Raw genomic sequence first — 54,102 nt, 5'->3', positions numbered from 1 at the left:
GACGACCGCGGTGACCGCGGCGGCTTCCGCCAGCGCGACGACAACCGCGGCGGCGGCAGCAGCGGTGGCGGCTTCGTCCGCCGTGACGACAACCGCGGCGGTGAGCGCGGGGGCGACCGCGGCGGGTTCCGCGGCCGTGACGACCGTGGCGGTAGGCCCGGTGGTTTCCAGGGCCGCGACGACCGCGGGGGCCGGCCCGGTGGCTTCCGGGGGCGTGACGACCGGGGCGGCCGTGACGACCGCCGCGACGACCGGCGTGGCGGCGGTCGGTTCCGTGAGGACCGGGACCGGGACCGCGAGCCCATCAAGCGGCTGCCGATCCCCGAGGACGTCACCGGCGAGGAGATCGACAAGGACGTACGGCAGGAGCTGCAGAGCCTGCCCAAGGGTCTCGCCGAGGACGTCGCCAAGAACCTGGTGATGGTCGCGCGCCTCATCGACGAGGAGCCCGAGCGCGCCTACGGGTACGCGAAGGTGGCGCTGCGGCTGGCGTCGCGCGTCGCCGCCGTACGGGAGGCGGCCGGATTCGCGGCGTACGCCACCCAGAAGTACAGCGAGGCGCTGGCCGAGTTCCGTGCCGCCCGGCGGATGACCGGGACCGTGGAACTGTGGCCCGTCATGGCCGACTGCGAGCGCGGGCTCGGGCGGCCGGAGAAGGCGCTGGAGATGGCCGGCGCGCCCGAGGTGCACAAGCTCGACAAGGCCGGGCAGGTGGAGATGCGGCTCGTCGCGGCCGGCGCCCGGCGTGACATGGACCAGCTGGACGCGGCCATCGTGACGCTCCAGAGCCCCGAGCTGGCCTCGAACTCCGTGCAGCCGTGGACCGCGCGGCTGCGGTACGCCTACGCCGACGCGCTGCTCGCCGCCGACCGCAGGAGCGAGGCGCGCGAGTGGTTCGCGAAGGCCGTCGAGGCGGACCGGGACAGCAGCACCGACGCCTCCGACCGGCTCGCCGAGCTGGACGGTGTGGAGTTCGTCGACGCGCTGGACGAGGACGAGAACGACGACGTCGTCGCCGAGGACGGGCGACCGGCCGAGGGCAAGGCCGACGACCAGGACTGACGAGGATGAGGAAAAGGGGGCTCGGCTCCGGTGCCGCACCGGAGCCGAGCCCCCTTTTCCGTTCTCCCGGTCGGGCTCCCGGTCAGAGGTCCAGTGCCCGCAGGACCAGGCCCGAGGCCGGTTTCGGGCCGAACGACGTCGACTTGCGGGGCATCATGACGCCCTGCCGGGCGAGGTCGCGGACGACCTCCTCGCGGACCGGATGCAGCAGCACGGCCGTACCGGCGTCGCGTTCCGCCTTCTCGACCGTCGCGGCCGCGTCGTGGATGTAGGCGATGCGGGCGGGGTCGTCCTCGGGGACGTGCCACACGTGGTCGAGGAGCGCGGCGTGCAGGACCGTCGCGTCGAGGGTGCGCCAGGCCCGCGGGCGGTCGGCGGGGACCGTACGGGCGAGGAGGGCCGGGTCCGGGCGGTCCAGGAGGTGGAAGGCGCCGTCGCCGGCCAGCAGGAAGGCGTTGCCCGCGGCGGTCGCGTCCGCGAGGGCGCCGAGGGCCCGGGACAGCGGCGTCTCCAGGCGCCGCACGCGGAACAGCCCCTCCACCGCGGCCAGGGCCTCGGCGACCGGCAGGCCGTGCAGGAGACGGTGGATGGCGCGGACGCGCAGCGGGTGGCGGGCCGTGTCCACGAGGAGGACCAGGCCGTCGTCCCAGGGACCGGGGGAGGGGTGCTCCGCGCGTAGACGCAGGTACGTCGCCCAGCGGTGGTGGCCGTCGGCGATCAGGGCCTGGTGGCGGGCGAGGTCGGCCTGGACGCGCGCCACCTCGGCGGGGTCGGTGATCGACCACAGCCGGTGGCTGAAGCCGTCCTCCGTGGTCGTCGACAGGAGCGGGGACCGCTCCGCGGTCCGCTCGACGGTCTCCGTCGCCGTACCGTCGCCGCGGTACGTCAGCAGCAGCGGCTCGAGGTTGGCCCGGGTGGCGCGCATCAGGGCCGCGCGGTCGGCGACGACATGCGGCATCACGTCCTCGTGGGGGAGGACGACGCCGGCCGAGGGCTCGGACACCCGCAGGGTGCCGATGAGGCCGCGCTGCAGCGTGCCGTCGGCGTGCCGCTGCTCGTAGACGTACAGGGCGGGTACGGCGTCGGTCGTCAGGACGCCTTCGGCGAGCCAGCGGCGGAGGGTGTCCGCGGCCTGCTCGTTGCGGGCGCCGGGGGTGGTGGCCTGAGGGAGGATCAGGCGGACGATGTTGTGCGGGTCCGCGTCCTGGAGGTGGTGCAGGCCGTCGGGGCGGACCACGACGTCGTACGGCGGGGAGGTGACGGCGGCGAGACTGCCGACCCGGTCGGGGTCGTAGCGCAGGCCTCGGAACGGGGTGAGTTCCAGGCCTCGGGGCGCCGCCGCTTCCGAGTGACCTGCTGAGTTCATCCCGGCATCGTACGTGTGCCGGTGGCATGCGGGATGATCGGGGAAAGCGATCGAACGAGGAGCGATGCGGAATGAGCCGGAGCGTCAGGACGAGGCCCGAGGGCAGTGGCCAGGCCCTGAGCGAGGCGTACGACACGGCGCTGCTCGACCTGGACGGGGTGGTGTACGCGGGCGGGAACGCGATCGTGCACGCCGTCGAGTCGCTGGCCACCGCCCGTGACGGCGGGATGCGGCTGGCGTACGTCACCAACAACGCGCTGCGCACGCCCGACGCCGTGGCGGACCACCTCACCGAGCTGGGGATACCCACCGCGGGGGACGACGTCATCACCTCGGCGCAGGCGGTCGCCCGGCTGATCGCCGAACAGGTGCCGGCGGGGGCGCGGGTCCTGGTGATCGGCGGGGAGGGCCTGCGGGTCGCGCTGCGCGAGCGCGGGCTCGAACCCGTCGAGTCGGCGGAGGACGACCCGGCGGCCGTGGTGCAGGGGTTCGGCGGGCCCGACCTGCCGTGGGGGCGGTTCGCCGAGGCGTCGTACGCCGTCGCGCGCGGTGTGCCGTGGTTCGCGTCCAACACCGACCTGACGATTCCGAGCGGGCGGGGCATCGCGCCGGGCAACGGCGCGGCGGTGGAGGTCGTGCGGATCGCGACCGGGGCCGAGCCGCAGGTCGCGGGCAAGCCGCTGCCCCCCATGCACCGCGAGACGATCCTGCGGACCGGCGCCGAGCGGCCGCTGGTGGTCGGGGACCGGCTGGACACCGACATCGAGGGCGCGTTCAACGGCGGGGTCGACTCGCTGCTCGTGCTGACCGGGGTGACCGACGGCGCGCGGCTCCTCGCGGCGCCGCCGCAGCACCGGCCGACGTACGTGGACGCCGATCTGCGCGGCCTGCTGACCGGGCAGCCGGAGGTCACCGAGGAGGGGGACGGCTTCCGGTGCGGGGGATGGACCGCGTCGGCCGGGACGGAGAGGCTCGAACTCGACGGTGAGGGCACCGACCTGGACGGGCTGCGGGCGCTGTGTGCGGCGGCCTGGACCGCGGCGGGCGACGGATCGTGCGGGCTGGACGGGGGGAAGGCGCTCGCCCGGCTGGGACTGTAGGCCGGTGGCGCGGCCGCCGCGGTGACCCCTGCGGCGGGGGATCGGCCGTGGTCGCGGGCCGGGGCCGGGGCCGGGGCCGCGGGCGTGGTCGCGGCTTTCGGGCGACGGCCTCGACCAGTCGGCGAACAGAAATAGCAGGGTAGGCTAACCTAACCGCGTGTTGGTCGACAGTGTTCCCGAACAGCGCGCGGAGAGCGCCCCCGCGCCCCCGCCCCGCAGGACCCCGCGGTCCCTCGGGCTGCTCGTGTCCGTCGCCGTCCTGCTGCTGGTGGCGGTGGCGAGCATCGCCATCGGCGCCAAGGAGCTGTCCCTGGACCAGGTGTGGCACGGCGTGTTCCAGGACACGGGGACGTACGGCGACGTCGTCGTGGGGGAACGGGTGTCGCGGACCGTGCTCGGACTGCTGGTCGGCGCCGCGCTGGGACTGTCCGGAACGGTGCTCCAGGCCCTGACCCGCAATCCGCTGGCCGACCCCGGACTGCTCGGCATCAACGCGGGCGCCTCGGCCGCGGTGGTCACCGCCATCACCTACCTCGGCGTGACCAGCGTCAGCGGCTACGTCTGGTTCGCCTTCCTCGGCGCGGCGGCCGTCGGCGCGCTGGTCTGGTTCCTGGGCGGCAGCCGGGGCGCCACGCCCGTGCGGCTCGCGCTCGCCGGCACCGCGCTCAGCGCCGCGCTCTTCGGTTACGTCCAGGCCGTGATGATCATGGACAAGGCGGCGCTCGCCCGGATGCGCTTCTGGACGGTCGGCTCGCTGACCTCGGCGACGAACGACACGATCTGGCGGGTGCTGCCCTTCCTGGCGGTCGGCACGCTGCTCGCCTTCGCGCTCGCCCGGCCGCTGAACGCCATGGCCATGGGCGACGACACCGCCAAGGCCCTCGGCGCCCACCTCAACCGCACCCGGGCGCTGTCCATGCTCGCCGCCACCGTGCTGTGCGGGGCCGCGACCGCCGCCTGCGGACCCATCGTGTTCGTCGGACTGATGGTCCCGCACGCGGTGCGCTCCTTCACCGGGCCCGACCTGCGCTGGATCATGCCGTACGCGGCGGTCCTGTCGCCCGTGCTGCTGCTGGGCTCCGACGTGATCGGCCGGGTCGTCGCCCGCCCCTCGGAGGTCCAGGTGGGCATCATCACCGCACTCATCGGCGGCCCGGTCTTCATCCATCTCGTACGACGGCGGAGGACGGCCCAGCTGTGAAGACCGCACCCCAGCCCGAGCCGCAGCGCACCACGAGAACAGAAGGAGCGGCGCAAGCGCCGGAAGCGACGAGAACGGCAGGAGCCCCGGAGGGCGCCGAGACCGGACGTCGCGGCGCCGGCGCGATCAGAGCCCTGCGCACGCCCGGCGGGCTGTCCCTCCGGGTGCACCCGCGTTCCCTGGTCGTCGTGCTCGTGCTGGCCCTGGCCGCCCTCGCCGCGAGCGTGGTGCTCATCGGCACCGGCGACTTCCCCATCTCCACCGGCGACGTACTGAGGACACTCGCCGGCAACGGCACCGAGGGCCAGGAGTTCATCGTCAACGAACTGCGGCTGCCGCGGGTCGTCGTGGGGCTGCTGGTCGGCGCCGCGCTGGGGCTGGGCGGCGCCGTGTTCCAGGCCGTCTCCCGCAACCCGCTGGGCAGTCCGGACGTCCTCGGGCTCGGGCAGGGGGCGACGGCCGGCGCGCTCGTGGTGATCGTGCTGATGTCCGGCTCCGCGAACCAGGTCGCCGTCGGCGCCCTCGTCGGCGGCCTGGTCACCGGCGCCGCCATCTACCTGCTCGCCTGGAAGCGGGGCGTGCACGGCTACCGCCTGGTCCTCGTCGGCATCGGCGTGTCGGCGATCGCGACCGCGGTCAACGGCTACCTGATCACCAAGGCCGACCTGGTCGACGCCGCCCGCGCCGTCGTGTGGATGACCGGATCGCTCGACGGCCGGGACTGGAAGCAGGTCTGGCCGCTGCTCGCGCTGTGCTGCGTGCTCGTCCCGCTCGTCCTCGCCAACGCGCGCGGGCTGCGCATGATGGAGATGGGCGACGACGTCTCCCACGCCCTCGGGGTGCGCGTGGAGCGGGTACGGCTGCTGCTCATGGTGTGCGCCGTCCTCCTCACCGCCTCCGCCACCGCCGCCGCGGGCCCCGTCGCCTTCGTGGCGCTCACCGCGCCCCAGCTCGCCCGCCGCCTGACCCGCGCCCCCGGACCGAACCTCGTACCCGCCCTGTTCATGGGCGCCGCCCTCCTGGTCACCGCCGACTGGGCCGCGCAGCGGATGTTCGGCGACGGACAACTGCCCGTGGGCGTGGTCACCGGCGTGCTCGGCGGCGTCTACCTGCTGTGGCTGCTGGTCACCGAGCGCCGGGCGGGCCGGATATGAGCGGCCCCACCACCCGTGCCGGCCGCGGGCCGGACGACCGAAGGAGCACCGTGAACCGCCTGTCCGCCGAGAACGTCACCCTCGCCTACGACCAGCGGGTCATCGCCGAGCGGCTGTCGGTGGAGATCCCCGACAACTCGTTCACGGTGATCGTCGGCCCCAACGCCTGCGGCAAGTCGACGCTCCTGCGCGCGCTGTCGCGGATGCTCAGGCCGAGCGGGGGCCGGGTGCTCCTCGACGGGCAGGTCATCCAGTCGATGCCCGCCAAGAAGGTCGCCAGGACGCTCGGGCTGCTGCCGCAGTCCTCGATCGCGCCCGACGGCATCACGGTCGCCGACCTGGTGGGCCGCGGCCGCTACCCGCACCAGGGCATCCTGCGCCAGTGGTCGGCCGAGGACGAGCGGGTCGTCCAGGAGTCCATGGCCCGGACCGGGGTCGCCGAACTCGCCGAGCGCTACGTCGACGAGCTGTCCGGCGGTCAGCGCCAGCGGGTGTGGATCGCGATGGCCCTCGCCCAGCAGACCCCGCTGCTGCTCCTCGACGAGCCGACCACCTACCTGGACATCCAGCACCAGATCGACGTCCTCGACCTGTGCGCCGAACTCCACGAGGAGCAGGGCCGCACCCTGGTCGCCGTCCTGCACGACCTCAACCACGCCGCCCGGTACGCCACCCACCTCATCGCGCTGAAGGGCGGCACGGTGATCGCGCAGGGCGCGCCCGGCGACGTCGTCACGGCGCCCCTGGTCGAGGAGGTCTTCGGACTGCGCTGCCAGGTCATCGACGACCCGGAGACGGGGACGCCGCTGGTGGTGCCGGCCGCACGCAAGGCACGCGCACGCGTGCCGGTGACGGAAGCCCCCTGACGATCACGGGAGGCCGGGGGCGGGAACTCAGGGGGCCGGGAAGCCGGGAAGCCTCAGGCCGGGAAGCCGGGGCACCGGGGACCGGGGGGCGCCCCCCCCGAGAGCGCGTGAGCTTCCCGAGGTCACAGGAGCTTCCTGAGCCGGAACAGATCCCTGAGGCTCGCCTCCAGCCGCACCCGGCCCGAGCCCCACGCCTTGGCGAAGTTCATCTCCCCGTCGACCAGCGCGACCAGGTCGTCGCCGGCCATCCGCAACCTGATCCCGGCCCGCTCGGCAGGAGGACCCTGCACGGTGTCCCGCACGACGATCCGGCCGTCCGTCATCCGGCCGACGAACGTGACGTCCAGGTCGGTGATCCAGCAGCTCACCGACCGGTCGAGGGCGGCGGCCGCGCGGGCGTCCCCCTCGGCGCGGCCCATGCTCCGCGAGAACTTCTCGAGTGCGGCGCGGCACTCCTCGATCGTGGCCATCGCGCTCGACGGTACCCCAGCGGTTCGCGGTAGCGTCGGGGCATGAGCGACACACTTCCGGAGACGGCGGTCACGCCTCGGGAGCGGGAGAGGGAGCCTGAGCCGGAGCCGGAGTACGCCCCCTCCGCCCCCGCACCGCTCCAGGTGCCCCGCACCCCCACCGGGGACGCCGGGGTGGACGCCCACCTGGGCCGGCTGGCCGACGCCGACCACCTCGCCACGGACGGACACCTCGAGGTGTACGAGGATGTACACCGGGGGCTGCGCGACGCGCTCACCGCGCTCGACGCCCGCCCGGGACCTCCGGTCCCCACCCGTCACCCGACCACCACCCCTGAATGAGACCCTGCGGGTCCCCCTTCAATCCGACGCATGGCAGTAGGAGCTGAACCGAACGTGGCAGGAGTCGCACGTCGTCGTCTGGACGCGGAGCTGGTGCGCCGCAAACTCGCGCGCTCGCGTGAGCACGCCGGTCAGCTGATCGCCGCGGGGCGGGTCTCGGTCGGGAAGACCGTCGCCACCAAACCCGCCACACAGGTGGAGACGGCGGCGGCGATCGTCGTCTCCACCGACGACAGCGACCCCGACTACGTGTCGCGGGGCGGGCACAAACTCGCCGGTGCCCTGGAGGCGTTCGTGCCGCGGGGACTCCTGGTCGGGGGACGACGGGCGCTGGACGCCGGCGCGTCCACCGGCGGCTTCACCGACGTGCTGCTGCGGGCGGGGGCCGCGCACGTCGTCGCGGTCGACGTCGGCTACGGGCAACTCGCCTGGTCTCTCCGCAACGATGAACGCGTCACCGTCAAGGACCGTACGAACGTACGCGAGTTGACGCTCGAAGCGATCGATGGGGAGCCAGTGGATCTTGTCGTGGGGGACTTGTCCTTCATCCCGCTCGGGCTGGTGCTGCCGGCCCTGGCACGGTGCGCCGCGCCGGACGCGGACCTGGTGATGATGGTCAAGCCGCAGTTCGAGGTGGGCAGGGAACGGCTGGGCAGCGGGGGCGTCGTGCGCAGCCCCCAGCTGCGGGCCGAGGCGGTGCGGGGCGTGGCCCGCAAGGCGTGGGAGCTGGGACTCGGCGTGAAGGGGGTCACCGCCAGCCCGCTGCCCGGGCCCTCCGGCAACGTCGAGTACTTTCTGTGGCTCCGGGCCGGGGCGCCCGCCCTGGACCCGGCCGATGTCGACCGTGCAGTTGCGGAGGGGCCGCGTTGACCCAGAACCGAGCTCGTACTGTTTTCCTGCTGGCCCACACCGGGCGGCCCGCCGCGATCCGCAGCGCGGAACTGGTGGTGAAGGGGCTGCTGCGCGAGGGCATCGGGGTGCGCGTCCTGGAGTACGAGGCCGCCGACCTGCCCCTGCCGGGCGAGGTGGAGCTGGTCTGCGAGGCCACCCCGCAGTGCCTGGAGGGCTGCGAGCTGCTCATCGTCCTCGGCGGTGACGGGACGCTGCTGCGCGGCGCGGAGTTCGCGCGGGCGTCCGGGGTGCCGATGCTCGGCGTGAACCTCGGCAGCGTCGGCTTCCTGGCGGAGGCCGAGCGCGACGACCTCGACAAGGTCGTCGACCGGGTGGTCACGAAGTCGTACGAGGTCGAGGAGCGGATGACCGTCGACGTCGTCGTGCACCGCAACGGGGACATCGTGCACACCGACTGGGCGCTGAACGAGGCGGCCGTGCAGAAGGCCGGCGCGGAGAAGCTGCTCGAGGTGGTGCTGGAGATCGACGGGCGGCCGGTCACCGGGTTCGGCTGCGACGGGATCGTGCTGTCGACGCCGACCGGCTCCACCGCCTACGCCTTCTCGGCCGGCGGGCCCGTGGTGTGGCCCGAGGTCGAGGCACTGCTGATGGTGCCGATCAGCGCCCACGCCCTGTTCGCGAAGCCGCTGGTCACCTCGCCGAACTCGGTGCTCGCGGTCGAGCTGCTGCCGCACATCCCGCCGGGCGTCCTGTGGTGCGACGGGCGGCGCACCTTCGAGCTGCCGCCGGGAGCCCGGGTCGAGGTGCGGCGCGGAGCCGTGCCGGTGCGCCTGGCCCGCCTGCACCACGCGTCCTTCACCGACCGGCTGGTGGCGAAGTTCGCCCTGCCCGTCTCCGGGTGGCGCGGGGCGCGGCACTAGGGCGTGTTTCGAAAGCAGCGTCGTCCGTCCGAAGGGCGGGCGGGACTTTCGACACACCCTCCAGGAGAGGCCGGCGCCCCGGTACGGCCCGGGCGCCGGGCCGCCCCCGCGTCGGCGGGGAGCACCGCATCCACGACTCGTCCGGGACGGACCCGACGGATCGTCCCCGCCACGGCGCAGACCTGTCAGGGCAACGACGATCGGCTGACAAAAGTAACGCCCGACCATCGTTACGGGGGGCGGCGTCGCACGCCGCCGGCAAAACCTCGTATGGTCGGGGACGTGTTGGAGGAGATGCGGATACGGTCGCTCGGAGTCATCGACGACGCGGTCGTCGAGCTGTCGCCGGGCTTCACTGCCGTCACCGGCGAGACGGGCGCGGGCAAGACCATGGTGGTCACCAGCCTCGGGCTGCTGCTGGGCGGGCGCGCCGACGCCGCGCTCGTGCGGCTCGGCGCCGACAAGGCGGTCGTGGAGGGGCGGATCGCCGTGCCCGCGGGCGCTCCGGTGGCCGTACGGGCCGAGGAGGCCGGGGCCGAACTCGACGACGGAGCGCTGCTGATCAGCCGCAGCGTGTCCGCCGAAGGGCGGTCGCGGGCGCACGTCGGCGGGCGGAGCGTGCCCGTCGGCGTGCTCGCCGAGCTCGCGGACGAGCTGGTGGCCGTGCACGGACAGACCGACCAGCAGGGGCTGCTGAAGCTGTCCCGGCAGCGGCAGGCCCTCGACCGGTACGCCGGTGACGCGGTCGCCGTGCCGCTCGCCCGGTACACGGAGGCCTACCGGCGGCTGCGGGCCGTCTCCGCCCGGCTCGACGAGATCACCACGCGCGCGCGTGAACGGGCCCAGGAGGCCGACATGCTGCGCTACGGCCTCGACGAGATCGCCGGCGTCGAGCCGCGCGCGGGCGAGGACGCGGAACTGGCGGAGGAGGCGGAGCGGCTCGGCCACGCGGAGGCGCTGTCCTCGGCCGCCACGGCCGCCCACGGCGCCCTCGCGGGCGACCCCGAGGACCCCGAGGGCATCGACGCCACCACGCTCGTCGCGGGTGCCCAGCGGGCCCTGGAGGCCGTGCGGTCGCACGATCCGGCGCTGGCCGCGCTCGCCGACCGCATCGGGGAGATCGGGATCCTGCTGGGCGACGTGGCGGGGGAGCTGGCGGGGTACGCCGACGACCTCGACGCCGATCCGCTGCGGCTGGCGGCCGTCGAGGAGCGGCGGGCCGCGCTGACCGCGCTGACCCGGAAGTACGGCGAGGACGTCGACGCGGTCCTCGACTGGGCCGAGCGGGGTGCCGCCCGGCTCGGCGAACTGGACGGGGACGACGAGCGGATCGGCGAGCTGACCGCCGAGCGCGACGCGCTGCGGGCCGAACTGGGCGGCCTGGCGCAGTCCCTGACCGACGCGCGGACGGAGACCGCCGAGCGGTTCGCCGCCGCCGTGACCGCCGAACTGGCCTCGCTGGCGATGCCGCACGCGCGCGTGTCGTTCGACATCCGGCAGACCGAGGACCCCGAGGGCGTGGAGGTCGACGGCCGTCCCGTCGCCTACGGGCCGTCCGGCGCCGACGAGGTCGAACTGCTGCTCGCCCCGCATCCGGGGGCGCCGCCGCGGCCCATCGCCAAGGGCGCGTCCGGCGGTGAGCTGTCCCGCGTGATGCTGGCCGTCGAGGTCGTGTTCGCGGGGACGGACCCCGTGCCGACGTACCTCTTCGACGAGGTCGACGCGGGTGTGGGCGGCAAGGCGGCGGTGGAGATCGGACGGCGCCTGGCGCGGCTCGCGAAGACCGCGCAGGTCGTCGTCGTCACCCACCTGCCGCAGGTGGCGGCCTTCGCCGACCGGCAGCTGCTGGTCGAGAAGACCCACGACGGGTCCGTGACCCGGTCCGGTGTGAAGGTGCTGGAGGGCGAGGAGCGGATCCGGGAGCTGTCCCGGATGCTCGCCGGCCAGGAGGACTCGGAGACGGCGCGCGCGCACGCGGAGGAACTGCTGGAGACGGCACGCGCGGACGCGTAGCGGCTCGGGCGGAGGGCGGGACGGCGGGCCGCACGGGCCGGTCCCGCCCTTCGGTCTTCCCGCGGCGGCCTCCCTAGGCTGACCCGATGATCACACGAAGGAGCAGGAGGGTCGCGTTCGCGGCGGCGGCCGGTCTCACCCGAGCGGGGGCGGCCGCCCTGGGCGCGGCGGCGCCCGGCGGGCCGGCGCGCTGGGAGCGGACGAACTTCGCCGGACGGACCGTGGAGTTGTACGCCGGCCCGGCGGCCGTCCTCGCGGCGGCGCTCGGGGCGGCACGGGTGCGTCCGGCAGCGGCCGGGGCCGTACTGGCCGCCGGGGCCTGCGGGGCGTACGACGACCTCGTGGGCGCCGGTGACCCGCGACGCGGCTTCCGGGCGCACCTGGGGGCGCTGCGCCGGGGCGAGGTCACCAGCGGGGCCGTCAAACTGGGCGGGATCGGCGCGGCGGGGCTGCTGGCCGGGGCCCTGCTGAGGGAACGGCCCCTGGACAAGGTGCTCGCGGGCGTCGTGATCGCCGGGACGGCGCACCTCGTCAACCTCGTGGACGTACGGCCCGGACGAGCCGCCGGCGCCGTGCTCGCGCTGGGCGCGCCGGGGCTGCTGCGGGACGGCCCCGCCGGGGAACTGGCCGCGGTGGCCACGGGGGTCGCGACGGCCGTGCTCCCGGACGACCTGGGGGAGCGCGCGATGCTCGGTGACACCGGGGCGCACGCGCTGGGCGCGCTCCTGGGGGCGGCGGTCGCGGTGGGCGGCGGACGCGCGGGACTCGTGGCGCACGCGGTCGCGGTGACGGGCGCGGCGGTGTACGGGGACCGGGTGAGCCGGCCGGCGCGGATCGGGACGGGCGGGGCGGTGCGGATCGGGCGGCGGGCGGCAGCGCGAGGGCGCACGCCGGTGTGAGGGGAGGCGCGCGGACGTGGCCGGCCATGACGGCGGCGGCTCGGCGGGACGCGCCGGCCGACGCGGCCGGGTGAACGGGGCGGCCGGATCTCCTGCCGACGTGCCGTCAGGGCTCCGAAGGGCCCTTCCGAGCCCCTCCGGGTCCTTCAGGGCCCGGGGATCCGGCCACGCGCCGGTCGGCGCACCGCACGGGCCGCCCGGCGCGCACGCGCCCCGGGGTCGCCGTCGTCTCGTGACAGGACCTCGCCCGAGCCGCGGCGGCCGGCTCACCCGCCGAACGAAAATCCGCCCACCTTCACTCGTGTGGGTGATGCGTGGTGGCGTGTTGCCGGGGCGGCGGGTGCTCGGCGGTACGGAACACCCGTGCGCCCTGGCATCCTTGGGTGGAGGACGCGGAGGAGTGCGAGTGGTCCACCCCCGCGTCCGAGTCCCTTCTGTACGTTCCTTCGAGACCCCCCGATGCCGAACCAGGAGCCCCGGCCACGTGAGCAGCCACTCACCGCACGGCCAGTCGCCGCTGCGCACCGTGCAGGTGCTGGGCGGGGGCAACGCCGGCAGCAGCGCCCATGTGCGCTCCCTGGCCGCGGGGCTCGTCGCACGGGGCGTGCGGGTGACGGTGTGCGCCCCCGCCGAGTCCGATCACCTGCACGACTTCACGGGCACCGGAGCCGACCACGTGCCCGTGCCCCGCAGCAGCGATCCCGCGTCCGTGGCGGCACTGCGGGCGGCCTGTGCGGACGCCGACCTCGTCCACGCGCACGGACTGCACGCCTCCTTCCGGGCCGTGCTCGCGCTCAGCGGGCGGCGCACCCCGCTCGTGGTCACCTGGCACAACAGGGCGCACGCCGAGGGAGCCCGCGCCCATCTGCTGCGCCTGCTGGAGCGGCGGGTCGCCAGGGCGGCGGCCGTGGTGCTCGGCACCACCTCCGGCCTCGTGGACCGAGCCCGCCGCACCGGCGCCCGGGACGCCCGGCTCGCCGCCGTGGGACTGCCCGGACCCCGCGGGACCGAGGGGGACCCGGAGCGGCCGCGGGCCAAGGTGCGGGCCGAACTCGGCGCGATCGAACGCCCGTTGCTGATGGCCGCCGGCTCCCTCGACCGGTTCTGCGGTCACGACGTCCTGCTCGACGCCGCGCGCGCGTGGAACCGCCTGGACCCCGTGCCGCTGGTCGTGGTCGCGGGGGAGGGGCCGCTGCGACCGGAACTCCAGCACCGCATCGAGGACGAGGGACTGCCCGTCCGGCTCCTCGGGCGTCGCGACGACGTGAGCGAACTGCTGGCCGCCGCCGACCTCGCCCTGCTGCCCGGCGCCGGGGAGTCGCGTTCGGTCCTGGCGCAGGAGGCCCTCCACGCGCGCGTACCGCTCGTCGCGGCGCGGACCGGCGGAGTGCGCGAACTCGTCGGCGACGCGGCCGAACTGGTCCCGCCCGGCGACGCGGAGGCCTTCGCCGACGCCGTCGCACGCCTGCTCGCCGCCCCCGAACACCGCGAGCGACTCCGGGAGTCGGGCGCCCGGCAGGCGGCCACCTGGCCGAGCGAGGACGACACCGTCGCCCAGGTCCTCAGCGTCTACGACGAGTTGACGCAGCCGCTGCCGATGATCTGACGCGCACCCGCGCACCCGCGCACCCGTGCCACCCTCCCGCGGCACCCGCGCACCCCTCCCGCGGCACCCGCCGACGGCGGCTCAGGGCACCAGCCGTCGGGCCCGCAGCGCCAGGCTCAACGCCAGCACCGTCTGCGGGTCGTCGAGGTCGGTGCCCAGCAACTCACCGATGCGCGCGAGCCGGTTGTACAGCGTCTGCCGGTTCAGGTGCAGCTCGCGGGCCGTCTCCGCCTTGCGGCCCGCGTGCGCCAGATAGGTCTCCAGGGTGGGCAGCAGGGGCGGTTTGGAGCGGTGGTCGTGGTCACGGACCGGGCCGATCGCGCGGTCCACGAAGGCCGCCAGGTCGGGATGGTCGCGCAGCCGCCACAGCAGCAGGTCGATGTCGAGACGGCGGGCGTCGTACCAGGGCAGGTCCGGCAGGCCCTGCGCCGCCGTCGCCGTCTCCGCCGCGTGTCCGAGGCCCGCCGAGGCCGCCGCCCAGCCGCCCGCGACGCCGACCACCACGACCGGCGGCCGGGCGCCCGGCCGCTGGATCCCGGCCCGTTCCACCCCGGCGCGCAGCGCCGCCGCGACCCGGTCCGCGACCGCCGGCCGCTCCGACTCCGCGCGCAGGCCCAGCAGCAGCGGCACACGGCCCTCCACGGGCCGCACGCCCAGCAGGGCCGGCACCCCCACCGACGCCAGCTCCTCCGCCACCGCCCGCGCCAGCACCGCCCAGCCGCCGCCCGGGGACAGCGTGTCGCCCAGCCGCATCACGACCGGCAGCAGCGGACCGTCGCCGGGCCTGAAGCCGAGGACACGCGCCTGCGCCGGAGCGTCCTCCGCCGCGATGCGCCCCTCGGCGAGGTCGGTCAGGAAGTCGCCCCGGCCGCGTGCCGCCAGCTCCTCCTCCTGCCGCGCCTGCATCAGCACCACGGCCAGGATCCCGGCGGCCCGCTCGGCGGCGATCCGGTGCACGGGAGCGAGCGCGGCACGTACCGGCAGCAGCACCAGCCGGGCCCGCACCGCACCCGTTCCCGGCCCGCCGCCGGGGACGTCCACCAGCACCGAACCGGCCGGCGCGTCCTTGTGCGGGCCCCGCAGCCCCTCCCACACCTGGAGCGGGTCCGCCCCCTCCGGCCCGGCGCCGGCGGCGTACAGCAGCTGTCCGCCGGTGGTCTCCAGGAACACCGGGTTGCCGCTGAAGTCGGCCAGGATGCCGAGGACCTGGGGGATCCCCCCGCCGTCCAGCAGCGCCCGGGTGCAGCGCCGGTGCACCTCCTCGGCCTGCTGGAGCAGCGCGTAGTGGCCGTTGACGATCTCGGTGTGGATCTCCTCGGTGACCGTGACGAACGGCACCTCGCGGTGCAGCTGGACCAGCGGCAGGCCGGTCGCGCGGGCCGTCTCCACCAGCGCCGCCGGCAGCCGGGCGAAGCGGGGGCCCAGCTCGACCACCAGGGCCGCGATGCCCCGCTCGGCCAGCGTGCGCACGAACGCCCGCTGCTCCGCCGGACGGGCGCCGAGGCCGTACCCGGTGGTGAGCAGCAGCTCGCCGCCCTTGAGCAGGGAGGCGATGTTCGGGACCTCCCCGGCGTGCACCCAGCGCACCGTGCGGCCCAGCCGCTCCGCGCCCGCCAGGATCTCGGGCAGCCCGCTGCGCAGACCGGGCAGCTCCAGCGCCCGCCGCACGGTGATGCCGGCGCCCCGGCTGTCGAATCGGTGGTCCGCGTGGCTGTCCATGCAGCGGACGCTACCCGCGGACCCCGTCCGGTCACATCTCCCGCCCGGCCGCGGCAGGGCGCCGCGGCCGGGGGGACCCGCGGGCTCAGCCGCCGTACGCCCCCGAGGCCGTCAGGCGCAGGGCCGTGTCGATCAGGGGGACGTGGCTGAAGGCCTGGGGGAAGTTGCCCACCTGGCGCTGCAGGCGCGGGTCCCACTCCTCGGCGAGCAGCCCCAGGTCGTTGCGCAGCGACAGGAGCTTCTCGAACAGCTTGCGGGCCTCGTCCACGCGGCCGATCATCGCCAGGTCGTCCGCCATCCAGAACGAGCACGCCAGGAAGGCGCCCTCGTCGCCGGGGAGGCCGTCGACGCCCTCGCTCTCGCCCTCGGTCGGGTAGCGCAGGATGAAGCCGTCCTCCGTGGACAGCTCGCGCTGGATCGCCTCGATGGTGCCGATCACGCGCTTGTCGTCCGGGGGCAGGAAGCCCATCTGCGGGATCAGCAGCAGCGACGCGTCCAGCTCCCTCGAGCCGTAGGACTGCGTGAAGGTGTTGCGCTCCTTGTCGTACCCCTTCTCGCACACGTCCCGGTGGATCTCGTCGCGCAGCTCGCGCCAGCGCTCCAGCGGGCCGTCCGCGTCACCGGACTCGATCAGCTTGATCGTGCGGTCCACGGCCACCCAGGCCATCACCTTGGAGTGCACGAAGTGGCGGCGCGGGCCGCGCACCTCCCAGATGCCCTCGTCCGGTTCCTGCCAGTGCTTCTCCAGGTAGCGGATCAGCTTCAGCTGGAGCAGCGAGGCGTAGTCGTTGCGGGCCAGGCCGGTCATGTGGCCCAGGTGCAGCGCCTCGGTGACCTCGCCGTACACGTCCAGCTGGAGCTGGTGCGCCGCGCCGTTGCCGACCCGGACCGGGGCGGAGCCCTCGTAGCCGGGCAGCCAGTCCAGCTCCGCCTCGCCCAGCTCGCGCTCGCCGGCGATGCCGTACATGATCTGGAGGTTCTCCGGATCGCCCGCGACCGCGCGCAGCAGCCACTCGCGCCAGGCGCGGGCCTCCTCGCGGTAGCCGGTGCGCAGCAGCGAGGACAGGGTGATGGCCGCGTCGCGCAGCCAGGTGTAGCGGTAGTCCCAGTTGCGGACCCCGCCGATGTCCTCGGGCAGGGAGGTGGTGGGCGCCGCCACGATGCCGCCGGTGGGGGCGTACGTCAGCGCCTTCAGCGTGATCAGCGAACGGATCACCGCCTCCCGGTAGGGCCCGTGGTACGTGCAGTGCTCGACCCACTCGCGCCAGAAGTCCTCCGTGGCCTGGAGCGACTGCTCCGGCTCCGGCAGCGCGGGCGGCTCCTTGTGCGAGGGCTCCCACGAGATGGTGAACGCGATCCGGTCACCGGGGGCGACCGTGAAGTCGGAGTACGTCGTCAGCGACTTGCCGTAGGTCTCGGCCTCCGTGTCGAACCACACCGAGTCGGGACCGGCGACGGCGACCGTGCGGCCCTCGTGCTTGTGCACCCACGGCACGACGCGGCCGTAGGAGAAGCGCATCCGCAGGGTCGAGCGCATGGGGACGCGGCCCGAGACGCCCTCGACGATCCGGATGAGCTGCGGGGCGCCGTCGCGAGGGGGCATGAAATCGGTCACCCGGACCGTGCCGCGCGGGGTGTCCCACTCGGACTCCAGGATCAGCGAGTCGCCCCGATAGCCGCGCCGGGCCGCCCGCGGCGGTTCGGCGTCGGCGGCGTGCGCCGGGCCGAGCCGCCAGAAACCGTGCTCCTCGGTGCCCAGCAGCCCGGCGAAGATCGCGTGGGAGTCGAAGCGGGGCAGACAGAGCCAGTCCACCGTCCCGTCGCGGCAGACCAGCGCGGCGGTCTGCATGTCTCCGATGAGTGCGTAGTCTTCGATGCGCCCGGCCACGTGCAACTCCAGTCGAACGGCCACGTAGCCCCCATCAGGCGGGGGCAGTCGCTTGGTGCGGTCAAGGGAAAATGTGTCATGCGTCGTTGAGCGGTGAAGCAAAGCAGTCGCTCTACCGTGTTGGCAAAAGGCCAATTCTTGCTCAACGAACTGACGAGCTCTCATTGTTCCGGTGGGTACGGGCTGGGGTGTGCCGTCTTGCCGACCGGGCTCGGCAGCGAGTGTCCGAGCAGGATACGACGCACGTAGATGATCTGTGTGCCGCTCCGGGCAACACGGATGGGCCGAACGGGTGAGCAGCGGGTGAGGACCCGGTGCGCCGGTGCCCCGGAGTGCAGGACCGTGTGCGGAGCGTGGCCGGAAGCCGTCCCCCCGAGGCGCTGATACCCTGGTAGCCCGTGGACCGGTGGGCACGAAACCCCCGAACCGCAGCGACGGCACCCCCGGAGATCTCCGGCACGCACCGCCGGAGACCTCTTCCGGGAGCCGCACCGCACCCCCAGATCGCGACCACGGGAGCCCCCTCTTGGCCATGCCGCCCGCTGCTTTCCGAAACAGCTCCGCCACGACGACCAAGCACATCTTCGTCACCGGGGGTGTCGCCTCCTCCCTCGGCAAGGGGCTGACCGCCTCCAGCCTCGGCATGCTGCTCAAGGCGCGGGGCCTGCGCGTCGTGATGCAGAAGCTCGACCCCTATCTCAACGTCGACCCCGGCACGATGAACCCCTTCCAGCACGGTGAGGTGTTCGTCACCAACGACGGCGCCGAGACCGACCTGGACATCGGCCACTACGAGCGCTTCCTCGACCGCGACCTCGACGGCTCCGCCAACGTCACCACCGGCCAGGTCTACAACACGGTGATCGCCAAGGAGCGCCGCGGCGAGTACCTGGGCGACACCGTGCAGGTCATCCCGCACATCACCAACGAGATCAAGCACCGCATCCGGCGGATGGCGACCGACGAGGTCGACGTGGTGATCACCGAGGTCGGCGGCACGGTCGGCGACATCGAGTCGCTGCCGTTCCTGGAGACCGTCCGCCAGGTCCGCCACGAGGTCGGCCGGGACAACGTCTTCGTCGTGCACATCTCGCTCCTGCCCTACATCGGTCCCTCGGGCGAGCTGAAGACCAAGCCCACCCAGCACTCCGTGGCCGCCCTGCGCAACATCGGCATCCAGCCGGACGCGATCGTGCTGCGCTGCGACCGCGAGGTCCCCACCGCGATCAAGCGGAAGATCTCGCTGATGTGCGACGTCGACGAGGCCGCCGTGGTCGCCTGCCCCGACGCCAAGTCGATCTACGACATCCCCAAGACCGTGCACGGCGAGGGCCTGGACGCCTACGTCGTCCGCAAGCTGGACCTGCCGTTCCGGGACGTGGACTGGACGACCTGGGACGACCTGCTCGACCGCGTCCACCACCCCGACCACGAGATCACCCTCGCCCTGGTCGGCAAGTACATCGACCTGCCCGACGCCTACCTCTCGGTCACCGAGGCGCTGCGCGCCGGCGGCTTCGCCAACAAGGCCCGCGTCAAGATCAAGTGGGTCACCTCGGACGACTGCAAGACGCCGGCGGGCGCCAAGGCGCAGCTCGCCGACGTGGACGGCGTCTGCATCCCCGGCGGCTTCGGCGACCGCGGCGTGCTGGGCAAGGTCGGAGCGATCCGCTACGCCCGCGAGAACCGGATCCCGCTGCTCGGCCTGTGCCTGGGCCTGCAGTGCATCGTGATCGAGGCGGCCCGCAACCTCGCCGGCATCGGCGACGCCAACTCCACCGAGTTCGACCCGGCCACCGCCCACCCGGTCATCTCCACGATGGCCGAGCAGCTCGACATCGTCGCCGGCGAGGGCGACATGGGCGGCACCATGCGACTGGGCATGTACCCGGCGAAGCTGGCCGAGGGCTCGATCGTGCGCGAGGTCTACGACGGCAAGGAGTACGTCGAGGAGCGCCACCGGCACCGCTACGAGGTCAACAACGCCTACCGCGCGGAGCTGGAGAAGAAGGCGGGCGTCCTGTTCTCCGGCACCTCGCCGGACGGCAAGCTCGTCGAGTACGTGGAGTACCCGCGCGACGTCCACCCCTACCTGGTCGCCACGCAGGCCCACCCGGAGCTGCGCTCGCGGCCGACCCGACCGCACCCGCTGTTCGCCGGGCTGGTGAAGGCCGCGGTCGAGCGGAAGACCTCGAAGTAACACACCAGTTGTACGGTGGCCGGGGTGCGCGCCTTCACAGGTGAGCACCCCGGCCGCTTCCTTCTGGTTCCCCGGTTCGGCACGGCCGGTTCTCCTCCGGCCGGATTCCTTTTGTACGTGTGGAAGGACAGGGCATGACGATCAAGGACACCGCGCAGGCGTGGGAGATCCGCGCGACGACGACTCCCTTCGTGGGCAAGAAGACCTCCGTCCGCACGGACGAGGTGGTCATGCCCGACGGCTCCGTCGTCCACCGCGACTACCAGGTCCACCCCGGCTCCGTGGCCGTCCTCGCCCTCGACGACGAGGACCGCGTCCTGCTGATCAAGCAGTACCGCCATCCCGTGCGGCAGAAGCTGTGGGAGATCCCGGCCGGCCTGCTCGACGTGCCCGGCGAGAACCCGCTGCACGCCGCCCAGCGGGAGCTGTACGAGGAGGCCCACGTCAAGGCCGAGGACTGGCGGGTACTGACCGACGTCTACACCACCCCCGGCGGCTGCGACGAGGCGGTGCGCGTCTTCCTGGCCCGCGGTCTGTCCGAGGCCGAGGGGGAGCGCTTCGTGGTCGAGGACGAGGAGGCCGACATGGAGCACGCGCGGGTGCCGGTCGACGAACTCGTACGGGGGGTGCTCGCCGGCGAGCTGCACAACAACTGCCTCGTCGTGGGCGTCCTGTCGCTGGTCGCCGCGCGCGGCGGCGAGGGGCTCGACGCGCTGCGCCCGGCACAGGCGCCGTGGCCGGCCCGCCCCTTCGAGGCGTGACCCCGCTTCTTCGGGGCGTGATCCCGCTTCTTCGGGGCGTGATTCCGCTCCTCGGGGCGCGGCGCCGTCCCTGCGGGGCGTCACCCCGTCCCGCGCCCTCCCGTCGGCCCTTGCGGTGTGACGATCTGCTGATCCGATCGGGGGACGTCACCGCCGTGCTCCTCACGGAACGTCGCAGAGCGTGAACTAGGCTCGGGAACCGCCCGGCCGGAGTTCCGGCGGGCTCGCGCGTGCGGTGGGACGGGAGTGTGGCCCGTGACGGATCAGGCAGTGGACACAGGCGGCGCGCAGCTGTCCGGACACGCTGCGTCGGAGGGCCATTTCCTGGGCCGCACCCGGGAGTTGAAGGAACTGCGCGCCGACATCGAACGCGCGGGGCTGGACACCCTCTCCGGGAAGAAGGCCCCCCGCGCGCGCGTGCTCCTCATCGCCGGACGGCCCGGTTCCGGCCGTACCGCGCTGGCCGAGGAGTTCGTCCGGCAGGTCGCCGGGCGCTACCGCGACGGCGTGCTGCGCGTCCGGCTCGGCGAACCCGACGGCACGCCCGTGCCCGTCGAGCGGGCCGCCCGCGACCTGCTCACCGCGCTCGGCCGGCCGGTCCCGCCGGGCGCCGGCGCGGACGACCTCTCGGCCGTCCTGCGCGAGGCCCTCGCCGAGCGGCGCGCACTGCTCCTGCTCGACGACGCGGCCGGCGCCGACCAGGTCGACGCGCTCCTCCCGGACACCCCCGAGTGCCTGGTCGTGGCCGTCTCGGCGGGACCGCTCACCGGGATCGCCGACGTGCGGCCCTGCACCCTGGGCGGACTCGACACCAAGTCCGCCCTCGAACTGCTCACCCGCCACACCGGCTCGGTCCGCGTCACCGTCGACCCGCGTGCCGCCGAGGGCCTCGTGGAGGCCTGCCAGGGGCACCCCGCCGCGCTGATCCTGGCGGGCGGCTGGCTCGCCGCGCGGCCCAAGTCGGCGATCGCCGACCTCGCCAAGCAACTGCACGCCGAGGGCGACGACGGGACCCCCCTCAGCCGGATCTTCCGGCTCGTGCACGCCACCCTGCCCCCGGCCGCCGCCCGGACACTGCGACTGCTCTGCCTCGCCCCGGCCGGCCTGGTCGACCCGCACACCGCCGCCGCGCTCGCCGGCTGCTCGATCGGCGCCGCGCGCACCACCCTGGACGACTTCGTCGCCCTGGGCCTGCTGCGGTCCCTGCCGCCGCCGGGACCCCGGTACGAGGTCCCCGGCTGCCTCCAGCCCCTGCTGCGGGAGGCCGCCGAGACCCACGAGCGTCCGGCCGAGCTCCAGCTGGCCCGCGCCCGCATGCTGGAGCGGACGGTACGGCTGCTCCAGTCCTGCCGGGCGATCACCGAGACGGACAACCCGCAGGCCCGGGAGAAACTCCAGGGGATGCCCCGCGCCCTGCGGTTCGCCACCCCGCGCGCGGCCGCCGACTGGCTGCGCGCCCGCCGGCCCGCGCTGCTGGCCTCCGCCCGGCTCGCGGTCGCCGACGGCGAGCTGGACACCCTGGCCAGGCGTCTGATGTCCCAGCTGGTCAGGGCGATGGTCGCGCACTTCGGCACCCAGGGGGCCGCGCCCGACCTGTACGGCGTCCACCAGCTCGTCCTGGACGTGGCCGAGCGCCGCGACCTGCCCCGCGAGAAGGCCGCCGCCCTGCTGAACCTGGCCGACGTGGACGCCCGCACCGGGCGCACGGCGGAGGCCCTGGTGCGCTACCGGGCCGCGCTGGACGCCGGACGGGAGGCGAACGACCCGTACGCGACCGGCCGCGCGATGGAATCCGTAGGCGGCGCACACCTGGAGCTGGGGGACTACGACCGGGCCGCCGACTGGTTCGGCCGGGCCCTCGCCCAGCGGCTGGCCCGCGACGAGCGCGCGGACGCCGCCCGGCTGTACGGCCGTATCGCCACCGCCCACACCTACGCCGGACGGTACGGCGAGGCGCAGCGGGGCTGGCGGGCCGCGGCCGCCGGGCACCGCAGAACCGGCGATGTGGCCGCGTCCGCGCGGGCGTTGAGCGAGCTGGCCCGGGTCCAGGAGTACGCGGGGCGGCCGGAGGAGTCGCTGCGCACCTGCCAGGAGGCGGCGGAGTGGGCCCGGCACGCCGACGACACCCGGCTGCAGGCCGCCCTCCAGCTCCGGCTGGCCGACACCCTGGAGCACCTCGGCGACCCCGAGGCCGCCCGCCTGCACCGCGACGCGGCCGAGCGCATCCTGGGAGATGAGCCCGGAGAGCGCGGTCCGGAGCCGGAACACGGCGATAACGCCTGCGAAATCCGCAGTACACCCACTGAAGATTGATGCAATGAAAGGCTAGACAGCGGGAACACCTTCATTAAACTGGCTCTGCCGCACCTTCTCCTGCGGTGCATCCCGGTGCGTCCGCTATCTCCGGGTATGCCTTGCTGTTCCCCCACACCCTCTGAGCCAAGGACCGTGATCGACGTGAAGGTCGGCATCCCCCGCGAGGTCAAGAACAACGAGTTCCGGGTGGCCATCACCCCCGCCGGCGTGCACGAGCTGGTGCGCAACGGCCACCAGGTCGTCATCGAGCGCGACGCCGGTGTCGGATCGTCGATCACGGACGGCGAGTACGTCGCCGCCGGCGCGCGGATCCTGGACACCGCCGACGAGGTGTGGGCCGCGGCGGACCTGCTGCTGAAGGTCAAGGAACCCGTCGCCGAGGAGTACCACCGCCTCCGCAAGGACCAGACCCTCTTCACCTACCTGCACCTGGCCGCCTCCAAGGAGTGCACCGACGCCCTCGTCGCGTCCGGCACCACCGCGATCGCCTACGAGACCGTCGAGCTGCCGAACCGCGCGCTGCCGCTGCTCGCCCCGATGTCCGAGGTCGCGGGCCGGCTGGCCCCGCAGGTCGGCGCCTACCACCTGATGCGGGCCAACGGCGGCCGCGGCGTCCTGCCCGGCGGCGTCCCCGGCGTCACCCCGGCCAAGGCCGTCGTCATCGGTGGTGGCGTGTCGGGCTGGAACGCCACCCAGATCGCCGTCGGCATGGGCTTCGACGTGACCCTGCTGGACCGCGACATCAACAAGCTGCGCGAGGCCGACAAGATCTTCGGCACCAGGGTCAAGGCCGTCATGTCCAACTCCTTCGAGCTGGAGAAGGCCGTCCTCGACGCCGACCTCGTCATCGGCGCCGTGCTCATCCCGGGCGCCAAGGCGCCGAAGCTGGTCACCAACGAACTGGTGTCCCGGATGAAGCCCGGCAGTGTCCTTGTCGACATCGCGATCGACCAGGGCGGCTGCTTCGAGGACTCCCGCCCCACCACCCACGCCGAGCCGACCTTCCCGGTGCACAACTCGGTCTTCTACTGCGTCGCGAACATGCCGGGCGCGGTGCCCAACACCTCCACCAACGCCCTCACCAACGCCACGCTGCCCTACATCGTCTCGCTCGCCAACAACGGCTGGGTCGAGGCGCTGCGCCGCGACGCCGCGCTGGCCAAGGGTCTCAACACCCACGACGGCCAGGTCGTTTACCGCGAGGTCGCCGAGGCGCACGGCCTGGCGCACGTGGAGCTCGACACGCTGCTCGGCTGACACGCCCGGGCAAGTCACCTTTCCGTAAAGGCGATACGTCAACAGGAGGCGTCAATCGCGTCCCGCCGGCCGGACCTTGCCCGACAAGGTCCGGCCGGATGTGTGTATGGTCACTTTGCGGTTCTCGGTCAACTCGCCTCGAACGTGACCCTTCGACCGATTCGTACGCCGGTGAAACCTGCCGCGCGACGGCCGTACGCCCTTGACAGCGGGATGTTTCATTGTCGACACATCGAGTCGGGTCCGGCGGATTGTGTTGCTGCGAACACCCGACACGCCATAGAGTCGCCAACCGTCGGCATGGTGCCACGCTGACCTTGTCTAGAAGTTTCCTGGTCACCAAGGAGGTAAGACGACTTGTGAATGAGTCGACATTTTCTCCCGGGGGTGGTCAACCAGGAATGCCTACGCGGAGTCAGGACTCCACGGGGCTCGAGGCTGTCGGCTCCGTCGCTGTCCGAACCTTCGCAGCCCGTCAGAGCCGGTCAGACCCCCACACGGCTCTGTCAGCACACCAGAGCATGGATGGCCATCACGTGAACGCCATGGCCGGCGACGGAAGTGGCGCGCCCCGCAACCACTTCGCCGACTACGACGAACTGCCCGAGGGGCACTTCTACGACCCCGACGCCGAGTACGAGCCCGACCCCGAGTACGCGGCCACCCTCGCGCCCGACGCTGCCCGCCAGCGCCGCGAGCGCATCGGCCCGACCGGTCGCCCGCTGCCGTACTTCCCGATCCCGGGACCGCTGACCGACCACGGTCCCGCGACGATCATCGCGATGTGCAACCAGAAGGGCGGCGTCGGCAAGACCACGTCGACCATCAACCTGGGTGCCGCGCTCGCGGAGTACGGACGCCGGGTGCTGCTCGTGGACTTCGACCCGCAGGGCGCGCTGTCGGTCGGTCTGGGCGTCAACCCCATGGAGCTCGACCTCACGGTCTACAACCTGCTCATGGAGCGGGGCATGTCGGCCGACGAGGTGCTCCTGAAGACGGCGGTCCCCAACATGGACCTCCTGCCCAGCAACATCGACCTGTCCGCCGCCGAGGTCCAGCTGGTCTCCGAGGTCGCGCGCGAGTCGACGCTGCAGCGGGCGCTGAAGCCGCTGATGGACGACTACGACTACATCGTGATCGACTGCCAGCCCTCGCTCGGCCTGCTCACCGTCAACGCGCTCACCGCCGCCCACAAGGTGATCGTGCCGCTGGAGTGCGAGTTCTTCGCGCTGCGCGGTGTCGCCCTGCTGACGGAGACCATCGAGAAGGTCCAGGAACGGCTCAACCCGGAGCTGGAGCTCGACGGGATCCTGGCGACCATGTACGACTCGCGCACGGTGCACAGCCGCGAGGTGCTGGCGCGGGTCGTCGAGGCCTTCGACGACCACGTCTACCACACGGTCATCGGGCGCACGGTCCGCTTCCCGGAGACCACGGTCGCCGGTGAGCCGATCACCACCTACGCCTCCAACTCCGTCGGCGCCGCCGCCTACCGCCAGCTCGCCAGGGAGGTGCTCGCCCGGTGTCACGCCGAGTGAGTCTGCCGGGGGCCGACGAACTCTTCCGCACGACAGGGGGAACGGCGCTCCAGCCGTCCGCACCCCGGCGCCCCGCGGGCGGCGAGGCCCGGGTACCCGCTCCGGCGGGGGAGAGCACCGGGGCGGCGGCCGGTTCCGCCGCCGACGCGCCGAACGCCGTGCCCGCGCAGGGCGGGGACGGCGAGGGAACCGAACACGCGGCGGCCGGAGCCGAGCAGGGCGGCGCCCGGGGCACCGGGGAGCGTCCCGGCCCGCGTCAGGGCGCGCAGGAAGGTTCTGCCGCCCAAGGCGACGCCCCGGCGCGCAAGCGCGGACGGGCCTCCGCCCGCCGGCCCAGCGGCCGCGAACGGCACGACGAGAAGATCACCGTGTACGTGTCCGCCGAGGAACTGATGGACCTCGAGCACGCCCGCCTGGTGCTCCGCGGCGAACACGGGCTCGCGGTCGACCGCGGACGCATCGTCCGCGAGGCGGTCGCCGTCGTCCTCGCCGACCTGGAGAGCCGCGGGGACGCCAGCATCCTCGTACGACGGCTTCGCGGGCGGTAGCGGTAGCCTGCGGGGGCCATGACCTCGAACGATCCCGCCCCCGCCCCTCCCCCCGGCTCCGGCGTCCCCGTCGGCCGTCGGCGTGCGCTGGGACGGGGACCGGGGGAGGCGCCCGCGGTACCGGTGCCGGTGCGGGAACCGGCACCCGTCCCCACCCCGGTGCGCGGGCCGGAACCCCCACCGGCCCCGGTGCGCGGGCCGGAACCCCCACCGGAGCCGGGGCCCGGTCCGGCACCCGCCGCCGAGCCCGTCGGCGGCGTGCGGGAGGGCGTGCGGGACGGCGGCCGGGACCACGCCGGGGAGTCCTCCGACGGGGTCTTCAAGGTCCGGCTCGCCAACTTCGAGGGCCCCTTCGACCTGCTGCTCCAGTTGATCTCCCGGCACAAGCTGGACGTCACCGAGGTCGCGCTGTCGAAGGTCACCGACGAGTTCATGGCGCACATCCGGGCGATGGGCCCCGACTGGGACCTGGACCGGACGACCGAGTTCCTCGTCGTCGCCGCGACGCTGCTCGACCTGAAGGCCGCCCGCCTGCTGCCCGCCGCCGAGGTCGAGGACGAGGCGGACCTGGCCCTCTTCGAGGCCCGCGACCTGCTGTTCGCCCGGCTGCTGCAGTACCGCGCGTACAAACGGATCGCCGACATCTTCACGGAACGGCTGGACGGCGAGGCCCGCCGCTACCCGCGGACCGTCGGCCTCGAACCGCACCACGCCGAACTGCTGCCGGAGGTCGTCATCAGCATCGGCGCGGAGGGCTTCGCGAAGCTCGCCGTCAAGGCGATGCAGCCGAGGCCCGCGCCGCAGGTGTACGTCGACCACATCCACGCCCCGCTGGTCAGCGTGCAGGAGCAGGCCCGGATCGTGGTCGCACGGCTGCGGCGGCTCGGCGAGGCCGGCTTCCGCACGCTCGTCGAGGACACCGACGACCCCCTCACCGTCGTGGCGAGGTTCCTGGCCCTGCTGGAGCTGTACCGGGAGAAGGCCGTCGCGCTCGACCAGGAGACCGCGCTCGGGGAGCTGCGGGTGCGCTGGACCGGCGGGGACGGGGACGACCGGCCCAGGGTGACCGACGAGTTCGACCGGCCGCCGGAGAAGACCGAGGAGGAGCGCGAGCCGTGACCGAGGAGACCGAGGAGACCACGGCGGCCGAGGAGACCACGGCGGCCCCGGCCGGACCGCGTACCGTCGCCGCCCTCGACCTCAAGCCCGCCCTGGAGGCCGTGCTGATGGTCGTGGACGAACCCGCCACCGAGGAGCACCTGGCGAGGATCGTGGAGCGTCCGCGCCGCCAGGTCGCGGACGCGCTGCGGGAACTGGCCGACGAGTACACCGCGCAGGGACGCGGCTTCGAGCTGCGGTTCGTCGCGGGCGGCTGGCGGTTCTCCACCCGGGCCGACTACGCCCCGGCCGTCGAGCGTTACGTCCTGGACGGCCAGCAGGCCCGGCTGACCCAGGCGGCGCTGGAGACCCTCGCGGTGGTCGCGTACCGCCAGCCGGTCAGCCGCAGCCGGGTCTCCGCGGTGCGCGGGGTGAACTGCGACGGCGTGATGCGGACCCTGCTCCAGCGCGGTCTGGTCGAGGAGGCGGGCGCGGAACCCGAAACAGGTGCGATCCTGTACAGGACGACGAACTACTTCCTGGAGCGGATGGGCCTGCGCGGTCTGGACGAGCTCCCGGAGCTCGCGCCCTTCCTCCCGGAGGCGGAGGCGATCGAGGCCGAGACCCAGGAAGCCGTACCGTCGTTCGATCCGGACGCCCCGGATGCGGACGACGGTCCCACGACGGACACGACGACGACGGAAATCTGATGCGAAGCAGCGGCAGCGGTAGCGGCAGGAGCGGTGGGCGCGGTAACCCCCGCGGCGCCGGCGACAACAGGGGCCAGAAGCAGGGCCAGGGCCGGGGACAGGCCCAGAGCCGGGGGCAGGGCCAGGCCCCGGGCCGTCCCAGCAAGCCCCGCCCGGAGGAGCGCCGCTACGACGTGGGCCCCGGTGCGTCCCACGAGGGCCCGAAGGCGGGGCGCGGGGGCGCGGCCCGCGGCGGCGCCAAGGGCGGTCCGAAGAAGCCCCAGCAGCGCGGGCCGTCGGTCCCGGCGACCTCGCGCGAGTACGAGACGCGGGCCGAGGAGCGCAACCGCGAGCGGTACGCGGGCAAGAAGGACGTCAAGCTGCCCAAGACCTTCCCGGGCGCCGAGCAGGAGGGCGAGCGGCTCCAGAAGATCCTCGCGCGCGCGGGCTACGGCTCCCGGCGGGCCTGCGAGGAGCTGATCGAGCAGGCGCGGGTCGAGGTCAACGGCGAGATCGTCCTGGAGCAGGGCAAGCGGGTCGACCCGGAGAAGGACGAGGTCAAGGTCGACGGCCTGACCGTGGCGACGCAGTCGTACCAGTTCTTCTCGCTGAACAAGCCCGCCGGCGTGGTCTCGACGATGGAGGACAACGAGGGCCGGCAGTGCCTCGGCGACTACGTCACCAACCGCGAGACCCGCCTCTTCCACGTCGGGCGGCTCGACACCGAGACCGAGGGCGTCATCCTCCTCACCAACCACGGTGAACTGGCGCACCGCCTGACGCACCCCAAGTACGGCGTGAAGAAGGTCTACCTCGCGCACATCGTGGGCCCGATCCCGCGCGACCTGGGCAAGCGGCTCAAGGACGGCATCCAGCTGGAGGACGGGTACGCGAAGGCGGACCACTTCCGGGTCGTCGAGCAGACCGGCAAGAACTACCTCGTCGAGGTCACCCTCCACGAGGGCCGCAAGCACATCGTGCGCCGGATGCTCGCGGAGGCCGGGTTCCCGGTCGACAAGCTGGTCCGCGTGGCCTTCGGCCCGATCACCCTGGGCGACCAGAAGTCGGGCTGGCTGCGCCGGCTGTCCAACACCGAGGTCGGCATGCTGATGAAGGAAGTCGACCTGTAGGGCGGCCCGCTGGAGCGGCCGGTCCCGGATCTCCGGGGCCGGCCGCTCCCTTGTGTCCGGACACCCGCCGGGTTTATGGTCGACGCGACCATTAAAAGGGGGTGGGCGGATGCGGGGCTACGACAAGCACGCCTTCGAGCCCTTCGCCGTCACCGTGGACCTCGCCGTCCTCACCCTGCGCGCGGGCGCCCTGCACGTGCTGCTCGTCGAGCGCGGGCAGGAGCCGTACCTCGGCCGCTGGGCGCTGCCCGGCGGGTTCGTGCTGCCGGACGAGTCCGCCGAGGCCGCCGCCCGGCGCGAACTCGCCGAGGAGACCGGCCTCGCCGACGTCTCCGGCCTCCACCTGGAACAGCTGCGCACCTACAGCGAACCCGGCCGCGACCTCCGCATGCGGGTCGTCTCCGTCGCCTTCGCCGCCCTGCTGCCCGACGCTCCCGAACCGCGCGGCGGCGGCGACGCGGCCCAGGCCCGCTGGCGGCCGTACGGCGACGTCCCACCGCTCGCCTTCGACCACGACCGGATCCTGGCCGACGCCCACGACCGGGTCGGCGCCAAGCTCGAGTACACCTGCCTCGCGACCGCCTTCTGCCCGCCCGAGTTCACCCTCGGCGAGCTCCAGCAGGTCTACGAGGGCGTCTGGGGCACCGGCCTGGACCGGCCCAACTTCCGCCGCAAGGTCCTCGCCACCCCCGGCTTCGTCGAACCCGTTCCCGGCGGCCCCGCGCGGCTGACCGGTGGCCGCGGCAAACCGGCCGCCCTCTACCGCGCGGGCACCGCCACCACCCTCCACCCGCCCCTGCTGCGACCGCCCCGGGAAGGACGTTCCGCATGACCACCACGACCGTCAGGAAGCGCGCCGCGACGGGGGCCCTGCTGGGCCTCGCGCTGGGCGACGCGCTCGGATTCCCCACCGAGTTCGATGACGTCCCCTCGATCCTCGCCACGTGCGGGCCGTGGCGGGAGATGGAACTGCCGGGGCGGGCCCTCGTCTCCGACGACACGCAGATGACGCTGGCCGTCGCCCGGGCCCTGCGCACGGCCGTGGACCGCGGGCCGCTCGAGCCGGCCGGACTGGAGGGGCCGCTGCGCGAGGAGTTCGTGGCCTGGTACCGCTCGCCCGAGAACAACCGCGCCCCCGGCCGGACCTGCCTGACCGCCTGCGGCCTGCTGGAGGACGACGGGCGCCCGTGGCAGGACGCCGCCCGGATCGGCTCCAAGGGCTGCGGCGCCAACATGCGCGTCGCGCCCCTCGGCCTCGCCCCCGGTCTCAGCGACGAGCAGCGGGCCGGCGCCGCCCAGCTCCAGTCCGGCCTCACCCACGGCCACCCCACCGCGCTCGCCGCCTCCGACCTCACCGCCCACGCCGTACGGCTGCTCGCGGACGGCGCCGAACCGACGGGCCTCGTCGGACTGCTGCGGTCGTACGCCCTCGACAACCGCACCCGCTACCACCACCGCTGGCTCGGCGACCTGTGGACCCGCTCCCAGGACCCGACCCCGGAACACTTCATCGCGCGGGGCTGGGACGACTGCCTGGGCGTCCTGGAGCGGCTCCGGGAGGCCCTGCGCAGCCCCTCGCCGGAGACCGACCCGTGCCTGGCCACCGGGGAGGGCTGGATCGCCGAGGAGGCGCTGGCGACCGGTCTGCTGTGCTTCCTGCTCTTCCCCGACGAACCGGTCACCGCGCTGCGCCGGGCCGCCTGCTCCGCCGGCGACTCCGACTCCGTCGCCTGCCTGGCCGGCGCCTTCGCGGGCGCCCACGCCGGGGCCGACGCCTGGCCGGCTCGGTGGGCGGACCGCGTCGAGCACCGGAGCGAGCTGGTCACCCTCGGGGCGCTGTGGGACCGGTGAGCGCTGACCGCTGGTCGTCGGCCTCCGGCCGGTGACCGGCGCTCACCTCACGCCAGCGTGATGGCGTCGCCCTTCACCGCGATCCTCGCCGCGGGCAGCGGCTCGGTCGCCGGGCCGGCCGTCACCGCGCCGTCGCCGATGGCGAAACTACTCTTGTGGCAGGCGCAGTTGATGGTGCCGTCGGCGACGGTCGCCACGATGCAGCCCTGATGCGTGCAGACCGCCGAGAACGCCCTGAAGTCCCCCTGCGCCGGCTGCGTGACCACGACCTTCGCGTCCTTGAAGATCCTGCCGCCGCCGACCGGGATGTCGGCCGTCCTCGCCAGCTCCTGACCGGGGGTGGGGGAGGGGCCGGACGCTTCGCCCCCGGCGTCCTGGGCGCCACAGCCGACGGCGAGCGCCGCCGTGCCCGTCGCGAGGAGAACCGTCCGGCGGGAGGCGGGGAGAGTCATGTCGTCACTCCGGAAGTGCGGGGGAAGCGGAAGAGAGGCAAGAGGCGGAAGGGGCGGAAGAGGCGGAAGGGGCAGCGGCGGGTGGAACCGAGGGACAGAGGGGCACAGAAGGCGCGGCCCGGGTCCACGGGGGCCGGGCGCCCGCACGGGGCGCGTCTCAGCGGGCGGGCACCGCGCCACCGGCCCGGTCCGCGCTGACTACGCTGGGCGGCGAAGAACCGTGACCTACGTGAGCGAGGAGCAGCGCCGTGGCGGTACGAGCGGTCCGGGGGGCCGTCCAGCTGGAGCGGGACGAGGCCGGACACATGGAGGAGCGGGTCGGGGCCCTGCTCACCGAGGTCATGGAGCGGAACTCCCTCACCGTCGACGACCTGATCAGCATCTGGTTCACGGCCACCCCCGACCTGCACAGCGACTTCCCGGCGGCCGCCGCGCGCAAGCTGGGCATCGTCGACGTACCGCTGATCTGCGCCCGGGAACTCGACGTCCGGGGCGCCATGCCGAGGGTCGTCCGCGTCCTCGCGCACATCGAGTCGGACCGGCCCCGCTCCGGGATCCAGCACGTCTACCTCGGTGCCGCGGCCGCCCTGCGCAAGGACATCGCCCAGTGAGGACCGCGCTCGTCATCGGAACCGGGCTCATCGGCACCTCCGCGGCCCTGGCCCTCGCCCGGCGCGGGGTCGTCGTCCACCTGGAGGACCACGACCCCGAGCAGGCCCGTACGGCGGCGGCGCTCGGCGCCGGCACCGACGACCCGCCCCAGGGCCCGGTCGACGTCGCCGTCGTCGCCGCCCCGCCCGCCCACGTGGCCGCCGTGCTCGCCGGCGCCATGCGCCGGGGCGTGGCCCGCGGCTACCTCGACGTCGCCAGCGTCAAGGGCGGGCCGCGCCGGGAACTGGAGGCGCTCGGCCTCGACCTGTCGGCCTACCTCGGCACCCACCCCATGTCCGGCCGTGAGAAGTCCGGCCCGCTGGCCGCGACCGCCGACCTCTTCGAGGGCCGCCCCTGGGTGCTGACGCCGACCCGCGACACCGACACCGAGGTGCTGAACCTCGCCCTGGAGCTGGTCTCGCACTGCCGGGCCGTCCCCGTGGTGATGGACGCCGACGCCCACGACCGGGCCGTGGCGCTCGTCTCCCACATGCCCCACCTGGTCTCCAGCATGGTCGCGGCCCGCCTGCAGAACGCCGAGGAGGCCGCCGTACGGCTGTGCGGGCAGGGCATCCGGGACGTGACCCGGATCGCCGCCTCCGACCCGCGGATGTGGATCGACATCCTCTCCGCGAACCCCGGGCCGGTCGCCGACCTGCTCGGCGACGTCGCCGCCGACCTCGACGAGACGGTCCGGGCGCTGCGCGCCCTGCAGTCCTCCGACGAGGACGAGCGGCGCACCGGCGCCGACGGCGTCGAGGACGTCCTGCGGCGGGGCAACGCCGGTCAGGTCCGGGTCCCCGGCAAGCACGGGTCCGCCCCGCGGGTGTACGAGGTCGTGGCGGTGCTCATCGACGACCAGCCGGGGCAGCTGGCCCGTATCTTCGCCGACGCCGACCGGGCCGGGGTCAACATCGAGGACGTGCGCATCGAGCACGCGACGGGGCAGCAGGCCGGTCTGGTGCAGCTGATGGTGGAGCCGAAGGCGGTGTCCGTGCTGAGCGCCGCGCTGCGGGACCGGGGCTGGGCGCTGCGGCAGTAGCCCGGCGTCCGGACGGCCGGTCCGCGCCGGGGAACCGGGCCGGACCGGCCCGCTCCGCGGCCGTCGGCCGGACGAGTGACCCGTAGCCAGTAACCTTGTGCGGGGCACATTGTCGTCCCGCAGCCCACCACCTCGCACCAGGAAGGTGTCCTCCCGTGGAAAACGGCGCCGCCCAGCCCGTGATCGTCGCCATCGACGGTCCCTCCGGCACGGGCAAGTCCAGCACGTCCAAGGCCGTGGCCGCCCGGCTCGGGCTGAGCTACCTGGACACCGGCGCCCAGTACCGGGCGATCACGTGGTGGATGGTCACCAACGGGATCGACATCGAGGACCCCACGGCGATCGCCGCCGTCGCCGGCAAGCCCGAGATCGTCTCCGGCACCGACCCTGCCGACCCGACGATCACGGTCGACGGCGTCGACGTGGCCGGTCCGATCCGCACCCAGGAGGTCACCTCCAAGGTCAGCGCGGTGAGCGCCGTACCCGAGGTGCGGTCGCGGATCACCGAGCTGCAGCGGGCGCTGGCGGCCTCCGCCGGGCAGGGCATCGTCGTCGAGGGACGGGACATCGGGACGACCGTGCTGCCCGACGCCGACCTGAAGATCTTCCTCACCGCCTCGCCGGAGGCCCGTGCCGCCCGCCGCAGCGGCGAGCTGAAGGGCGCGGACGTGCGGAGCACCCGCGAGGCGCTGATCAAGCGGGACGCCGCCGACTCCTCCCGCAAGACCTCCCCGCTCGCCAAGGCGGACGACGCCGTCGAGGTGGACACCACCGAGCTGACGCTGGTCCAGGTCATCGAGCGCGTGGTCGCCCTCGTCGGGGAGAAGCGGGCCGAGAGGTGAGCGAGCTGCCCTCGGAGAGAGGGGCGGAGGTCGGGCGGCGCATCGGCGTCGGCCTGATGTTCGGGCTGTGGAGGCCGCGGGTGCTGGGCGCCTGGAAGGTTCCGGTGACCGGCCCCGTGATCTTCGCCGTCAACCACTCCCACAACATCGACGGGCCGATGGTCATGGGCGTGGCCCCCCGGCCGACGCACTTCCTGATCAAGAAGGAGGCGTTCGTCGGCCCCCTCGACCCGTTCCTGACCGGCATCGGCCAGCTCAAGGTCGACCGGCACACCACCGACCGCAAGGCCATCACCCGCGCGCTGGGCGTGCTGGAGGCCGGCGGCGTCCTCGGGATCTTCCCGGAGGGCACGCGGGGCGAGGGCGACTTCGCCTCCCTGCGCGCGGGGCTCGCCTACTTCGCGGTGCGCAGCGGGGCGGCGATCGTCCCCGTGGCCGTCCTGGGAAGCACCGAGCGGCGCGGGCGGTTGTTCAAGGCGCTGCCCCCGCTGCGTTCCCGCGTCGACGTCGTCTTCGGCGACCCGTTCGAGGCGGGCGACGGCAGCGGGCGGCGCACGCGCAAGGCGCTGGACGAGGCCACCGAGCGCATCCAGAAGCACCTGGCCTCCCACCTGGAACACGCCAGACGGCTCACCGGCCGCGCGGCGGACGACGGACCACGGCGCGACGCGTAGCGGCGCGACGGCACCAAGACGGCACGAAGACGGTACGAAAACGCCGGGCGTCCGGGCGGACGCTGGGCGACACTGAGTAGTGGATCAAACCGCCGAAAACGGATGCTCCACCGATCACCACGAATGAACGCAGAGGTACGGACTTCATGAACGACCACATCCAGCCCGACGGCTCGGACTCCTTCGAGCACGACCACGGGGCGCTCGGCGATGCCGAGTACGCGGAGTTCATGGAGCTCGCCGCGGTCGAGGGCTTCGACATCGAGGACGTCGAGGGCGCGATCGAGGCCGCCGGGCACGGGCCGCTGCCCGTCCTCGCGGTCGTCGGCCGCCCGAACGTCGGCAAGTCGACCCTCGTCAACCGGATCATCGGGCGGCGCGAGGCGGTCGTCGAGGACAAGCCGGGCGTCACCCGCGACCGGGTCACCTACGAGGCCGAGTGGGCGGGCCGCCGCTTCAAGGTCGTCGACACCGGCGGCTGGGAGCAGGACGTCCTCGGCATCGACGCCTCCGTGGCCGCACAGGCCGAGTACGCGATCGAGGCCGCCGACGCCGTCGTGTTCGTCGTCGACGCCAAGGTCGGCGCCACCGACACCGACGAGGCGGTCGTACGACTGCTGCGCAAGGCGGGCAAGCCCGTCGTGCTCGCCGCCAACAAGGTGGACGGCCAGAGCGGTGAGGCGGACGCCGCCTACCTGTGGTCCCTGGGCCTCGGCGAGCCGCACCCCGTCTCCGCGCTGCACGGCCGCGGCACCGGGGACATGCTGGACGCCGTCCTGGAGGCGCTGCCGGAGGCGCCCGCGCAGACCTTCGGCACGGCGGTCGGCGGTCCGCGCCGCATCGCCCTCATCGGCCGTCCGAACGTCGGCAAGTCCTCGCTGCTGAACAAGGTGGCCGGCGAGGAGCGCGTCGTCGTCAACGAGATGGCCGGCACCACTCGCGACCCGGTCGACGAACTGATCGAACTGGGCGGTGTCACCTGGAAGTTCGTCGACACGGCCGGTATCCGCAAGCGGGTCCACCTCCAGCAGGGCGCCGACTACTACGCCTCGCTGCGCACGGCGGCCGCGGTGGAGAAGGCCGAGGTGGCGGTCATCCTGATCGACGCCTCCGAGTCGATCTCCGTGCAGGACCAGCGGATCGTCACCATGGCGGTGGAGGCGGGCCGCGCGATCGTCCTCGCCTACAACAAGTGGGACACCCTCGAGGAGGAACGCCGCTACTACCTGGAGCGGGAGATCGAGACCGAGCTGGCCCAGGTGGCGTGGGCGCCGCGGGTGAACGTCTCGGCGCGCACCGGACGGCACATGGAGAAGCTGGTCCCGGCGATCGAGACCGCCCTCGCGGGCTGGGAGACGCGCGTCCCGACCGGCCGGCTGAACGCCTTCCTCGGCGAGCTGGTCGCCGCCCACCCGCACCCGATCCGGGGCGGCAAGCAGCCGCGCATCCTCTTCGGCACCCAGGCGGGCACCAAGCCGCCGCGGTTCGTGCTGTTCGCCTCCGGCTTCATCGAGGCGGGCTACCGGCGCTTCGTCGAGCGCCGGCTGCGCGAGGAGTTCGGCTTCGAGGGGACGCCGATCCACATCTCGGTGCGGGTGCGCGAGAAGCGCGGCAAGAAGAAGTGACCTGACGTGACGGCACGGTCGGGGGGGGGGGGGGGGGGCGGCGGGGGGGCCCCCCCCCCCCCCCCCCCCCCCCCCCCCCCCCCCCCCCCCCCCCGCGCGGGGGGGGGGGGGGTGGGGGTGGGCTGGCTGTTTTTTTGGGGGGGGGGGGGGGGGGGGGGGGGGGGGGCCCCCGCGGGGGGGCCCCCCCCCCCCCGACCGTGCCGCGCCCGCCGCGTGCCTCAGACGCTCCGCCGGGGCGCCGGGGGCAGTGCCGCCGGGACGTGGTGCGTCCCGGCGGGTGTGTGCGGCCGGGCGGGCTGCCCGAGCGGGCCGATCCGCTGCCACTGCGGCGCCTGCGGCTGCGGCCGGCCCTGCGCCTGTTCCCGCTCCTGCGAGGAGGACGGCGCCGGCGGCTGCGGCGGCTGCCCGAGCCGCGCGCTCTGCGCGCCCGCGCTGTAGGCGCTGTACGAGCTGCTGAACGACCCCGGCCGCGGCACCGCGTACGTCCCCGTGCCGTGCGGCATGTTCCCGAAGGCGGTGAACCCCAGGTCGTCCTCACCGCTGCGGTCACCGGGCAGTGAACGGAACGACCTGACGTACTCGGCGTAGAGCGCGTCGTAGATCGGCGTGGCCGAGGGGCCGCCCTGTGGGTCCTGGGAGTCCTGGGCCGATCGCGCGGACGGGATCGGGTAGGGCTGGCGGCGGGAGACGTCGTAGGTGTGCACGTATGTCCCAACGACGTGTGGGGTCGGGGGATGCGGCCGGTGACCGGCCTTCGGGGACGCGGGGGCGGGGCCGGCGTCCCCGCCCCCGCCGGCTCAGGTTCCGGCGAGGGGCAGCGCCGCCCCGACCAGCTGGCCGTTCGCCGCGGCCTTGTCCAGCGCGTCCCGCAGCAGGTCCTCGCGGGGCTGACGGCCGATCGCCCCCACCGGTGCCGCGAACATCAGCACCTGCTGGTGCTTGTTGGCGGCGGCCCGCCAGCCCTCCGTCACCTGCAACGGCTGGTGGGCCTGCCACCAGGCCACCGGCTGACCGCCGTTGACCGAGGGCTGGAGCACGGCGTGCAGCTGTCCCATCGCCAGCAGCACGGACCAGCCGTGCCGCACGGGCGGCACCTCGGACAGCTCGGACAGCGGCATGAAGCCCTGTTCGATGAGGAGCGGCAGGAAGTCGTCGCCGATGTCGGTGGCGCCGGGGCGCACGATGGGCGCGGTCGGCTCGACGACCAGGGCCGGGTGCAACTCCCCGGCGATCAGGACCAGTCCGCTGGTCACGCCGAGCACGGCCTGCTCGGGCACGACCCTGCCGGGGTCGAGGTCGACGGTGTCACCGCTGATGGAGCGGACGGCGCCCTGGAGCTGCTCCTCGGTGACCTGGACGATCTGCGAGGGCAGGCAGCCGGCGTGGGCGAAGGCGAGGACGGCGGTCTCCTCCCCGATGAACAGGACGGTGCTGGTGCGCTCGTGCTCGGAGTCGCCCGGGGTGCGGCAGGACGTGCAGTCGTAGCTGCCCGGGGCGTTCTCTCCGGCGATCAGCCGGTCGGCTTCTTCGGCGCCGATCTCGGCACGTACCTCGTCGCTGACGTCGAGCATGCGCGGCACGGGTGACTCCCTCGGATGCGGTGCGTGGGCGGGCCGGGTGGCTCCCCGGCTCATGCACAGACAACGGGTGAGTTGTGGCGGGGGTCACGCTGCCGGGCGAAGGGAATCGAACCGGTCGGCGCGCACGGTCACGGTTCGCGCGGAATCGGCCACTCAACGTCAAGTAACGGGAGGGTCACGGAAGTTGAACGCGTGAGGTGGAACACAGGCGAGGCGGGCCGACGGTCGACAAATCCGGAAATCAGGTAATGAAGTGGGTGTCCTGATTTCGCCGATACCGACGGTAACGGTCAGCTGGCCTGCGGCGACGGCGGATCGATTGATGACGGGCCGTCGGATTCCCTAGATTCCTCGGCCGTGTGCAGCGAGCACCGCCCGGGTACGTCCGCCGGCCGCGCAGAGCCAGACGGCGCGCAGCACCACCGCCGGCGGACGGGGCGGAGCACGACGACCGCGTTCCCGCGCGGACGGCGCGCTCCGCTCGGGGGGAGACCCGGGTTCGTAGAGAGGGAACCTCATGTCCGAATGTGCCGATGACACCCGCGTCGACGCGCGCGCCGCGAAGGCGCGTACGACGGCGGTCCTCGCCGGGGCGGCGCTTCTCGCCCCCCTGGGACTGCTGACCGCCGGCGGCAGCGCCGCCGCGGCGGACGCCGGAGTGTGGGACCGCATCGCCCGGTGCGAGAGCGGCGGCAACTGGCACATCAACACCGGCAACGGCTACTACGGAGGGCTCCAGTTCTCCGCCTCCACCTGGCGCGCCCACGGCGGCACGGCCTACGCCCCGACCGCCGACCGGGCCACCAGGGAGCAGCAGATCGCCGTCGCCACCGAGGTCCAGCGCTCCCAGGGCTGGGGCGCGTGGCCGACCTGCTCCACGCGCGCCGGGGCCTCCGGCGGCGCCCCCGCGACCGCGAGCGGATCGGTCGAGAACGGTTCGGGCAAGAGCGGCCCGTCCGCCGACGGGCCGTCGAAGAACGGCTCGCCGAGGAAGGGCTCGGCCGCGGGAGGCTCCTCGAAGGCGGCCGGTGCCGCCGAGCACTCTCCCGGCCACGGCTCCCGCGGTACGTCCTCCCGCGGCGACGGCGACCACGTCGTCCGCGCGGGCGAGACGCTCAGCACGATCGCCGCGCGCCACGGAACCACCTGGCAGCGCCTCTACGACGCGAACAGGACGGCCGTCGGCGGGAACCCCGACCTGATCGTGCCCGGCCTGCGCCTGAACTTCTGACGGCGCCCGGCCCCGCGGCCCCGTCCGGTGTGCGCGCCGGGCGGGGCCGCGAGGCCGCGGGGCCGGGCTCACGAGCCCGCCTGGTGCTTCCTCAGCTCCGGCTGCGGGATCTCCGCCGCGTACTCGGGATGGTGCAGGTCGAACGCCGGGGACTCCGAGCGGATCCGCGGCAGCGTGGTGAAGTTGTGCCGGGGCGGCGGGCAGGAGGTCGTCCACTCCAGGGAGCGGCCGAAGCCCCAGGGGTCGTCGACCTCGACCCTCTCGCCGTACCTGGCGGTCTTCCAGACGTTGAGGAGGAACGGGAGCGTCGACAGGCCGAGCAGGAACGCGCCGATCGTGGAGAGCGTGTTGAGGGCCGTGAAGCCGTCCGCGGCCAGGTAGTCCGGGTAACGGCGCGGCATGCCCTCGGCGCCCAGCCAGTGCTGGACCAGGAACGTGGTGTGGAAGCCGGTGAACAGCGTCCAGAACTGGATCTTCCCGAGCCGCTCGTCGAGCAGCTTGCCGGTGAACTTCGGCCACCAGAAGAAGAACCCGGCGAAGACCGCGAAGACGACGGTGCCGAAGACGACGTAGTGGAAGTGCGCCACCACGAAGTACGAGTCGGTGACGTGGAAGTCCAGGGGCGGCGAAGCCAGGATCACGCCGGTCAGACCGCCGAACAGGAACGTCACCAGGAAGCCGGTCGCCCACAGCATCGGCGTCTCGAAGGAGAGCGAGCCCTTCAGCATGGTCCCGGTCCAGTTGAAGAACTTCACGCCCGTCGGCACCGCGATCAGGAACGACAGCAGCGAGAAGAACGGCAGCAGCACCGCGCCGGTGGCGAACATGTGGTGGGCCCAGACGACCACCGACAGCCCGGTGATGGCCATCGTCACGCCGACCAGGGTCAGGTAGCCGAAGACCGGCTTGCGGCTGAAGACCGGGATGATCTCGGTGATGATCCCGAAGAACGGCAGCGCGATGATGTACACCTCGGGATGCCCGAAGAACCAGAAGAGGTGCTGCCACAGCAGCGCCCCGCCGTTGGCCGCCTCGAAGACCTGCGAGCCGAACCGCCGGTCCGCCTCGAGCACCAGCAGGGCCGCCGCCAGCACCGGGAACGCCAGCAGGATCAGGATCGACGTGAACAGCGTGTTCCAGGTGAAGATCGGCATCCGGAACATGGTCATGCCGGGCGCGCGCATCCCGATGATGGTCGCGATGAAGTTGACCGCGCCGAGGATCGTGCCGAAGCCGGCCAGCGCCAGCCCCATGATCCACAGGTCGGGGCCGAGGCCGGGGGAGTGCGTGGCGTCGTTGAGCGGCGCGTAGGCGAACCAGCCGAAGGCGGCGGGTCCCTCCGGTACCAGCAGCGAGCCGAGCACGATCAGTCCGCCGAACAGGAACAGCCAGTACGACAGCATGTTCAGCCGGGGGAAGGCGACGTCGGGGGCGCCGATCTGGAGCGGCATCAGCTCGTTGGCGAAGCCCGCGAAGGACGGGGTCGCGAACAACAGCAGCATGATCGTGCCGTGCAGGGTGAACAGCTGGTTGAACTGCTGGTTGGTCACGATCTGGAGGCCCGGGCGGGCCAGTTCGGCCCGCACGACCAGCGCCATGACCCCGCCGATCAGGAAGAACGCGAACGACGTGACCAGGTAGAGGTGTCCGATCTTCTTGTGGTCGGTGGTGGTCAGCCAGTCGACGACCACCCGGCCCCGCCTCCCGCCCGCGGTGCGCGCCGTCGCCGGTACGGTCTCCGTCCCCATCGCCCGCTCGCCCCTTCGCTCGTCGAGTCCCGCGTCCCGCGTCCCGGGTCCCGCCTCCCGGGCCCCGCACCGGCCGCGCCGCACGGGTGCCCGCGAGCCGTCGTCATGATGCTCGCGACGCCACCCGCCCGGCAGAGGGCATACGAAGAATGTGTGGGGGAGCCGTGTTTTTCCTATGGGGGCCGGCCCTCGCGGAGCTCTGCGGAATCGAAAGGAAACGGGATCCGAGAACGGTTCTCCGGGAACTTTCCGCCGGTCAGGAGAAGGGGTCGGTACGACACGCGGAAATGGCCACCGAATAGGTGCGGAAGGCTTACGAAACCGCCCGTTCGGGTGAGGGAGTCGTACGGAAACCCGCGTCGTGGTCCTGTGACAGAAGTGTGACCGTAGTGATCCACATCTCCCGTCCGGGGTTCCCGGAACGGCGGACCCGGCCTAGCGTTGCGGCCATGGAACCCATTCCCACTCCGCCGGCGGAGCCCCAGGACAGTCCGGACGGATACGTCGGCCTCGAGAGCGGCCGGGCCGAGCGGCTCGCCCGTGAGCGGGGGTGGTCGGCGGTGCGTTCGCTGGCGCCCGGGACGATCATCACCATGGAGTACCGCGTGGGCCGACTGAACTTCGAGGTGCGCGACGGGCGGGTGACGCGGGCCTGGAAGGGCTGAGCCGGCAGGGGCCCGGTGTGTGCGCACCGGTGGGCCCCGCGCCGGCTCAGCTACCGCTCAGGGGGCGGGCGGCCGGGTTGCCCTGGCCGTGCGGAAGCCGGTCCGCGTGCGGCGGGCGCCGGCTGCCGGCCGGGGTGACCGGGGCGCGCTCCGCGCGGGTCGTGTGCGGCCCGGGGGCGAGGTAGACCGGCGTCCTGGGCGGACGGGCCGTCGTCTCGCGGGCCGCGGTGATCCCGTCCGGCCGGACGGCCGGGGCGCGCTGCGCGAGCGGCACGGGCACCGGCACCGGCGCCGTGACGGGTGCCGTCCTCGCGCGGCGGTCGCGCAGACGGTCGCGCAGGGTGAAGATCCCGGCCTCGGTGCGGGCGATCAGCGGCTCGAACGCGGGCAGTGCCAGCAGGATCAGCAGGCCCGCGGCCCAGCCGAGGATCACGTCGCTCAGCCAGTGCGTACCGAGGTAGACGGTGGCCAGGCCGACACCGAGCGAGGTCACCGCGGAGAGCGCGGACAGCCAGCGGCGGGCTCGTGGGGTGGAGGCCAGATAGGCCAGGATTCCCCAGGTCACGACCGCGTTGGCGGTGTGACCGCTGGGAAATATATCGCCGCCCAGGCCCATCTCGTTCGAGCCGATGGCGGTGGCGTAGTGCGGTCCGAGGCGGCCCATGCCGATCTTGGCGGCACCGACGGTGAGGTTCAGCAGCAGCAGCGACGTGCCGAGCGTGAGCAGGGGCCGCAGGGTGTGCTGGCGCCAGGATCTCCAGCCGAGCCAGGCGCAGACCATGACGGCGGTGGGTCCGCGCTGGCCGAGGACCACGTAGTAGTCCACGAACCAGTGGATCTCCGACCACTGCTGGTACGGCCGGAAGAACATGACCTGCCAGTCGAGGCGGACCAGCCACGAGGTGGTCACCACGAGCCACACGATGGCCAGGTAGAAGGCCAGGGTCGCCGAGAACAGCGCGACCCGGTGCCTGCTCATCTGCGGCACGTCGAGGTGGGCCGGTCGTTCCGGCTCACGGTCGAGCCTTGCGAACACCCGGTCCAGACGGGTGAGGTTTCGTTCGGTACGCACCCAATCGACGTTACAGCGAGTGAGCGCAGTTCCCCGCCGAATCCACGGCTTTGTGATGACGATGTGATGTGGGATTGCTCTCAGAAGGGCGGATATTCGACGGGAATCCGCAATCCCCGAAGCGTGCTCCCCGCAATTCTTTTGATCATTCCGGGGAGTGGTTTTGGATTACTTATGAATGCGTTCACCGAATGCACGGCCGCCATTCCCCGTCCGCTCATCCGCCCGCCGGGGCGGCTCAGGGCGGACCGGAGCCGTTCAGCCACCACGCGCCGTACACGGCCGACGCCACCGCCACACCGCCGAGGACCAGGGCCGACCGCCGGGGCCGCAGCCGCGCGAGGGCCGTGGCGAGGGGGAACAGCAGGGGGAAGGCGGGCAGCAGCAGACGCGGCTTCGAGCCGAAGTAGCTCGAGGCGCACAGCGCGAGCACCAGGACGACCCCCGTGTGGACCAGCAGCGGGAGGGGCTGACGGGCGCGCACGCCGGCGACGTGGAGCAGGACCAGCAGGGCGACGCCGACGACCAGGGCGAGACCGGCGAAGGCCGACGGGACGGACGTGAACTTGCCGATGACGAACAGGGCGAAGGCGTGACCGCCGTCGAAACCGTTGCGCCAGCCCGCCTGGACGTCGAGATAGCCGAGCGGACCCTTCCCGGTGCGGTGGCCGACCCACAGGACGTACCCGGCGGCGCCCAGGGGAGCGAGGAGGAGACCCAGGGCGCGCGGGGCGACGCGCGCGCCCGGCGCGTCCGCCCCGCTCCGCTCTCGCCCGAACGAGACCACGCCCGCCGTCCACACCGCCGCCACCACGGCGATCCCCACCGGGCGGGTCAGCCCGGCGAGCGACGCCAGCAGACCGGCGGTCACCCAGCGGCCGGTGAGCACCGCGTACAGCGACCAGGCGGCCAGCGCGGTGAACAGCGACTCGCTGTACGCCATCGACTGCACGATCCCGACCGGCAGCACCGCCCACAGCAGCACCGCGCACACCCCGGCCCGGCGCCCGTACAGACGGTCGGCGACCGCGAAGATCCCCCAGGCCGCGGCGAGCGAGGAGAGCAGGGAGACGGCGAGACCGGCGTCGGCGTACGACAGCGGCGTCAGCTCCCGCAGCAGGCGCGCCAGCCACGGCAGCAGCGGGAAGAAGGCGAGGTTGGAGTGGACGTCGCCGTTGGGCAGCCGCACCTCGTAGCCGTACCCCAGTTCGGCGACCCGGGTGTACCACAGGGAGTCCCAGCGGGCCGTCAGCAGGGTGTACGCGCTCTTGTCCCGCGCGGCGCTCCACACGGCCAGCGAGATCAGCCCCAGCGCGCGCACGGCCGCGTACCCCAGGAGGGCGGGGGCCGCCCGGCGCAGGGTCGGGGAGGCGGGCGGCGCCACCCGGGTCTCGAGATCGGTCACGAGGGCGATTATCGGAGGCACCCGGAAACGGAGGGTGCGCCGGGGTGCGACGGGCCGTGAGGCGAGTGGCGTACGCCACATGTTCGGCCGGGGACTGTGAGAGGTCCGCCACGTGGCCGACGCGCGAACTCGCGTACGCTGCGTGTCACTCGTCGTTCGTCGCGCGGGCCGGGGACCACCGCTCCTCTCCGGCCGAGCCCCGGGGAGTCCCCGCCCCGCGAGCCCGCCGAACCGAGGGAACTCTGGGAGGTACGTTCATGTCCGGGACGACCACGGCCGCCGTTCGGTGGCGCCGTCGGGCGGCCGGGGCCGGTGCCAACCGCTGGGTCGTGCTGGTGGTCCTGTGCGTCAGCCTGCTCCTGGTCGCCGTCGATGCGACCGTGCTGCACGTGGCGGTGCCCGCCGTCACCGAGGACCTGCGGCCCGGCGCGATCGAACTGCTCTGGATCGTCGACACCTATCCCCTGGTCTGCGCCTCGCTGCTGATCCTGTTCGGCACGCTCGGCGACAGGGTCGGCCGCAGAAGGGTGCTGCTGCTCGGTTACACGCTGTTCGGCGCGGCCTCCGCGCTCGCGGCGTTCGCCGGGAGCGGCGAGGTGCTCGTCCTCGCGCGGGCGCTGCTCGGCGTCGGCGGCGCGATGATCATGCCCGCGACGCTGTCCATCCTGCGCCAGGTCTTCCCCGACCGGCGGGAGCGGGCGCTCGCCATCGGCATCTGGAGCGCCGTCGCCGCGGTCGGCGCGGCGGTCGGGCCGCTGCTCGGCGGCTTCCTGCTGGAGCACTTCTGGTGGGGCTCGGTCTTCCTCGTCAACATCCCCCTGATGCTGGTCGGCCTGCCGGTGGGCCGGCTGCTGCTGCCCGAGTCCAAGGGCCCCGGGGAGGGGCCGTGGGACGTCGTGGGCGCGCTGACGGCCGCCGCCGGACTGTTCGGCGCCGTCCTGGGCGTCAAGCGGCTGGGCAGCGGCGAACTGGGCCCGCTCACCCTGCTGGCGCTGGCCGTCGGCGCACTGCTGATCGTGCTGTTCGTGCGCCGCCAGCGGCGGCGTGCGCATCCGCTGGTGGACCTGCGCATGTTCGCGCGGCCCGCGTTCGGTACGGCGGTGGGGTGCATCGTGCTGGCGATGCTGGCGCTGGTGGGTCTGGAACTGATCGCGGCGCAGTACCTCCAGCTGGTGCTGGACCTGTCCCCGCTGGAGACGGGGCTGCGCCTGCTGCCGCTGACCTTCGCGGCGATGGCCGCGGGGCTCGCCGGGGCGCGGCTGCTGCGGCGGTTCGGGCCGCGGCGGATGGTGTGCGCCGGGTTCTGCCTCACCGCCGCCGCGGTCGTCACCCTGACCGCGATGGGCGGGGCGGACAATCCGGCGCTGCTGCTGGTCGGCTTCCTGCTGCTCGGGTTCGGGCTGGAGACGACGCTGTTCGGGGCGTACGAGTCGATGCTGAGCGAGGCGCCGCCGGAGCAGGCGGGCGGGGCGGCGGCGATCGGCGAGACGTCGTACCAGCTGGGGGCCGGGATCGGGATCGCGCTGCTGGGCAGCGTGATGAACGCGGCCTACGCGCCGGGTCTGTCGTCGGTGCCGGGGGTGCCGGCCGCGGCGTCGGCCGCGGCGGGGAACTCGCTGGGCGAGGCGTACGAGGTCGCCGGACGGCTCGGCGGGCCCGCCGGGGAGCTCCTGCGGCAGACGGCGCGGGACTGTTTCGTGCACGGCCTGCACGTGACGCTGCTGGTGAGCGCGGGGCTGTTGCTGCTGGGCGCGGTCATGGCGCTGCGGCTGCCGCGGGTGATGCAGTGCGAGGCCCCCGCGGTGCGGGTGCCCTCGCCCCGGGAGGCCGAACAGCCGCGGGTGCCGGCCTGACGGCCGCCCTCCCGCCCGCGCGCCGCCCGCGGCGATCACCGGCGGGGCGCGTGGGGCGGGGGCTGGACGGGGTCCGCCGGGCGTCGTAACGTCGGGGAGTCGCGTGACTAGCGGTGCTAGTTTTCAGGTTTCGGAGGGAATCATGTCGGCGTTCTCGTCGTCCTTGTCGTCCTCGGCGTCCTCGGCGTCCGTGCCGCCTCCTTTCGACCCGTCCGACCCCCTCGGGATCGACGACCTCCTGGACGACGAGGACCTCGCCGTGCGGGACACCGTGCGCTCCTGGGCCGCCGACCGGGTGCTGCCGTACGTCGCCGAGTGGTACGAGACGGGCGAGCTGCCCCGGATCCGGGAACTGGCGAGGGAGCTGGGCGGGATCGGGGCCCTCGGCATGTCCCTCACGGGCTACGGGTGCGCCGGTGCCACCCACGTGCAGTACGGGCTGGCCTGCCTGGAGCTGGAGGCCGCCGACTCCGGGATCCGCTCGCTCGTCTCCGTCCAGGGCTCCCTCGCCATGTACGCCGTCCACCGCTTCGGCAGCGAGGAGCAGAAGCGGGCCTGGCTGCCGCGCATGGCCGCCGGTGAGGTCATCGGCTGCTTCGGGCTGACCGAGCCCGACCACGGTTCGGACCCCGCCGGCATGCGGACCCACGCCAGGAGGGACGGTTCCGACTGGGTCCTGAACGGGCGCAAGATGTGGATCACCAACGGGTCGGTCGCGGGCGTCGCCGTGGTGTGGGCGCAGACCGGGGACGGCATCCGGGGCTTCGTCGTGCCCACCGACACCCCCGGGTTCTCCGCGCCCGAGATCAAGCACAAGTGGTCCCTGCGGGCCAGCGTCACCAGCGAACTCGTGCTGGACGACGTACGGCTGCCCGCCGACGCCGTGCTGCCGGAGGTCGTCGGGCTCAAGGGCCCGCTCAGCTGTCTGTCCCACGCCCGGTACGGGATCGTGTGGGGCGCCATGGGGGCGGCGCGGGCCAGTTTCGAGACCGCCGTCGACTACGCGAAGTCGCGGGAGCAGTTCGGGCGGCCCATCGGCGGGTTCCAGCTCACCCAGGCCAAGCTCGCCGACATGGCGGTCGAACTGCACAAGGGCATCCTGCTCGCCCACCACCTGGGGCGGCGCATGGACGCCGGCCGTCTGCGGCCCGAACAGGTCAGCTTCGGCAAGCTCAACAACGTGCGGGAGGCGATCGAGATCTGCCGTACGGCGCGGACGATCCTCGGGGCCAACGGGATCTCCCTCGAGTACCCCGTCATGCGGCACGCGACCAACCTCGAGTCGGTGCTGACCTACGAGGGCACCGTCGAGATGCACCAGCTCGTGCTGGGCAAGGCGCTCACCGGACTCGACGCCTTCCGCTGACCCCGGGAGGGGGCAGGGCCGGCGAGCGGCCCTGCCTCAGCTCTGGTTGAAGAAGCCGTCCGCGCGGCGCGCGGCCGGGTCGCCGCTGACGATCTCGGTGTTGGCGGGGCTGAGCAGGAACACCCGGGTCGACACCCGCTCGATCGAACCGCGCAGACCGAAGATCAGCCCGGCCGCGAAGTCCACCACGCGCTTGGCGTCGGCGGCCTCCATGGCCGTGAGGTTCATGATGACCGGGACGCCCTCGCGGAACAGCTCGCCGATCGCCCGCGCGTCCCGGAAGCTGTCCGGGGTCACGGTGCCGATCCGGCGGCCCCTCTCCTGGGCCGTGTCCGTGGCGACCTTCACCCGCGGGTCGGTGACCCAGGCGTCCCCGGGGTCGGTCCCCTCGGAATAGTCGTCGTCGTAGTAACGCTCGTCATCGTTGTCGTCGACGAGGCCAAGCCAGGCACTCGCCTTGCGTACCGATCCCATGGACGCCTCCTCTCACAGCGGTCATTCTTGCTTTCCGCATTCCCCATGGTCGTCCATGATGCGGATGTCGCGCCAAGTGGATAGACGCCGCGCGGGGGGTTTGTGACGCTACTGGTGCACAGTCGATCCGTCGAGAGTCCAAGTGCCCCAAGGGTCGCGACTCATACGGCTGCTGACTGTGAGTGAAATATGATTCTTCATGGCGGACGGGTGAGCGGCGGAGCGGACGGGTGAACCGGGCGTGCCGTTCCCGCGTGACGGGCGGCCGGTACGATGCGGCGGCCGACGGCGGCCGACGGCGGTCCTTCCGGTGGCTCGACGCCGCGGGGACCGACGCACATCACGGGACACACCACGGGGGACGGACATGTTCGGGATCGTCAGGCCGTGCCGGCACCGGCTCGGTGAGGGACTCAAGGTCCAGTGGATGGCGCACTTGTGCGGGCTCTGCCTCGCCCTGCGGCGCGATCACGGACAGTTCGCGCGGATCGTCACCAACTACGACGGCCTGCTCGTCTCCGTCCTGACGGAGGCTCAGGCCGAACGGCCCGAGGGCACGCGGCGCACGGCCGGGCCCTGTCCGCTGCGCGGCATGCGCTCCGCGTCCGTCGCGCAGGGCGAGGGGGCCCGGCTCGCGGCGGCGGTCTCGCTGGTGCTGGCCGCCGCCAAGGTGCGCGACCACGTCGCCGACGGGGACGGACTGCTGGCGCGCCGCCCGGTCGCCCTGGCCGCGCGCCGGGTGGCCGCGAGCTGGGGGCGGGCGGGCGCGCGCGGCGGCTCCGCCGTCGGCTTCGACACGGCCGTCCTGGTGGACGCCGTGGACCGGCAGGTCGGCATCGAGGCGCTCGCCGGGCCCGGCACGCCGTTGCTGACCGTCACCGAGCCGACCGAGACGGCCACCGCCGCCGCCTTCGCCCACACCGCGGTCCTGGCGGGCCGGCCCGGCAACGCCGAACCGCTCGCCGAGGCCGGCCGCCTCTTCGGCCGGCTCGCACACCTGCTGGACGCCGTCGAGGACCGGGGGAGCGACGCCGCGTCCGGCGCCTGGAACCCGCTCACGGCCACCGGGACCTCCCTCACGGAGGCGCGGCGGCTCGCGGACGACGCCGTGCACGGGATCCGGCTGGCGCTGCGCGACGCCGAGTTCACGGACGCCGGGCTCGCTCACGCGCTGCTCGTGCACGAGCTGCGCACCTCCGTGGACCGGGCCTTCGGCACCGCCTCGTGCGGACACACGCACGCACCGGAGCAGTACGGGCCGCCGCCCGGCAACCCCTACGCCCCGTCCGGCCCCGGCAGCCCGCCGCCCCCGCCGCACCGCGACCGGCGCGGTCTGCTCGCCGGGTGCCTGGTGTGGTCCGGCCTCGCCTGCACCTGCCAGATGTGCTGCGGCACGTACGACGACCCGTGGACGCGGGAGCCCAGGGAAGGCCTGTGCCATCGCGGCGAGAGCTGCTCGGACTGCTGCGACTGCTGTGACTGCTGCGGGAACTGCGGGGACGGCTGCTGCTGCGACGGCTGCTGCTGCGACTGCTGAACCGCTCGTCCTCCGGTCGGTCCTGGGCCGTTCTCCGCTCGTTCTCCGCTCGTTCTCCGGTCGGTCCGGCCGTCCGGGCGAAGGCTGCCGCATCCGGCCGCCGCCGTCGACCCGCCGCCGTCGACCCGCCGGGGGCGGACGACGCCGACCCCGGTCCCGAGCCGGTCCGGCTCGCCGAGCGCGGCCGGCTCGACCCCGGCAGGCCGGCCGCTCGGCCGGGGTGCGGGAGGGCCGGCGTGAGGTGCCGGAGGGGCGGATTCCGGACACCCCCCGGTGCGGGTGGCCGAAGAGGGGGGAGTGGTGCCCGTGGCGTCGGCACCGAAGCCTCGACACCCTTGCATACGAAGCGAGTTGCTCTGCAACAGGGTGCTCCGTGCGGTGCGGCGGGAGGTGCTCCGGGCGGGTGGCGGGGGTCCGGCTCGCACCGGTGGTTCAAGGAGCGACGGCCGAAAGGTGCCCTTGCGCCGGGCGGCCGTTCAACCGAATACTCCCCCTCAGCGCTTGTCAGGGGCATGGCTTGTTCGTAATCCGGACACCCCACGGTCCTTGACTGCGCCTCACGGGCCCCGACCCCACGCGGGCCCCCGATTTCCCCTGGGAGGGAACGAAACGTGAGGATCAAGCGCACCACCCCCACCAACGGCATCACGAGACGCACCCGGCTGATCGCCGTCACCACCGGTCTCGTGGCCGCTGCCGCCGTCGCGATCCCCCACGCGAGCGCCGCGGACTCCACCCCCTTCAGCGCCGCCGAACTCAAGAGCGCCGGCAGCGCGGTGCTCAAGGCCGACGTCCCGGGCACCGCCTGGGCGGTCGACAGCAAGACCAACCGGCTCGTCGTCACCGTCGACAGCACGGTGTCCCAGGCCGAGATCGCGAAGATCAAGCAGCAGGCGGGCGGCAACGCCGACGCCCTGACGATCAAGCGGACCGAGGGCAAGTTCCAGAAGTACATCCAGGGCGGCGACGCCATCTATGCGAGTAGCTGGCGCTGCTCCCTCGGCTTCAACGTCCGTGACAGCGCGGGCAACTACTACTTCCTGACGGCCGGGCACTGCACCGACGGCGCCGGCACGTGGTGGTCCAACTCGTCGCACACCACGACGCTCGGCACCACGGCGGGCTCCAGCTTCCCGACGAACGACTACGGCATCGTCCGGTACACCAACACCTCGGTCACCAAGTCGGGCACCGCCGGCGGGGTGGACATCACCCGCGCGGCCACCCCGACCGTGGGCACCACCGTCTACCGTGACGGCTCGACCACCGGCACCCACAGCGGACGGGTCACCGCGCTCAACGCGACCGTCAACTACGGTGGCGGCGACGTCGTCTACGGCATGATCCAGACCAACGTCTGCGCCGAGGGCGGCGACTCCGGCGGCTCGCTCTACGGCAGCAACGGCGTGGCCTACGGCCTGACCTCCGGCGGCAGCGGCAACTGCACCTCCGGCGGCACGACGTTCTTCCAGCCCGTGGTGGAGGCGCTGAACGCGTACGGCGTCAGCGTCTTCTAGCCCGGACATCCGTACGCCCGTACGCCCGGACACCCGGACACCCGGACACCCGGACACCCGGGCGTACGGCCTTCGGCCGACCACGGGGGAGCCCCCGCACGCCCACCGCGTGCGGGGGCTCCCGCTCGTCCGCGGGAGACCGCGGGACGGCTGGTGTTTGCGATGCGAACCACTTCTGACGCGGCCCGAGCAGGCCCTCGGACCGGTCCCGGGGTGGTGAAGGCGGTAAGGGCGCGCGGTGTTCACCCTGTGCGCGTCCTCGGTTCGACCTTGTGTGCTCCCTGTGCGGTTCGGAAGAGTGAGCGCCCGTCAACCCAGCCTTCCGGGCCGGACGGCCCCCACTGCCGTCCGGCCCGTCCCCCCACAGGAGGACCCGAGTTGAAGCACCGACGCATACCCGGGCGACGGGCCGTCATGGCCGGAGCGGGCATCGCCGCTCTCGTCGCCGCGGGTGTCACCTTCCAGACCGCGAACGCCAGTGAGGCCCCGGTCGCCCCCGAGCCCCGGCCGCTCTCCGCCCTCGCGGCCGGAAAGCTCGGCTCGACGCTGCGCGCCGACCTCGGCGCCGACGCGGCCGGGCTCTACTACGACGCGCGGAGCAAGAACCTCGTGGTGAACGTGGTCGACGAGGCCGCCGCGAAGACCGTCGAGGCGGCCGGCGCCAGGGCCAGACTCGTCCGGAACTCCCTCGCCGAACTGACCGGCGCCCGCGCGACGCTCAAGGAGGACGCGACCGTCCCGGGCACCGCCTGGGTGACGGACCCGACCAGCAACAAGGTGGTCGTCACCGCCGACCGCACGGTCTCCGCAGCCGAGTGGGACAAGCTCACCGAGGTCGTCGAGGGACTCGGCGGAAAGGCCGAACTCCGCCGCACGAAGGGGGAGTTCACACCCTTCGTGGCGGGCGGCGACGCGATCACCGGCGGTGGCGGGCGCTGCTCGCTCGGCTTCAACGTGGTCAAGGGCGGCGAGCCCTACTTCCTGACCGCCGGCCACTGCACCGAGTCCGTCTCGACCTGGTCGGACTCCTCCGGTGCGGAGATCGGCACCAACGAGACCTCCAGCTTCCCCGGCGACGACTACGGCCTGGTCAAGTACACGGCCGAGGTCGACCACCCGAGCGAGGTGAACCTCTACGACGGCTCGGCCCGGGCGATCACCGGCGCCGCCGAGGCCACCGTCGGCATGAAGGTCACCCGCAGCGGCTCGACGACCCAGGTGCACGACGGCACGGTCACCGGTCTGGACGCCACCGTGAACTACGGCAACGGCGACATCGTCGACGGCCTCGTCCAGACCGACGTCTGCGCCGAGCCGGGCGACAGCGGCGGCTCCCTCTTCGCGGGCTCCAGCGCGATCGGCCTCACCTCCGGCGGCAGCGGCGACTGCACCTCGGGCGGGGAGACGTTCTTCCAGCCGGTCACGGAGGCGCTGTCGGCGACGGGCACCCGGATCGGCTGACACCTCCGGGCCTCCGGCCTCCGGCCCGGCCCGGCCCTCACCTCTCGGCCCGGCCCCCGGCCCCCGGTCCGACCGGCCCGCGGAAGTCCCGCCCCACGCGATGAGCGGGGGCGGGACTTCCGCGCCGTACCGACGCCTCAGGGGCCGGTGCGCCGGGTGCGCAGGGCCGTCGCCAGCAGGGTGATCGCGGTTCCGGCGACCGCCCACGCCGACAGGACCAGCAGGGCGGACGTCAGGGCGTTGCCCTCGAAGTAGGCGATCGACCGCGCCGCCCAGGTGCCCGCGCCCGGCGGCAGGGCCGGGCCGATCGCCTTCCAGAAGGGCGGCAGCAGCGGGGCCGGGAGGGCGCCGCCCGCGCTCGGGTTGCCCAGGATCACCACGAGCAGGATGGCCAGGCCGATGCCGGCGAGCCCGAAGACGGCCTGACAGGCGAGGGTGGCCGCGCCCACCGCGAAGACGACCAGGGTGCCGAGCCCCCAGAGGGCCGGGAAGCTGCCGGGCAGCGCGTCCAGGACCGGCCCGGCGATCAGGGCGCCGCCGAGTCCGCCGAGGAGCGCGACGGGGATCATGGCGGCGAGCCGGATCGCCGCCCGTCGCGGCGTGGAACGGGCGGCGCCCGCACTGATCGTCATGATCGACGCGCAGAGGTAGCCGCCCACGCACCAGCCCACGGTCACGTAGAAGGACGACAGTCCGTTCGCGTCGCCGGTCCCGGCCGGGGCCACGTCGACGGTCCGTACCGTGCGGCCCTCGGACCTCTCCACGCGGGTGGTGAGCGTCTCCAGGGTGGTGGCCAGCACCCGGCCGCCCCCGGTGGCGACCAGGAGGGTGTCGGTGGTGCCGGCCGGGTCGACGAGGAGCGCGCCGTCGGTCTTCCGGTGCAGGATCTGCTGCCGGGCCGTCGCCCGGTCGGCCACCGCCCGCGGGTCCAGCGGCCGGCCCGGGAGCCCCGCCAGCCGGGTCACCGTCCGCTCGGCCACGGCCCGGGGCGCGACGACCCCGAAGGGCACGTCCCTGGGGCGCGGGTCGTGCAGGGCGCCCACGTAGGAGGCGATGAAGAGCAGGTGCAGGGCGAGTACGCCGACGACCAGCAGGGTGGCGCGCGGAGTGACCGCGTCCTCCACCTCGGCGAGGAGGGAACGGTCGGGAGGGGGTGCGCCGACGGTCTGTGCCATGTCCCCACCGTCCGGCTTCGAGGACGCCCGCGCAGGCGGGAGGCGACCGAACGGATGCCGTACGCGCGTCCGGGGGCCAGGCACCCGGAACCGGCCGCGATCCTGCCCGGCACCGGGGACGCGCGGAGCGGCTGCAGCGGGTACGACGGGGCGCCGTTGACGAGTGGCGAACGAAGTGACAAGTAGCTCTCCGTGGTCGATGTGGCGGTCGGTCGCCGGCTCGAGGGTGGGACCCAAAGCGGTGGACAACGGCTGGACCTTGCACCGGCCGCGGCATCCCGTGCTCACGCACGACGCCGAGGACGGGAACCTCCACACCGATGCTGCCGGCTCGTTCCCGGCACGCCTCCGTGCGTTCCCTGGAGCGGTACGCCCCGGCGTCGACGCGGTCGCCCGGCACGTCGCGTAGCGCGACCCCGCCGCCCGTCGCCGGGGCTGAACCAGGCACCTCGGCGGTCAGGGCGCGGACACCCGTCTGCCGAGCGCCGTCACTTCCCGTGCTGAGCCGGTTGCGGCGAAGGGGCGGGGCTGGACACCGTCGCCGGCCGGCGCGACATGGCGCCGATCTGCCAGGTGGCGGAGTACAGCAGCAATGCGACCGTGAACGAAGCGCCCGCTCTCTTGGCGGCTCCGGTCAACACGCCTTCGGCGAGGGTCCCCCACGGAGCTTGGACCGTCCTGGAGGGATAGGTGGTCTCGCTCGCGCCGTCGCCCAGGTCGACGGTGGTCGGTTGGCTGTAGTCCACTTCGGTCGCATAGCGGTAGGCGTTGAAGTCGTCACGGCTGTTGACGGCGCCGCCCAGCACGGGTGCCGCAACCAGCAGAGTCACCACGCTCCACCGCATGACGGGACCCGGGCGGGCAACGGTGTCGGTGCCGACGTGGG

At 73.5% G+C, this 54,102-nt stretch carries 47 protein-coding genes (1 of these 47 only partly in view); 34 read left to right on the top strand and 13 right to left on the bottom strand.

All coding sequences use genetic code 11. The features are described from left to right. Positions 1–312 precede the first annotated feature (312 nt). On the top strand, positions 313–1,062 hold the full coding sequence (locus tag ACF09K_RS31050; protein WP_392248656.1) for a hypothetical protein: 750 nt from the start codon (positions 313–315) through the stop codon (positions 1,060–1,062). Between the two features lie 82 nt (positions 1,063–1,144). Here ACF09K_RS31050 and ACF09K_RS31045 read toward each other — a convergent pair whose 3' ends face one another. Then, a complete protein-coding gene (locus ACF09K_RS31045) occupies positions 1,145–2,428 on the bottom strand; it encodes a DUF1015 domain-containing protein (protein ID WP_392248648.1) in 1,284 nt (427 codons plus the stop codon). A 71-nt stretch (positions 2,429–2,499) separates the two neighbouring features. Here ACF09K_RS31045 and ACF09K_RS31040 point away from each other — a divergent pair, with 71 nt between their 5' ends. The 4 genes from ACF09K_RS31040 to ACF09K_RS31025 all read left to right on the top strand — a co-directional run bounded on the left by ACF09K_RS31040 (position 2,500) and on the right by ACF09K_RS31025 (position 6,749). Continuing rightward, positions 2,500–3,528: an HAD-IIA family hydrolase gene (locus ACF09K_RS31040; RefSeq protein WP_392248647.1), complete on the top strand. Its 1,029-nt coding sequence runs from the start codon at positions 2,500–2,502 to the stop codon at positions 3,526–3,528. Between the two features lie 157 nt (positions 3,529–3,685). Continuing rightward, entirely contained in the window at positions 3,686–4,729 is a 1,044-nt protein-coding gene (locus ACF09K_RS31035; protein ID WP_392248646.1) for a FecCD family ABC transporter permease, read from the top strand. 125 nt (positions 4,730–4,854) lie between these two features. After that, on the top strand, positions 4,855–5,883 hold the full coding sequence (locus tag ACF09K_RS31030) for a FecCD family ABC transporter permease (protein ID WP_392248655.1): 1,029 nt from the start codon (positions 4,855–4,857) through the stop codon (positions 5,881–5,883). Then, the gene (locus ACF09K_RS31025) at positions 5,880–6,749 is read left to right on the top strand and encodes an ABC transporter ATP-binding protein (RefSeq protein WP_392248645.1); all 870 of its coding nucleotides are present in this window, start codon (positions 5,880–5,882) and stop codon (positions 6,747–6,749) included. Before ACF09K_RS31030 ends, ACF09K_RS31025 begins: the two co-directional genes overlap by 4 nt. A 122-nt stretch (positions 6,750–6,871) precedes the next feature. Here ACF09K_RS31025 and ACF09K_RS31020 read toward each other — a convergent pair whose 3' ends face one another. Beyond that, the gene (locus tag ACF09K_RS31020) at positions 6,872–7,219 is read right to left on the bottom strand and encodes a sterol-binding protein (protein ID WP_392248644.1); all 348 of its coding nucleotides are present in this window, start codon (positions 7,217–7,219) and stop codon (positions 6,872–6,874) included. 42 nt (positions 7,220–7,261) lie between these two features. On the opposite strand from ACF09K_RS31020, the gene ACF09K_RS31015 reads away from it, so the two are divergent. From ACF09K_RS31015 to ACF09K_RS30990, 6 genes are all read left to right on the top strand, one after another. Next, complete coding sequence (locus ACF09K_RS31015) at positions 7,262–7,561, top strand: hypothetical protein (RefSeq protein WP_392248643.1); 300 nt, start codon at positions 7,262–7,264, stop codon at positions 7,559–7,561. A gap of 54 nt (positions 7,562–7,615) precedes the next feature. Next, on the top strand, positions 7,616–8,431 hold the full coding sequence (locus ACF09K_RS31010) for a TlyA family RNA methyltransferase (RefSeq protein ID WP_392248654.1): 816 nt from the start codon (positions 7,616–7,618) through the stop codon (positions 8,429–8,431). Then, positions 8,428–9,333, top strand: coding sequence for an NAD kinase (locus tag ACF09K_RS31005; protein WP_363092761.1), 906 nt, complete (start codon positions 8,428–8,430; stop codon positions 9,331–9,333). Before ACF09K_RS31010 ends, ACF09K_RS31005 begins: the two co-directional genes overlap by 4 nt. A 270-nt stretch (positions 9,334–9,603) precedes the next feature. After that, the gene (gene recN / locus ACF09K_RS31000) at positions 9,604–11,346 is read left to right on the top strand and encodes a DNA repair protein RecN (RefSeq protein WP_392248642.1); all 1,743 of its coding nucleotides are present in this window, start codon (positions 9,604–9,606) and stop codon (positions 11,344–11,346) included. An 86-nt stretch (positions 11,347–11,432) separates the two neighbouring features. After that, a complete protein-coding gene (locus ACF09K_RS30995; protein ID WP_392248641.1) occupies positions 11,433–12,245 on the top strand; it encodes a hypothetical protein in 813 nt (270 codons plus the stop codon). A 484-nt stretch (positions 12,246–12,729) separates the two neighbouring features. Beyond that, positions 12,730–13,851 (top strand): glycosyltransferase family 4 protein, encoded by a 1,122-nt coding sequence (locus tag ACF09K_RS30990; protein ID WP_392248640.1) that lies wholly within the window; start codon positions 12,730–12,732, stop codon positions 13,849–13,851. An 81-nt stretch (positions 13,852–13,932) separates the two neighbouring features. On the opposite strand, the gene ACF09K_RS30985 is transcribed toward ACF09K_RS30990, so the two are convergent. Both ACF09K_RS30985 and ACF09K_RS30980 read right to left on the bottom strand, forming a co-directional pair. Next, positions 13,933–15,570, bottom strand: a complete 1,638-nt coding sequence (locus ACF09K_RS30985) for a PucR family transcriptional regulator (protein WP_392248639.1) — start codon at positions 15,568–15,570, stop codon at positions 13,933–13,935. Positions 15,571–15,655: 85 nt separating this feature from the next. Further along, entirely contained in the window at positions 15,656–17,458 is a 1,803-nt protein-coding gene (locus ACF09K_RS30980) for a glycoside hydrolase family 15 protein (protein WP_392248653.1), read from the bottom strand. A gap of 532 nt (positions 17,459–17,990) precedes the next feature. Here ACF09K_RS30980 and ACF09K_RS30975 point away from each other — a divergent pair. The 11 genes from ACF09K_RS30975 to ACF09K_RS30925 all read left to right on the top strand — a co-directional run bounded on the left by ACF09K_RS30975 (position 17,991) and on the right by ACF09K_RS30925 (position 30,846). Beyond that, positions 17,991–19,658 carry a CTP synthase gene (locus ACF09K_RS30975; RefSeq protein WP_392248638.1) on the top strand — a complete coding sequence of 556 codons (1,668 nt, stop codon included), beginning with the start codon at positions 17,991–17,993 and terminating at the stop codon, positions 19,656–19,658. A 134-nt stretch (positions 19,659–19,792) separates the two neighbouring features. After that, complete coding sequence (locus ACF09K_RS30970) at positions 19,793–20,419, top strand: NUDIX domain-containing protein (RefSeq protein WP_392248637.1); 627 nt, start codon at positions 19,793–19,795, stop codon at positions 20,417–20,419. A 255-nt stretch (positions 20,420–20,674) separates the two neighbouring features. Then, the gene (locus ACF09K_RS30965) at positions 20,675–22,732 is read left to right on the top strand and encodes a tetratricopeptide repeat protein (protein WP_392248636.1); all 2,058 of its coding nucleotides are present in this window, start codon (positions 20,675–20,677) and stop codon (positions 22,730–22,732) included. A 135-nt stretch (positions 22,733–22,867) separates the two neighbouring features. After that, the gene (ald, locus tag ACF09K_RS30960) at positions 22,868–23,992 is read left to right on the top strand and encodes an alanine dehydrogenase (RefSeq protein WP_392248635.1); all 1,125 of its coding nucleotides are present in this window, start codon (positions 22,868–22,870) and stop codon (positions 23,990–23,992) included. 401 nt (positions 23,993–24,393) lie between these two features. Beyond that, entirely contained in the window at positions 24,394–25,530 is a 1,137-nt protein-coding gene (locus ACF09K_RS30955) for a ParA family protein (RefSeq protein ID WP_392248634.1), read from the top strand. Then, the gene (locus ACF09K_RS30950; RefSeq protein ID WP_392248633.1) at positions 25,515–26,078 is read left to right on the top strand and encodes a hypothetical protein; all 564 of its coding nucleotides are present in this window, start codon (positions 25,515–25,517) and stop codon (positions 26,076–26,078) included. Before ACF09K_RS30955 ends, ACF09K_RS30950 begins: the two co-directional genes overlap by 16 nt. A gap of 18 nt (positions 26,079–26,096) precedes the next feature. Then, a complete protein-coding gene (locus ACF09K_RS30945) occupies positions 26,097–27,197 on the top strand; it encodes a segregation and condensation protein A (protein WP_392248632.1) in 1,101 nt (366 codons plus the stop codon). Further along, positions 27,194–27,886: an SMC-Scp complex subunit ScpB gene (scpB, locus tag ACF09K_RS30940; RefSeq protein WP_392248631.1), complete on the top strand. Its 693-nt coding sequence runs from the start codon at positions 27,194–27,196 to the stop codon at positions 27,884–27,886. Before ACF09K_RS30945 ends, scpB begins: the two co-directional genes overlap by 4 nt. Then, on the top strand, positions 27,886–28,995 hold the full coding sequence (locus ACF09K_RS30935) for a pseudouridine synthase (protein ID WP_392248630.1): 1,110 nt from the start codon (positions 27,886–27,888) through the stop codon (positions 28,993–28,995). Before scpB ends, ACF09K_RS30935 begins: the two co-directional genes overlap by 1 nt. A gap of 109 nt (positions 28,996–29,104) precedes the next feature. After that, entirely contained in the window at positions 29,105–29,827 is a 723-nt protein-coding gene (locus ACF09K_RS30930; RefSeq protein WP_392248629.1) for an NUDIX domain-containing protein, read from the top strand. Then, positions 29,824–30,846 (top strand): ADP-ribosylglycohydrolase family protein, encoded by a 1,023-nt coding sequence (locus ACF09K_RS30925; protein ID WP_392248628.1) that lies wholly within the window; start codon positions 29,824–29,826, stop codon positions 30,844–30,846. Before ACF09K_RS30930 ends, ACF09K_RS30925 begins: the two co-directional genes overlap by 4 nt. Positions 30,847–30,893: 47 nt before the next feature. Here ACF09K_RS30925 and ACF09K_RS30920 read toward each other — a convergent pair whose 3' ends face one another. Continuing rightward, positions 30,894–31,298 carry a Rieske (2Fe-2S) protein gene (locus ACF09K_RS30920; protein WP_392248627.1) on the bottom strand — a complete coding sequence of 135 codons (405 nt, stop codon included), beginning with the start codon at positions 31,296–31,298 and terminating at the stop codon, positions 30,894–30,896. 248 nt (positions 31,299–31,546) lie between these two features. Here ACF09K_RS30920 and aroH point away from each other — a divergent pair, with 248 nt between their 5' ends. From aroH to der, 5 genes are all read left to right on the top strand, one after another. Continuing rightward, on the top strand, positions 31,547–31,909 hold the full coding sequence (aroH, locus tag ACF09K_RS30915) for a chorismate mutase (RefSeq protein WP_392248626.1): 363 nt from the start codon (positions 31,547–31,549) through the stop codon (positions 31,907–31,909). Next, the gene (locus ACF09K_RS30910; protein ID WP_392248625.1) at positions 31,906–32,991 is read left to right on the top strand and encodes a prephenate dehydrogenase; all 1,086 of its coding nucleotides are present in this window, start codon (positions 31,906–31,908) and stop codon (positions 32,989–32,991) included. Before aroH ends, ACF09K_RS30910 begins: the two co-directional genes overlap by 4 nt. Positions 32,992–33,146: 155 nt before the next feature. Next, positions 33,147–33,833 carry a (d)CMP kinase gene (gene cmk, locus ACF09K_RS30905; protein ID WP_392248624.1) on the top strand — a complete coding sequence of 229 codons (687 nt, stop codon included), beginning with the start codon at positions 33,147–33,149 and terminating at the stop codon, positions 33,831–33,833. Then, entirely contained in the window at positions 33,830–34,507 is a 678-nt protein-coding gene (locus ACF09K_RS30900; protein ID WP_392248623.1) for a lysophospholipid acyltransferase family protein, read from the top strand. The genes cmk and ACF09K_RS30900 overlap by 4 nt, the downstream gene beginning before the upstream one ends. 146 nt (positions 34,508–34,653) lie before the next feature. Continuing rightward, positions 34,654–36,132 (top strand): ribosome biogenesis GTPase Der, encoded by a 1,479-nt coding sequence (gene der, locus ACF09K_RS30895; RefSeq protein WP_392248622.1) that lies wholly within the window; start codon positions 34,654–34,656, stop codon positions 36,130–36,132. A 218-nt stretch (positions 36,133–36,350) separates the two neighbouring features. Here der and ACF09K_RS30890 read toward each other — a convergent pair whose 3' ends face one another. Both ACF09K_RS30890 and ACF09K_RS30885 read right to left on the bottom strand, forming a co-directional pair. Continuing rightward, complete coding sequence (locus ACF09K_RS30890; RefSeq protein ID WP_392248621.1) at positions 36,351–36,836, bottom strand: hypothetical protein; 486 nt, start codon at positions 36,834–36,836, stop codon at positions 36,351–36,353. A 93-nt stretch (positions 36,837–36,929) separates the two neighbouring features. Continuing rightward, positions 36,930–37,712, bottom strand: a complete 783-nt coding sequence (locus ACF09K_RS30885; protein ID WP_392248620.1) for a hypothetical protein — start codon at positions 37,710–37,712, stop codon at positions 36,930–36,932. Positions 37,713–38,229: 517 nt separating this feature from the next. Here ACF09K_RS30885 and ACF09K_RS30880 point away from each other — a divergent pair. Further along, positions 38,230–38,943 carry a transglycosylase family protein gene (locus tag ACF09K_RS30880; RefSeq protein ID WP_392248619.1) on the top strand — a complete coding sequence of 238 codons (714 nt, stop codon included), beginning with the start codon at positions 38,230–38,232 and terminating at the stop codon, positions 38,941–38,943. Between the two features lie 68 nt (positions 38,944–39,011). On the opposite strand, the gene ctaD is transcribed toward ACF09K_RS30880, so the two are convergent. Next, the gene (gene ctaD / locus ACF09K_RS30875; RefSeq protein WP_392248618.1) at positions 39,012–40,691 is read right to left on the bottom strand and encodes a cytochrome c oxidase subunit I; all 1,680 of its coding nucleotides are present in this window, start codon (positions 40,689–40,691) and stop codon (positions 39,012–39,014) included. A 449-nt stretch (positions 40,692–41,140) separates the two neighbouring features. Here ctaD and ACF09K_RS30870 point away from each other — a divergent pair, with 449 nt between their 5' ends. Continuing rightward, positions 41,141–41,356 carry an I78 family peptidase inhibitor gene (locus tag ACF09K_RS30870; protein WP_392248617.1) on the top strand — a complete coding sequence of 72 codons (216 nt, stop codon included), beginning with the start codon at positions 41,141–41,143 and terminating at the stop codon, positions 41,354–41,356. Positions 41,357–41,402: 46 nt separating this feature from the next. On the opposite strand, the gene ACF09K_RS30865 is transcribed toward ACF09K_RS30870, so the two are convergent. Both ACF09K_RS30865 and ACF09K_RS30860 read right to left on the bottom strand, forming a co-directional pair. After that, positions 41,403–42,428, bottom strand: coding sequence for a phosphatase PAP2 family protein (locus ACF09K_RS30865; protein WP_392248616.1), 1,026 nt, complete (start codon positions 42,426–42,428; stop codon positions 41,403–41,405). 238 nt (positions 42,429–42,666) lie between these two features. Continuing rightward, positions 42,667–43,833, bottom strand: a complete 1,167-nt coding sequence (locus tag ACF09K_RS30860) for a glycosyltransferase family 39 protein (protein ID WP_392248615.1) — start codon at positions 43,831–43,833, stop codon at positions 42,667–42,669. Between the two features lie 257 nt (positions 43,834–44,090). Here ACF09K_RS30860 and ACF09K_RS30855 point away from each other — a divergent pair, with 257 nt between their 5' ends. Beyond that, positions 44,091–45,686, top strand: coding sequence for an MFS transporter (locus ACF09K_RS30855; protein WP_392248614.1), 1,596 nt, complete (start codon positions 44,091–44,093; stop codon positions 45,684–45,686). Positions 45,687–45,828: 142 nt separating this feature from the next. Then, positions 45,829–47,052: an acyl-CoA dehydrogenase family protein gene (locus ACF09K_RS30850; RefSeq protein ID WP_392248613.1), complete on the top strand. Its 1,224-nt coding sequence runs from the start codon at positions 45,829–45,831 to the stop codon at positions 47,050–47,052. Positions 47,053–47,088: 36 nt separating this feature from the next. Here the strand turns inward: ACF09K_RS30850 and ACF09K_RS30845 are convergent, their stop codons facing one another. Further along, complete coding sequence (locus ACF09K_RS30845; protein WP_392248612.1) at positions 47,089–47,526, bottom strand: cell division protein SepF; 438 nt, start codon at positions 47,524–47,526, stop codon at positions 47,089–47,091. Positions 47,527–47,893: 367 nt separating this feature from the next. On the opposite strand from ACF09K_RS30845, the gene ACF09K_RS30840 reads away from it, so the two are divergent. The 3 genes from ACF09K_RS30840 to ACF09K_RS30830 all read left to right on the top strand — a co-directional run bounded on the left by ACF09K_RS30840 (position 47,894) and on the right by ACF09K_RS30830 (position 52,041). Then, complete coding sequence (locus ACF09K_RS30840) at positions 47,894–49,063, top strand: DUF5685 family protein (RefSeq protein WP_392248611.1); 1,170 nt, start codon at positions 47,894–47,896, stop codon at positions 49,061–49,063. Positions 49,064–49,674: 611 nt separating this feature from the next. Beyond that, the gene (locus tag ACF09K_RS30835; protein WP_392248610.1) at positions 49,675–50,580 is read left to right on the top strand and encodes a S1 family peptidase; all 906 of its coding nucleotides are present in this window, start codon (positions 49,675–49,677) and stop codon (positions 50,578–50,580) included. A 414-nt stretch (positions 50,581–50,994) separates the two neighbouring features. Then, on the top strand, positions 50,995–52,041 hold the full coding sequence (locus tag ACF09K_RS30830; protein ID WP_392248652.1) for a S1 family peptidase: 1,047 nt from the start codon (positions 50,995–50,997) through the stop codon (positions 52,039–52,041). 137 nt (positions 52,042–52,178) lie between these two features. Here ACF09K_RS30830 and ACF09K_RS30825 read toward each other — a convergent pair whose 3' ends face one another. Both ACF09K_RS30825 and ACF09K_RS30820 read right to left on the bottom strand, forming a co-directional pair. Then, a complete protein-coding gene (locus ACF09K_RS30825; RefSeq protein WP_392248609.1) occupies positions 52,179–53,216 on the bottom strand; it encodes a DUF3533 domain-containing protein in 1,038 nt (345 codons plus the stop codon). 488 nt (positions 53,217–53,704) lie between these two features. After that, positions 53,705–54,102: the end of a DUF4184 family protein gene (locus ACF09K_RS30820; protein ID WP_392248608.1), read on the bottom strand. Its footprint extends 559 nt past the window's final position; only the last 398 of its 957 coding nucleotides appear in the window; the start codon falls outside the window, past its right edge; the stop codon is at positions 53,705–53,707.

It is taken from the genome of Streptomyces sp. NPDC014882, assembly GCF_043081325.1.
In the GTDB taxonomy this organism is placed as follows: domain Bacteria; phylum Actinomycetota; class Actinomycetes; order Streptomycetales; family Streptomycetaceae; genus Streptomyces.
Note: the sequence above shows the minus strand (reverse complement) of the source record. Positions and strands in the feature narration are given on the sequence as shown.

Bases quoted from the DNA above. Each gene is read 5' to 3' on its own strand.
- ACF09K_RS31045 (WP_392248648.1), bottom strand. From the start codon at position 2,428: ATGAACTCAGCAGGTCACTCGGAAGCGGCGGCGCCCCGAGGCCTGGAA.
- ACF09K_RS31040 (WP_392248647.1), top strand. From the start codon at position 2,500: ATGAGCCGGAGCGTCAGGACGAGGCCCGAGGGCAGTGGCCAGGCCCTG.
- ACF09K_RS31025 (WP_392248645.1), top strand. From the start codon at position 5,880: ATGAGCGGCCCCACCACCCGTGCCGGCCGCGGGCCGGACGACCGAAGG.
- ACF09K_RS31020 (WP_392248644.1), bottom strand. From the start codon at position 7,219: ATGGCCACGATCGAGGAGTGCCGCGCCGCACTCGAGAAGTTCTCGCGG.
- ACF09K_RS31015 (WP_392248643.1), top strand. From the start codon at position 7,262: ATGAGCGACACACTTCCGGAGACGGCGGTCACGCCTCGGGAGCGGGAG.
- recN (WP_392248642.1), top strand. From the start codon at position 9,604: ATGGTCGGGGACGTGTTGGAGGAGATGCGGATACGGTCGCTCGGAGTC.
- ACF09K_RS30995 (WP_392248641.1), top strand. From the start codon at position 11,433: ATGATCACACGAAGGAGCAGGAGGGTCGCGTTCGCGGCGGCGGCCGGT.
- ACF09K_RS30985 (WP_392248639.1), bottom strand. From the start codon at position 15,570: ATGGACAGCCACGCGGACCACCGATTCGACAGCCGGGGCGCCGGCATC.
- ACF09K_RS30975 (WP_392248638.1), top strand. From the start codon at position 17,991: ATGCCGCCCGCTGCTTTCCGAAACAGCTCCGCCACGACGACCAAGCAC.
- ACF09K_RS30970 (WP_392248637.1), top strand. From the start codon at position 19,793: ATGACGATCAAGGACACCGCGCAGGCGTGGGAGATCCGCGCGACGACG.
- ACF09K_RS30955 (WP_392248634.1), top strand. From the start codon at position 24,394: ATGCCTACGCGGAGTCAGGACTCCACGGGGCTCGAGGCTGTCGGCTCC.
- ACF09K_RS30945 (WP_392248632.1), top strand. From the start codon at position 26,097: ATGACCTCGAACGATCCCGCCCCCGCCCCTCCCCCCGGCTCCGGCGTC.
- ACF09K_RS30935 (WP_392248630.1), top strand. From the start codon at position 27,886: ATGCGAAGCAGCGGCAGCGGTAGCGGCAGGAGCGGTGGGCGCGGTAAC.
- ACF09K_RS30930 (WP_392248629.1), top strand. From the start codon at position 29,105: ATGCGGGGCTACGACAAGCACGCCTTCGAGCCCTTCGCCGTCACCGTG.
- ACF09K_RS30925 (WP_392248628.1), top strand. From the start codon at position 29,824: ATGACCACCACGACCGTCAGGAAGCGCGCCGCGACGGGGGCCCTGCTG.
- ACF09K_RS30920 (WP_392248627.1), bottom strand. From the start codon at position 31,298: ATGACTCTCCCCGCCTCCCGCCGGACGGTTCTCCTCGCGACGGGCACG.
- der (WP_392248622.1), top strand. From the start codon at position 34,654: ATGAACGACCACATCCAGCCCGACGGCTCGGACTCCTTCGAGCACGAC.
- ACF09K_RS30880 (WP_392248619.1), top strand. From the start codon at position 38,230: ATGTCCGAATGTGCCGATGACACCCGCGTCGACGCGCGCGCCGCGAAG.
- ctaD (WP_392248618.1), bottom strand. From the start codon at position 40,691: ATGGGGACGGAGACCGTACCGGCGACGGCGCGCACCGCGGGCGGGAGG.
- ACF09K_RS30870 (WP_392248617.1), top strand. From the start codon at position 41,141: ATGGAACCCATTCCCACTCCGCCGGCGGAGCCCCAGGACAGTCCGGAC.
- ACF09K_RS30855 (WP_392248614.1), top strand. From the start codon at position 44,091: ATGTCCGGGACGACCACGGCCGCCGTTCGGTGGCGCCGTCGGGCGGCC.
- ACF09K_RS30850 (WP_392248613.1), top strand. From the start codon at position 45,829: ATGTCGGCGTTCTCGTCGTCCTTGTCGTCCTCGGCGTCCTCGGCGTCC.
- ACF09K_RS30845 (WP_392248612.1), bottom strand. From the start codon at position 47,526: ATGGGATCGGTACGCAAGGCGAGTGCCTGGCTTGGCCTCGTCGACGAC.
- ACF09K_RS30840 (WP_392248611.1), top strand. From the start codon at position 47,894: ATGTTCGGGATCGTCAGGCCGTGCCGGCACCGGCTCGGTGAGGGACTC.
- ACF09K_RS30830 (WP_392248652.1), top strand. From the start codon at position 50,995: ATGGCCGGAGCGGGCATCGCCGCTCTCGTCGCCGCGGGTGTCACCTTC.
- ACF09K_RS30825 (WP_392248609.1), bottom strand. From the start codon at position 53,216: ATGGCACAGACCGTCGGCGCACCCCCTCCCGACCGTTCCCTCCTCGCC.